The 45,035-nt window shown below is 23.6% G+C and carries 30 protein-coding genes and 7 pseudogenes; 23 read left to right on the top strand and 14 right to left on the bottom strand.

Annotation, left to right across the window (positions count from 1 at the left end; translation table 11 throughout):
- Nucleotides 1-941 precede the first annotated feature (941 nt).
- Nucleotides 942-1,082 carry a hypothetical protein gene (locus Bmayo_RS06930; RefSeq protein ID WP_158512890.1) on the top strand — a complete coding sequence of 47 codons (141 nt, stop codon included), beginning with the start codon at nt 942-944 and terminating at the stop codon, nt 1,080-1,082.
- Nucleotides 1,083-2,052: 970 nt separating this feature from the next.
- Here the strand turns inward: Bmayo_RS06930 and Bmayo_RS05965 are convergent.
- From Bmayo_RS05965 to Bmayo_RS05980, 4 genes and pseudogenes are all read right to left on the bottom strand, one after another.
- Nucleotides 2,053-2,946, bottom strand: coding sequence for a P12 family lipoprotein (locus tag Bmayo_RS05965; protein ID WP_075552728.1), 894 nt, complete (start codon nt 2,944-2,946; stop codon nt 2,053-2,055).
- A 697-nt stretch (nt 2,947-3,643) separates the two neighbouring features.
- Nucleotides 3,644-3,886: an exported protein A EppA gene (gene eppA / locus Bmayo_RS05970; protein ID WP_235633211.1), complete on the bottom strand. Its 243-nt coding sequence runs from the start codon at nt 3,884-3,886 to the stop codon at nt 3,644-3,646.
- 82 nt (nt 3,887-3,968) lie between these two features.
- On the bottom strand, nt 3,969-4,163 hold the full coding sequence (gene eppA / locus Bmayo_RS05975) for an exported protein A EppA (protein WP_235633212.1): 195 nt from the start codon (nt 4,161-4,163) through the stop codon (nt 3,969-3,971).
- 183 nt (nt 4,164-4,346) lie between these two features.
- Nucleotides 4,347-4,889, bottom strand: a pseudogene (locus tag Bmayo_RS05980) (P52 family lipoprotein).
- Between the two features lie 339 nt (nt 4,890-5,228).
- On the opposite strand from Bmayo_RS05980, the gene Bmayo_RS07610 reads away from it, so the two are divergent.
- The 5 genes and pseudogenes from Bmayo_RS07610 (at nt 5,229) to Bmayo_RS07520 (ending at nt 9,623) form a co-directional block, all read left to right on the top strand.
- Nucleotides 5,229-5,360: a hypothetical protein gene (locus Bmayo_RS07610; RefSeq protein WP_420807322.1), complete on the top strand. Its 132-nt coding sequence runs from the start codon at nt 5,229-5,231 to the stop codon at nt 5,358-5,360.
- Nucleotides 5,361-5,570: 210 nt separating this feature from the next.
- A pseudogene (locus Bmayo_RS07615) lies at nt 5,571-6,022 on the top strand (virulence associated lipoprotein).
- Nucleotides 6,023-7,305: 1,283 nt separating this feature from the next.
- Entirely contained in the window at nt 7,306-8,013 is a 708-nt protein-coding gene (locus tag Bmayo_RS05990) for a CRASP family complement regulator-acquiring lipoprotein (RefSeq protein WP_075552729.1), read from the top strand.
- 1,178 nt (nt 8,014-9,191) lie between these two features.
- The gene (locus Bmayo_RS07515; protein WP_338024407.1) at nt 9,192-9,323 is read left to right on the top strand and encodes a hypothetical protein; all 132 of its coding nucleotides are present in this window, start codon (nt 9,192-9,194) and stop codon (nt 9,321-9,323) included.
- A gap of 114 nt (nt 9,324-9,437) precedes the next feature.
- A complete protein-coding gene (locus Bmayo_RS07520) occupies nt 9,438-9,623 on the top strand; it encodes a CRASP family complement regulator-acquiring lipoprotein (protein ID WP_338024408.1) in 186 nt (61 codons plus the stop codon).
- A gap of 1,111 nt (nt 9,624-10,734) precedes the next feature.
- On the opposite strand, the gene Bmayo_RS07350 is transcribed toward Bmayo_RS07520, so the two are convergent.
- On the bottom strand, nt 10,735-11,220 hold the full coding sequence (locus Bmayo_RS07350; protein ID WP_075552730.1) for an MFS transporter: 486 nt from the start codon (nt 11,218-11,220) through the stop codon (nt 10,735-10,737).
- Between the two features lie 559 nt (nt 11,221-11,779).
- A complete protein-coding gene (gene ade / locus Bmayo_RS06010; protein ID WP_075552731.1) occupies nt 11,780-13,426 on the bottom strand; it encodes an adenine deaminase in 1,647 nt (548 codons plus the stop codon).
- 1,539 nt (nt 13,427-14,965) lie between these two features.
- Between ade and Bmayo_RS06020 the strand changes: the two genes are divergently transcribed.
- The 3 genes and pseudogenes from Bmayo_RS06020 (at nt 14,966) to Bmayo_RS06025 (ending at nt 18,277) form a co-directional block, all read left to right on the top strand.
- A complete protein-coding gene (locus tag Bmayo_RS06020; RefSeq protein ID WP_012686378.1) occupies nt 14,966-15,661 on the top strand; it encodes an SIMPL domain-containing protein in 696 nt (231 codons plus the stop codon).
- 1,129 nt (nt 15,662-16,790) lie between these two features.
- Nucleotides 16,791-17,024: pseudogene (locus Bmayo_RS07050) on the top strand (DUF244 domain-containing protein); the annotation flags it as partial.
- Nucleotides 17,025-17,641: 617 nt separating this feature from the next.
- Nucleotides 17,642-18,277 (top strand): hypothetical protein, encoded by a 636-nt coding sequence (locus tag Bmayo_RS06025; RefSeq protein WP_075552732.1) that lies wholly within the window; start codon nt 17,642-17,644, stop codon nt 18,275-18,277.
- A 2,447-nt stretch (nt 18,278-20,724) separates the two neighbouring features.
- Here the strand turns inward: Bmayo_RS06025 and Bmayo_RS06030 are convergent.
- From Bmayo_RS06030 to Bmayo_RS06040, 3 genes are read right to left on the bottom strand one after another with little or no spacing between them, the layout of a single operon-like run.
- Nucleotides 20,725-21,474, bottom strand: coding sequence for a ParA family protein (locus Bmayo_RS06030; protein WP_075552733.1), 750 nt, complete (start codon nt 21,472-21,474; stop codon nt 20,725-20,727).
- Complete coding sequence (locus tag Bmayo_RS06035; protein WP_075552734.1) at nt 21,450-21,992, bottom strand: DUF226 domain-containing protein; 543 nt, start codon at nt 21,990-21,992, stop codon at nt 21,450-21,452. The genes Bmayo_RS06030 and Bmayo_RS06035 overlap by 25 nt, the downstream gene beginning before the upstream one ends.
- Entirely contained in the window at nt 21,982-22,902 is a 921-nt protein-coding gene (locus Bmayo_RS06040) for a plasmid maintenance protein (RefSeq protein WP_075552735.1), read from the bottom strand. The genes Bmayo_RS06035 and Bmayo_RS06040 overlap by 11 nt, the downstream gene beginning before the upstream one ends.
- A 474-nt stretch (nt 22,903-23,376) precedes the next feature.
- On the opposite strand from Bmayo_RS06040, the gene Bmayo_RS06045 reads away from it, so the two are divergent.
- From Bmayo_RS06045 to Bmayo_RS07625, 10 genes and pseudogenes are all read left to right on the top strand, one after another.
- Entirely contained in the window at nt 23,377-23,976 is a 600-nt protein-coding gene (locus tag Bmayo_RS06045; protein ID WP_075552736.1) for a chromosome replication/partitioning protein, read from the top strand.
- Between the two features lie 772 nt (nt 23,977-24,748).
- Nucleotides 24,749-24,961 (top strand): exported protein A EppA, encoded by a 213-nt coding sequence (gene eppA, locus Bmayo_RS06050; RefSeq protein ID WP_075552737.1) that lies wholly within the window; start codon nt 24,749-24,751, stop codon nt 24,959-24,961.
- A gap of 101 nt (nt 24,962-25,062) precedes the next feature.
- Entirely contained in the window at nt 25,063-25,284 is a 222-nt protein-coding gene (locus tag Bmayo_RS07620; RefSeq protein WP_145924646.1) for a hypothetical protein, read from the top strand.
- A gap of 42 nt (nt 25,285-25,326) precedes the next feature.
- Nucleotides 25,327-28,887: pseudogene (locus tag Bmayo_RS06980) on the top strand (Eco57I restriction-modification methylase domain-containing protein).
- A gap of 1,753 nt (nt 28,888-30,640) precedes the next feature.
- Nucleotides 30,641-31,792, top strand: a complete 1,152-nt coding sequence (locus Bmayo_RS06095; protein WP_075552741.1) for a type I restriction endonuclease — start codon at nt 30,641-30,643, stop codon at nt 31,790-31,792.
- 717 nt (nt 31,793-32,509) lie between these two features.
- On the top strand, nt 32,510-32,632 hold the full coding sequence (locus Bmayo_RS07470; RefSeq protein ID WP_256381238.1) for a hypothetical protein: 123 nt from the start codon (nt 32,510-32,512) through the stop codon (nt 32,630-32,632).
- Between the two features lie 800 nt (nt 32,633-33,432).
- Nucleotides 33,433-34,410 carry a plasmid maintenance protein gene (locus tag Bmayo_RS06100; protein WP_075552742.1) on the top strand — a complete coding sequence of 326 codons (978 nt, stop codon included), beginning with the start codon at nt 33,433-33,435 and terminating at the stop codon, nt 34,408-34,410.
- Nucleotides 34,403-34,993 (top strand): DUF226 domain-containing protein, encoded by a 591-nt coding sequence (locus tag Bmayo_RS06105; protein WP_075552743.1) that lies wholly within the window; start codon nt 34,403-34,405, stop codon nt 34,991-34,993. The genes Bmayo_RS06100 and Bmayo_RS06105 overlap by 8 nt, the downstream gene beginning before the upstream one ends.
- A pseudogene (locus Bmayo_RS07355) lies at nt 34,966-35,699 on the top strand (ParA family protein). Before Bmayo_RS06105 ends, Bmayo_RS07355 begins: the two are co-directional and overlap by 28 nt.
- A 44-nt stretch (nt 35,700-35,743) precedes the next feature.
- Nucleotides 35,744-36,330, top strand: a pseudogene (locus Bmayo_RS07625) (chromosome replication/partitioning protein).
- Nucleotides 36,331-37,596: 1,266 nt separating this feature from the next.
- On the opposite strand, the pseudogene Bmayo_RS07365 reads toward Bmayo_RS07625, so the two are convergent.
- Nucleotides 37,597-37,823, bottom strand: a pseudogene (locus tag Bmayo_RS07365) (P52 family lipoprotein); the annotation flags it as partial.
- A gap of 1,112 nt (nt 37,824-38,935) precedes the next feature.
- On the opposite strand from Bmayo_RS07365, the gene Bmayo_RS06120 reads away from it, so the two are divergent.
- The 4 genes from Bmayo_RS06120 to Bmayo_RS07630 all read left to right on the top strand — a co-directional run bounded on the left by Bmayo_RS06120 (nt 38,936) and on the right by Bmayo_RS07630 (nt 42,536).
- Complete coding sequence (locus tag Bmayo_RS06120; RefSeq protein ID WP_075552744.1) at nt 38,936-39,739, top strand: virulence associated lipoprotein; 804 nt, start codon at nt 38,936-38,938, stop codon at nt 39,737-39,739.
- 1,013 nt (nt 39,740-40,752) lie between these two features.
- Nucleotides 40,753-40,938: a complement regulator-acquiring protein gene (locus Bmayo_RS06825; RefSeq protein ID WP_145924650.1), complete on the top strand. Its 186-nt coding sequence runs from the start codon at nt 40,753-40,755 to the stop codon at nt 40,936-40,938.
- Nucleotides 40,939-41,363: 425 nt separating this feature from the next.
- A complete protein-coding gene (locus Bmayo_RS06125) occupies nt 41,364-42,200 on the top strand; it encodes a complement regulator-acquiring protein (RefSeq protein WP_075552745.1) in 837 nt (278 codons plus the stop codon).
- 255 nt (nt 42,201-42,455) lie between these two features.
- On the top strand, nt 42,456-42,536 hold the full coding sequence (locus tag Bmayo_RS07630; RefSeq protein ID WP_420807323.1) for a hypothetical protein: 81 nt from the start codon (nt 42,456-42,458) through the stop codon (nt 42,534-42,536).
- A 199-nt stretch (nt 42,537-42,735) separates the two neighbouring features.
- Here Bmayo_RS07630 and Bmayo_RS06130 read toward each other — a convergent pair whose 3' ends face one another.
- From Bmayo_RS06130 to Bmayo_RS07530, 4 genes are all read right to left on the bottom strand, one after another.
- Entirely contained in the window at nt 42,736-43,089 is a 354-nt protein-coding gene (locus Bmayo_RS06130; protein ID WP_235633501.1) for a hypothetical protein, read from the bottom strand.
- A 22-nt stretch (nt 43,090-43,111) separates the two neighbouring features.
- Complete coding sequence (locus Bmayo_RS07370) at nt 43,112-43,477, bottom strand: hypothetical protein (RefSeq protein ID WP_235633215.1); 366 nt, start codon at nt 43,475-43,477, stop codon at nt 43,112-43,114.
- A 328-nt stretch (nt 43,478-43,805) separates the two neighbouring features.
- Nucleotides 43,806-44,165 (bottom strand): hypothetical protein, encoded by a 360-nt coding sequence (locus tag Bmayo_RS07525; RefSeq protein ID WP_338024410.1) that lies wholly within the window; start codon nt 44,163-44,165, stop codon nt 43,806-43,808.
- 268 nt (nt 44,166-44,433) lie between these two features.
- Entirely contained in the window at nt 44,434-44,610 is a 177-nt protein-coding gene (locus Bmayo_RS07530) for a hypothetical protein (RefSeq protein ID WP_338024411.1), read from the bottom strand.
- Between the last annotated feature and the right edge of the window lie 425 nt (nt 44,611-45,035).

The raw sequence follows: 45,035 nt of genomic DNA on the forward strand, positions 1-45,035 counted from the left end.
AAAATATTTTTAATTAGTATTAAGCCATATAAGATTAAAGAAAAAATAAAATTAATAAATAAGGCCATTTAAACTAGATCTTATAAAGAAAATGTTTTAGTAACATTATTCTCTAATAATTTTAAAACAAAAATTAAACCAGTATCAACGGTGTTTACAGTGGATAATTAGTTGCTATTTTTCCTTAGTTAATAAATTTTGTATTTAAAATTCCACTTATACATATTGGTTATATAAAGGATTTTCCAGACATTGGTTCATTTTGTATTCCGAATATTTCATCTTGCAACCCACTGATATAGAAGAAGTTATAAAAAGCCAGCATCTTTTGAATTAGAAAGTAAAATAATATTAGCAAATAAATACCATCAAGTTCCTTCTTCTTTACTAATAATAGAATTATATTTTCGTCAAAATTGTCTGCTATTTATCCATTTTTTTGGGGGTTTTTCAGTCAAATTTTGCCAAGATACTTCTAAGGTATATCTTTGTGCTTTATTATAAGTTCTATATTTTTATGTAATATATAACACTTTTATGTCCAATTTTATATCTTTTAAATTTTTTTAGTTTAGTTTGGATTAAATTCGGCTACATTAAGCATTTTTATATCACGCTGTATGGATCCGCAATCAACTTTTTTGCTCTCTTTTTTGATAAGTTTGTCAATTATTCTGTAAATATCACATGCTGTGCATACGTAGTAGTATCATATATATTTTTATGTCAATTTGACAAAGTAGTATTTTTTTAATCAAAAAACTTGAGATTTTTTAAAATAAATAATATATGCTTTAGCTATGTTGAGTAAATATCTATAAAACAAAATAATTTATTTTTGATTTGCAATAAATTATTTCTAAAAATTACAAAATTTAAGAAATTTATTACTTGTCAATGTTGGCGTTAATTTTTGGGTTGTTTTTTTTGGTAAATGTATATTGTATATTTCTAACCTAAAAACTGCAGAATTAGAAGATAAAACAAAGCATCCTGATAGAACTAATTTAGAAAATTTACTTAATAAACTAAACCCAGGTCTATATATTACTATTCAACATGAACCTAGGCGAAGTAAATAGGGGCTTAGATCTCCTGACTATGTAGTTTAAATAAATGAAAGTATATTGGGCTATATTGAAGTTAAAAGAATTGAACAAAACCTAGATGAAAATCTAAAAAGTAAGCAGATTAGGAAATATAAAGAACTTTCAGGTAATATAATATACTTACAAACTATATTGAGTTTGTTTTAATACAAAATAAGAGGTTATAGAAAGAGAAGTATTAATATTTAAACATGATCTTGAAAAACTAAGCTTTAAGATTAACGACATTAAAGTAAATAAAATTATAAATATATTAAATAAATTTTTGAGCACTATACCTCAAAGAATTCGAAATATTGAGGAACTTGCTAGTTTTCTTTCGTATAGAACAAGAACATTGAAAGAATTAATAGAAGAGAATTTAGAGTTGAATATGTCTTCTAAAAAGACAAATACCTTGATTGCAACTTATAATATGTGTATAGTTTTTTGTTTTTTTGTTAATTTTTTCTTCTTTTATATTTGATACGTATTATTATGAATTATTATAAATTATAAAAAGAGAAAAAATTCTTTAATGTTAAAAGAGCTATACAGGAATTAAATATGGGAAGTGTTTAAGTATATAAAAATAGAAAAACCATTTATTCAATGCAACAGTAAATATAGTTTTATAAAGATTGAAGTAGAAAATGATAAAACAATGTATCATGCAAAAATAATGATGGAAGTTTACAAATTGGAGTTCATGATAAAAATATGTTTAGCTTATTATTAAGGGCTTTAATTAATCGATTAAAAGTTGAATAGATTTTTTTATATCCCATAAAATAATTAATAACTTTAATAAGTTTTAAAAATGTTCAGCAATCTAAGCTTTTTGTTACTAATGTTATTTTACTTAATATCATTTTCGTATATCTTTCTCATAAAGAAATAAAAACTTCACTTTACTTTACAAGTTTACCTTCACCTAAATTCCATAGAAATTATAAATGGAGAATTATTTTTTATTGAGACTTGCTAAAACAGTTTTTGCATGTTTAATAATTTTTTTTATTTCTTCTTTTTTCCCTATTGCCTCAATTCTTCTAAAAGAAAAAGATTCTAAATTGCTCAAAGCATTTTCTGCGTCAATTAGAGCTTGTCTAGATAATGCTAATGCATAATATTTATTATTTTTACTCTCTAATCTTTTAATAATACTTTCTTTTAGCCTTTTCTGAGCGCTATCAAAAAATAAAGCAGCAGATCTTATTATATTTTCTGCAATATCAATATTATTTAGAAGCTTCTCAAGTTTAATATCTATCTTTAAATTATTTTGCAATTGTGTTAGTTGATTTATCTTATCTCTATTTTCCCTATGATTTCCCATTAGTGACATTTTTTTATTTTTAATCTTTTCTTTCACATCAGACAAATCAGTTTCTATTAAAGTGTATTCATCTTTGAGTTCACACGCTTTTCCAATTAATTCAGAAAATTTAGAGTTTTCAAGAACATTCTTTAAACGTTTAATTGCTTCATCTGCTTTCTTTTCTTCGTTAGTATAAGGAATTAAATCCTCTTCTTTTATCTCTTTTTTTTGATCCTGCTTAATCGGTATGTTTGATATACCAACTTCATTATCAAATGATCCTGAATTCATCATCGCAGGTTTTACGGGAATAGCTAAATTTTTATATTCTTGCTCTCCAAGATTTTTAGTAAAATCTTTTTGCTCTTTTTGATTGCTATATAAATTATTAAAAGCATCTTTTTGAACACTGTCCAAAACCCTTTTTGCACCACCATTATTATTTTTTTGTTCTTTATTGTCTAATAATTTAGAATCCAGATTACAAGACATCAATCCTACAATTAATGGTATATATAAAAACAAATTTTTTATCATAAAATATCCACCTTTCCACTAATCAATAATTATCATTATAATGATAATATATCATTATATTTAAATTACAATTTTTCTATAAAAATGTTTTTTACGTATTAATCATTCATAAAATATCCAATAAATCGTGAATTACTATTCAATAATCAATGATTATTGAATTATTCAATTTTTTAATTTAAATATAATAAACTACATATGCACTATGTTTAAAAGCAGGTGTTATGCAAATTTTTATTAAATCCAAAAGAAAATAAAATTTATTTTTTTATTTATCTTTAATAAGATTTAAAAGGATACTTAAAACAAATGAAACCGTAGATAATTAAGATATAAAAAAGTAAAAACTAAATCAACTGCTTTATTTGAGCTGATTATATTTAAGCCATGGATTTTGTACCTAAATATACCAAATTTATAAATAAAATAGTGCTATAAAAGTAATTCCTACTTATTTATTATGTAACTTAAAACACGGAATTTATTCTTTGAAGTAAAAAAATTTTAAACCTAGAAGATAAAAAAATGTAAAAATATTTTGTTTTGATTTTTTTAAATTTTCAACATTAATACTAAGCTAGGGCTAGCTGTATTTTAAGCCCACAACCCCCATCTTTATTTCATATTGTTATAGTGAAAAATACTCCCCCCCATATATTTTCATATTTTATAAGATAACCTATGACATCAATGGCATCTAAAAACGTGCTTTTTTCTTTAATTCCAATTTTCTTAACCGCCCCCTAATTATTGGGGCATAGGCAAAAGATACACTTTTATCATATTCATTTTTAAAATCATAATTATCTAATATTTTATCAAGCAGGATAAAATCTTCTTTAGAAAAAGTTTTTTTGGCTTTTGCATAATTATGTTCTTTACGCTCTTTTCTAAGCTTATCTATATCTATGCCAGCATTTAAATTAAAGATTAAAAGCAAAAATAAACTTATTTTTTTATATAAAACTCTACAGATTTATTATTTACTACTTAATCTTTAGGTAAGTCAGCTAAAACTTGTTCTAATATTTGTTTAACCGTATCGTATTTACTTTATTTTTAGAATAAGATTCTTCAAACTTATCTCTAACTTTGTCTCCATATTTTTTAGCATAATCAATTTTATCAGAATCTAATTGTATTAAATAATCAAAAATTTGATCTGGATCACCATCTATAAGATTAGTTATTGCCTCAAACTGCTTGAATACAGGCATTTCAGAGTTTATTAATTTATTTTTTTAAGATATCCAATGATATCAACGGCATCTTAAAAAAAATACCTTTTTCTTTAATTCCGACTTCTCATAAACCCTGTTTAATTGCGGCTTTTCGAAGAATTAAGACATTAATATTAAAAATCAAAATTATCTTAAAATTAATAAATGAGGTTAATTATCTTAAAACACCCTTTCTATTTCTTTTTTTAATTTAAAATATTGTTGATCAATAGTAGGTCTGGGCATAAAAACAATATATTCATATGAATCTTCGCCAGAATACTTAATATCTGAAGAATATGATTCTCTTATACATGAATACAAAAAATACACTTTATTTTTAAATTTATTATTATGATCATTTTTTACCCCACCAAACAATCTAATCAATTCTCTAGATCACCCAGAACCTAAATCTAAAAAGAATTTGTCAAAATACTTCTCATTATAGTCAGGCAATGGGGGTATCTCCGGATAACTGCCATATTTTAAGTTATAGAGAGTCTTCTTTATATTATCCAGCAAACGATGTTCAGATGCGTATAATTTTAAATTAGAAAATTTGCCCTCAGTAATATATCATCAGCGCGCATACCACAATCTTCTAAATCATTAAAATCTATCAAAAAAAGTTTTAACAGCTTGTTCTTGTTTATCAGGCAAATAACAACCCAATAAAATTAGGGCTAATATTATTATACAAATTCTAAACGAAGTCTTCATATATACCCTTGCTCATCTGAATACCAAAATAAACTATAGAAATTTATTAAAGAACTATTCTTGCCAAACTTAAAAAGTTTTACTAATAAGATAGATTACACTAGAACTAACAAACATAATGTGCAAGCTTACACCAATTTTATCTTTTCCCAAGATTTATAAATACCAAAGCATTCTATTTTTATATAAGAGTATAATAATTACGCTTAATAAAAAAATTATTAACACATATAAAAATAATATAAACCTTTTCACAATAAAAATATTGGATATAACACAATATTATATTCTATTTAATATTAGATTATAAATCTTAGATTTTAATTAAGGAGAATATTTATGAAATATAACATTATTGCGAGCTTATTTGTTTTTTTATTTTTAGCTTGCAATCCAGATTTTAACACTAATCAAAAAAATATGAAGTGTCAATCTAGTAAAAAAGGGTTAAAATCTAATAAAAAATACTAAAATCCAACAAAAAAGGATTAATCCCTAAAACAGAAATAAACCCAAATCAAGAAGAATTCTCAAATCAAGAAGCAAGCTCCAAAAAAGAAGAAGACATTAATACCCAAACAAAAAACACACTGTTTGATGATTTAAGAAATTTAATAGAAAAAGCTAAAGCAGATAATGATAAATATGTACAAAAATTGAAAGAAGAATCTTCAAACCAATATGGAATACTGGCTTTCAAAAGAGCTGTTCTGGCTAGACGGAACAAGTGAACAGTTATCCTCAAATACCGAAAGATCTAAAACCTACAGAAAACGAGCTTATAGCATCTTAAATGCTATTGATGACGATGCCTTAAAGAATTTTTCAGAAATTGTAATGGCATCAGGCCAAACACAAGGAATATTTAACAATCTTAACTCACTTGGAGGTGCTTTTGAAAAGATAGTTAATTTTCTGCATCCCAAAAAAGACAATCTAGAAAAATCAGAGATTTCGGCCTTAAAAAGGCTTAAAGATTCTTTGGAAAATTTTTTAGAGACAAAAAAATCGCTTCAGAAATGCTGTACAAGTTCTTATTAGACTATAAAAATAATATAAATCGTATACAAACAGATGCAAATGAACTTAAATCTCATGCAAACATACTTTTTAATCAACTGACAAAAAAATAGAAGAAGCAGAAAAGCTAAAAAATGACATATGTTCAATAGAGAACCTTTAATTTATCTATTATAGATTGAAATTGTCATAATGTAAGGGCCTATCTTTTATTAAAGATAGGCCTAAGTTGTAGTAAACTGCTATTTTTATAATCACTGATTATCGAAATAGCTTATTATCTCATCCCATGATGGCTTTTTAAGCTCTACAAAAACAGCAATCCAACAGCGCGAATATAAATCCTATAAGCCTTGCTTCAGACGATTTTTGCCTTAGTTTTTATTTTTTTCATAAGAAGAAGACTTAGAATTTAGAGTTGCATTTTATATTTCTATCATGCAAATCGATTACAACTACCTACAAGTCCACAATAATATTGCTTGATTTTAGAATGATATTTTTAATATCATAATTGCTACATAGTTTGCTTTATGGAAACTGAATCATCAATACTTTCCCCAAAACATCCATTTTTGAATGCCTTTAATTGATAAGCTCTTTATTGCCAATATCCAAGCGCTGCCCTACTACTGAAATGTAATATTCATTATAAGCAACTTTCTCTACTACTACATTTTTATTATGTATTAAACAAAAAATTAAAAACCTAATATATTATTTTAGTTTTTCAGGCATTCTTGATAACAAAGTTATTTGATATTAGTTTGAATTCTTGTAAATTATTTGTGCATACCATTTACTTTATTATAAAATAAAATTTCCCTTTAATATATTTACCGTACTTATCTAATTTAATTTTCTGTGTTTTTAAAGCATTTTTGTTTTTCATGGTTTGACTTTCAATCATAGATAATAATAAGCTTATTTATAATATTGAGAACATTATCTAAAATAGAATATTAAATATATAAAAGTTAGTTACAAAAAATTACCATAGTGGCATAAATAATAAAATTGAACTGATAGGATTTATATAAAATATAAACAAAAACTTTATAAATTTGATTATTATAAAAAATTTGAAGATTTTCTTAAAAAGTTTATCATAGAAAGAAGATAAGCATTATTAATGTTTATTATTATAAAAACCCAAAATAATACAAATTTAATCCTAGCAATAAAGCTGGGTGGGATCTTGTTTTTTAGATAAAGTTTTAAAAAACTTTAAAAATATCTTAAAACTTATAAAATTAAAAGCCTATAATGCCACACTTTTGTTATCAAAAATTACTTATTTAACCTAATAAAAGTATCTTTTTATTCTGTTAAGCTTATTGTATATTCTCTAATATAAGACTACAATTAATCTATACCAATTGAGGAGAATGTTTTTATGAAAAACAAAATAATTTTATTTATCTATGTTTTTTTACTTTTAACCAGCTGTACTGCCAACCATGACATTGAAAAGGAAATAAAAAAACATGTTGATAAAACAAAACATGTTGATAAAACAAAACATGTTTATAAAACAAAAAACGAATATATTAATGAGATAAAAAATTTAATATCAGCAACTAAAGAAAGCATCGACAAACGCAAACTACAACAAACTGAGCCAACGGATCAAAGCCCTGTAGATGGTAAAAATGGGGAGAAAGTTTTTGAAATAGATAAAAGAGCTTACGACTTTATAAATAGTTTTTTAACAGATGATGAATTTGATCAATTTGCAACAATATTTAATAAACCAAAACTATCACCAGGCAAAGTATTAAATAGCATAGCAATTTTAGAACTTAATCTGGAACAGATAATTAATCACCTAGACTCAAAAAAAGATACCTTGGATAAGGCAAATACCATGGATTTAGAAAAGATCAAAAATTCTCTTAAACAATTGTTTTCTATAAGGAATTTTTTTTCAACAATCATAAAAAAGACCTTATTAGATCATCAAAACAATAACGGTTCTATAAAAACGGATGATTCTAAATCAGAATCCTATTTCAATACAATATTTAATCAGTTTAATGAAAAAATTCAAAAGGTTAGAAGTCTGAAAAAAACCATATTAGCAATACCTATTCCAGCATTATAAATAAAAATTTATTAATACAGGGGTTAAAGTAAATTAGGCCTTTAAATATATGGGTCTAATAAAAAAGTTTATTAAACCCTTGTTAATATTACTTTAATCAAACACATTAAAATTTTTACACAAACATAAAAACAAATTATACTTGAAATTAATTAAGAAATGGTAAATAATTAAACCTTAAAAAAAATAAAAATTTCAAAACCAATTATTTTAATAATAAAACAAACCCAATAACAGATTTACTTATAAAATAAAAATCTTTACTGTTAATTTCGAAAAGATTAAATAGACATTAAAAGATAAAATTTAATAAATAATGTTTATTGGCTTCAAAAGTATTCTGGAAACTGCCAAAATTAAAATCTAAGATTTAAATGAACCAGAGGGGTTTTTAGAAAAACTGAAAAATATCTTAAAAGGATAAAGGATTTAAGAACAATTAAAGAATCTGCAAAAAGCTTGAAAGAATAGTACACTTGTTTTATTAAAATAATCAAGTATATCTAAATTTTTGAACCGGTATTACTAAATTAGTATATTAATTTATAAAAATTAAATTTTTAAAAATGTAGCAAACAATTTATAAATAAGTACATTAAATACTCCTAATTTTTTGTAAAATTACAATCAAATAAAAAATAATAAAAAAGTGCAAATGATAGAAGTAATCAAATGCACAACGTTATTTGCTTTACAAAAGTATCCTATAAAGATTATTTATGCTCTCAAAGTTTTTGAATTTTGAAAAAATAAATATTAAGAATCTACTTCACAAATGAAATATGCTATTTTGGAAATGAACAAATTTGGTAAAAATTAATAGTGGATATATAGAATAGATTCTAAAACAGTTCAAGCTGCAATAAATTATTTAATTTCATTAATTAAATAATTTATATTTAATTAGATAAAGGAGAGTATTTATGAAATACAATATAATTGCAAATATATTTATTTTCCTATTTTTAGCTTGCAATCCAAATTTTAACACTGAATAAAAAGATATTAAATATCCACCTACAGAAGAATCAAAGCCTAAAATAGAAGAATCAAGGCAAGAAGAAGCAGAACTTAAGAAAAAACAACAAGAAGAGGAAGAACTAAAAAACACACTACTTAATGATTTTAAAAATTTAATCGAAACAATTAATGCGCATAAAGAAAAGTATATAAAAAGAATGGAAGAAGAACCCGAAAATAAATACGGAGTAGAGGCTTTTTGGAAATTGAATTGGGGAGAAGGGACTGAAAGACTATCTGACAACACCGAAAGATCTATAAAATTTAGAGACGTACCTATACTATTTTAAGCACACTGGATATTGATGAATTAAAGGGATTCTCTGATATTATTATGAAGCAGCGCCCAATATACGGAACATTTAGTAGCTTTAGCATTCTTGGAGAAGTTCTTGACATAGTAAGTGACCGACCTATACCCCAAAAAAGACAATCTAGACAAGCTAGATATTTCAGATTTAAAGACGCTTAAAAATTCGGTTGACAAAATATTATCTATCATAAAAAGTGTCTCAGGAATGTCAAAACAACTTATATTGGATTATAAAAACAATAAAGATCTTATACAAACAGACATCAATGGGGCTTAAACCCCATGTAAGTAAATTTGCCAATGAATTTAAACAACAAGCTGCAGAAGCAAGAAATCTACAAGACTTATAGTGTCAACATATATCCCTTAAATTTAACTTTTAAAGTTTATTAAAAAAATTTAAAAACAGTATATTTAAGTTTATGTGAAAAAATATTTTATCTATTTGAGTAATTATTAGTATTAATATTGTTTTTGGCTTAGAAATTCTTGCATTCCTTTCTACTGAAAGAGTTTTCACAGATATAATAAAAAATATATTTAAACCCGATAAATTAATTTAATTACATCTATTTACAGTTCATATAAATTATAGGTTAAAAATTATTTTACTTTCATTAAACAAAGAATCTTTTATCATTTATAGAGATGAATGATAAAAGATATACGGTTTAATCTTACGCAAACTATAATCTATCTATTTTTCAGCTTTTTCTATTATTTCTAAATTTATACACCACAATAATAGATAATGTACAAAAAAATAAGTATTAATAAAACAAATGTTATTTATAGCACTTAGAAAATTAGTTAAAACCGAACATGTGGCTAATGCTAAAAATGAAAATATACAGGATATTATACTATTAATAGAAGTTATAATTCCTAAAACCTTTGAATCTATATTTTTTCTTAAAAAGTATTCTAAATTATTAGAATAAATAGCAATTAAAATTACTAAAAATGTGATTGTTGCAACAAATATGTAAATATGCGAAACTATTTTTATTAAAACTGATAATAAAGATATTATGGTTAAAATAAAATAAATATCATATTTTGAATTTTTAATTTTTCTAAATACCCATGCTCTCAAAATATCTGATAAACGAAATAGCACATAGATAATTCCAATTATACTAATAGATATGGGTTTGTCAATAAAAATTGCTTGCTAGTATAAATAAAAGGGTTGATAAAAAAATTGAATAGAGCCAATCAAAATAAATAATTCTAAAAGTTCTTTGGATTTTAATAATGTTATTATAATTTTTTTAAACTTTATAAAGATACAAAATTAAATCTTCTTTACTATGATTATGATCTGTATTTTTATCATTTGGTATAAAAAAAATTGTAATTAAAGACGCTAGAAAATATATTAATAATTAAATTAGGTAAATCTTTATATCAATGCACGAATATAGTACACTTCCGATGTATCCTCCTAAAATAGCATCAATACTTAGGATTATTTTTGTAAATGATATAAAAGCTTTTAGCTTTTTTGAGTTATTTTGATATATTTTGGTAAAGCTAATGGCAATCGTACCGTTAATAGCAGCCGACATCCCATATATAAACCATGAAACACAAATAAATACAAATGAAGAAGTTTCAAAAACAATAAAATAAGAAGCCATTGATAGAAAAATTGATACCAAGTAAACAATTTTTCTATCAAAAATATCTGATATTATGCCTGATGGAAATTCAAAAATAATAATTGCTGCCATATAACAAATTTGTACCATAGTAATATCTTTTAGTGATAAACCCTTGTTTATTAAAATAATAGTTAATACAGCATGCGGCAAAGTTCTTGCAAGTTCTAACAAAAATAAGGAATAAAAATAATGTTTGCTTTCTATCATAAATCTTTATTATAATCTAAAAAATTAATTTTTTAGATTTATTGTTAAGGCAAAAATAATATCAACAATAATAATAATCAATGTAATTATATAGTTTTAAAACCAAAATCCATTAATACTATCAGCAATTCTATTAAAAGAAAAAATGCAAATATTAGTGTTTGTAAAACACAATATCACATGATGCAACTTAGTATATTTTTAATAAAACTGTATTATTAAATATGAATAAGTTACCTTATTGCTTTTTAAAAAAGATTACTTTTTTGATTTTAATAAAAATTATTATTTTTAATATTTAAATTCCTATCTTATTGCTATTATTGCTTTTAAATATACATCAAAATATAGGACGGCTCTTAATGAATAATCAAATTAAATTATTAGATTAATAATTTAATTTTTAACACCTTTGTCATTTTCTTTTTTTAACAGAGCCTTGCCAAAAGAAAATGCTTATAACACCGCAATGTTATCGCCAATTTAGAAAAAAGTATTGGGAAATTTTATCAATTAATTTTTTAATCCTTTACCGCCTTTTTATAATAATTTGAAATTATTAATAATCTAAAAAACAAAAAGAATCAACATCAAGCAATCCTTTGTCATTTATCTTTAAATGGGGAACCACCGTTAAAGACATAAAAGATAAAGTCATTAAAGGGTCATCAAGCTGCGAGCCTAAAACATTTTTACAAAAATCATTTAATATTATATATTGTGAAGCTATTTCTTTGGCTGGAAGAGTACTCATTAATCCAGAAATGGGAAGTTTCATTATTATCGTTTTTTCATTGTTTAAAGCACATAAACCTCCTTTATTTTCGATAATTATATTTGCCGCTTTACACAAGTATTCATCGCTAGTTCCAACAACTATAATATTATGAGCATCATGAGCAACTGTACTCCCTATGGCACCTTTTCTTATTCCAAAATTTTTTATAAATCCTATAGAAATTTTACTATTGTCTTTATATCGATTTATTACAGCTATTTTTAAGATATCTTCGGCAATATTAGATTGAAAATCTGGAGCCAATAAATTGCTATCAATCATGGTTTTATGAGTAATAATTTGATTGCTGATGCAATTGATTACTGGAATCATTTTATTTTTAGTGGAAAATTTAAAATCCAAAATAGATTTTTGACTACAATTAAAATTGTTTATAGGAATCTCATTTATTAATGGAATTAATGATATGCCATCATTAAACACTAATTTGCCATTAATATAGGTTTTATCTATTTTGAATGTCTTAATGTCTTTAGTAATTATAAAATCAGCAGGATCCCCTATTCTCAATAATCCCACTGGGATTTTATAGTGTAAAACGGGATTAATGCATGCTATTTTTAAAACATCAAAAAAGTCGTGCCCATACTCTATTGCGCGAGCTACTATTAAATTAATATGTCCATGCAGTATATCATTTGGATGTACATCATCAGAACAAAACATTAAAGAATCACAATATTTTTTAGAACATTCACTAATCAAGGGATGCAAAGATTCAAAATTTTTAGCAGCACTTCCTTCTCTAATTATTATTTTCATGCCCAAAGATAATTTATATCTTGCATCTTCTATTGTTAAGCATTCATGATCAGTGCTAATCCCCGAAGACACATACTTTAAAATTGAATTGGAGGACAAATCAGGAGCATGCCCATCAACAACCTTATTGCGCTTTAATGCAGAATTTATTTTATTTATAATTCCAACATCTTTGTTAATCACGCCTTTAAAATCCATTACTTCAGCCAAATAGTAAATATCATCTAATTCCATCAACTCATCTATATCTTTATCATTTAATACATATCCCGAGGTTTCAAATTCCGACGACAAAGCGGGCACACAAGAAGGAGCTCCAAAAAAAATTTTAAACTCGGTTTTTTTAGAATTATTTATCATAAAATTAATGCCATCAATACCATTAACATTCGCTATTTCATGAGGATCGCTTATTGTCGCTACAGTGCCATGTTGAACTACTAAATGAGCAAAGTTTGACGGAATAAGAAAAGAACTCTCTATATGTATATGTGAATCAATAAATCCTGGCAGCACATATTCATCCAATTTTGTATTAATTTTTTCTATACTCACAATATGACCATTTGCAATTGCTATACTAGCTGGATAAATTTCTTTATTAAAGATATCAATATAATTGGCTTCAATTTTAAATAAATCCATTATTTATTCCCTCCTAAAAACTTTTTGTTCATAATATACTCTAACTTAAAATTTTCAACTTCAATTATAGTGCAAAGTGTCGTTATATTTAATTGCAATTATACTTAGAATAAAAAAACACCGATATTTGTTGTATACAATAAAAATCAAAGATAATTTTTGGAGAAAAATTAATAAACAAGGAGTTATTACCAGCGGTTAAAAGAAAATTGTTTTTACAATAAAAAAGAAAAAATAATTTTAATTCTCTTTATTTGAAATTAAATAACAATAATATTTCCAATCTCTTGTTCTAAATTTATAGGGTTTTATCCATACTTAAAATAACTTCTGAAAAAACTTTGTTTAAATAATCTCCCAATTTTACTATTTTAAGGCTTTATGAAATCTTTATTACTAATATAATCATTTAATAATCACTTAACAAGTCCTTTAAAAGTTGTTCTTAAAGCTAAAAATTTTCAAGACAAATTTAAACCCTTTTAAGATCAGGAATATCTAATAACATTAAGTTATTTTTTTTAGCAAGCAACAATCTAATTATTGCCTCAAATATAAATTAAAATTCTATACCCGCATTTTGCATTATTTTATTAGCAATCTTCTTAATACTATATACATCTAAATTTAAAATTAATCCTAGTTCTTTCAACTCACTTTAATTGTAATCTAAAACTGCATACAAACATCTTCTAGCTATTTTAAATTCTTCTACATTATCAGCAAGTGTTTTCTTTAATATAGACCAGCTAGCATTTTTAAATGGAAAATTATATTGATTAGATGGCTCACTCTTGAATTTTTCATAAGAATATTATATTAATATTATTATTTTCATAAATACAGCCCTTAAAATGATTCCATAATAAATCCTTAAAGCCATAATATAAACTTATTATAAGTAATAAATAATAATAACAAAATAAAATATAATTTAAAAATGATTTTTTCAATATTTCAAAATTTTAAATAATTGTATGCTATCCCTAAACACAAGATTATAGAAATAACTTCTTGCTTTACTCCATGATGAATTTTAATTGCTTTAACTAGCTTAACTTATGTAACTGTCTTGGCTTTTATTTTTTTATAATAACAATAATTTTTAAGATTAACAGCTGTATTATATTTATATCATACGAAATATAACAATTAACACAAGTTTATTTAATCTCAATATACTTTGTTTTGTAACTTGGCATTTTATTATATAAAAATTTCATACGTCCAAATATCTTATAATATATATGACAAATAAATTAATTTTTAATAATCATTATACATTCTATTAACCCTCCCTACTTTCAATGCCCACATATAGACATAAATGTATAAATTAAGAAATTTTGTTATGTCTTTATTAAAAACATTTAATTTATATTTTTTATAAAACATCATACTTGATGGATTCATAAAATTTTGACCTACTAAAATGTATTCGTATTTATTAATATTAAGCAATATGTTAAAATAAATTTAAATATAACAATTCTAATATATCTAATATATTATTTATTATTGATTTTAGGAGACTAATTTATGTTTAGGGGAAAAGAAATATCTTTCTTATTATTTTCGTTACTTTTGTTTATATCATCAATTATAATTTCTCACGGAATAAAAAACATCGGCACTAAAAATGGAAATTATATTACGGTTAAGGGACTTAGCGAAAGAGAAATTTTATCAACATCTTCTAGTTGGGAGCTTAGATATAGATTAACTGGCGATACTATTAATGATATTAATAAAGAAAATAATTTAAGCTTGTCTAAGATTAAAAGCTTTTTTTTAAAGCATGGATTTAGCGAAGACCATATAAAAATGGGATTTATGGAATTTCATGAAGAGAATTACAAAGAATCTCTTTATAAGTATAGAGCACATATCTCTTTAACTGTTAATACAAAAAATATTGAGAAAATGGAAGCAGCAGAAAAAAATATTGCTGAGCTTTATAATCAAGGCATATTAATTAGCAATAGCGGGGGCCCAAGATATTACTTTGATAATATTAATGATATAAAACCCGAAATGTTAGCAGATTCAATTAAAAATGCAAAATTGGCAGCTTTAGAATTTACAAAACATTCAAGTTCAAAATTGGGAAAAATTAAAAATGCAAATCAAGGATATTTTGAATTTCTTCCAATCGATAGAAGCTTAGGTGATCAAGAGCGTTATCCAAAAAAAATATTAAGGATCGTTACAACTGTTTCTTATTATTTGGATTAATATTTGGCAAAGCTATTATTTCTAAATAAAATCATTGAAATAACTTATAGTTTCATTCCGTGATGACGCGATCTATAAGTTAGATATTTACTTTCTTTGTATACACATAATAGAAAAAACAATTCCACCTAAATTTATATGTTTTTATAATTAAATCACGGGTGGATAATCCTTTTGCTTTTAGTTAATTAGTTAAAACCATTTTTAGAAAATTTAATTTCCATGCCCAAAAGACCATTTAAATTCCCTACAAAAATTATTTGTAATACAAATAACTTTATGGTGCTGGTTTTTCTGTGGAAGCTTTTGTATGTTTAATTTCAGCTTTAGTATCTTGATTCTTAATATTTCTTTCAGTCTGCTTACAAGCAATTATTAAAAATAAGGAAAGGAAAATATAATTAAATTATATTTTCCTTTCCTTAAGATAATTTTACTACATTCTTTATAACTTTTATATGTTTGATTGAAGACAAAATAGCATTTTAAAAACATTTTGATTTGTATTTAAACTTTTACACCTTGCAGCATTATATTAAACTAAAGATTGCAAAGAATCTTCTACCTATAATTTATATTAAATTTGAAAGGATATGAATTTGCAAGCAAATTATTGGCTTTAAATACGTTTTTTAATGATACTAATAGAAATTTTTCAACAAAAATAACACAATAACTTATAGATAAAAATAAAATTTCTAATAATACTTGCTTAAATAAGCTAGAATGCTTTTTATTATAAGTTTAAGAATACTATTTTTAAATTATTTTTAAATCTAAATATTGAGATTAAATTTTGCAATAAATTAACATCATTCTTATTGTAATTAAACTTATCAAAGATGATTTTTTGTAAATAATATAAATTAAATATTTTAAATAAAAAAACTAAATTTCTTCATTTATGGATATAAAGAAAGAAATATTTGCTTTTAATATAAAAATTGCTTCTTGCATGAGAAAATTTTAAATCAAATAAAAATTTTTTACATAAATCAATTTTTTACCTTGTAAATAACTATAAAAATATGTAAATAGAAGATCTTTCATAATAGAGAATAAATGCAGATATTCATCTTAAAATTATTATAAAGAAATCAAATATTTTCTGCGCATAAAATATTAAAATTTAGTCACGGGTAAAGAGTTGGAAAATTTAGGATTTAGAAAGTTTATTAAAGCACAGGGTGACAATATTGCTGTTTTATATAAAAAATAAGCTAATGGCGTTGACAAATATAAAGGTGATTTAGAGCTTTTAGAAATTAAAAGCAATGATTCTAATTATATGAGCAACACTATTGCTAAGTACAATAAAAATGGCAATTTTTTAATTAGTAAATATTTGGTTTTTCTTTTTATAGTTCTTCTTTTTTTAATCTATTACATTTATTTCTAAATTTTTCTGGAATTTATCGTCTAGTGCAGGATCATTGATGGCTTTGGGTTTTGATCAATAATTAAATTAGCATTCTTTTTTGAGCATTAATATTTGATATTTTTTGTTTATTAAATTTACAACTAAAAAAGAACAATACGAATAAAAATTTTAATACTATTGAGGAAATTCATCAATAATCCTGGGTTTTTGTTTTTTTAAGTTATCTTATTTAAATTAAGAATATAAAGACGAAAACACATTTGATATTCAAACCGAAGTTGTAATTGCTATTTTTAATAAATATAAAGAAAACAAACACACTAGCCAGTATTTACTAAGGTAGTATTAAAGGTAAAAGAGATTATTATATTCTTTGTGACTTTCTTTAAAAACAAAATCATCATTTTTTTGCTTTGCTATTTCATTTTGTTCAGTTTTAATAGCCTATATTTTTACACCTACATCTTTATTACCGCTATAAAAATTTTATTTTAAAAAAAGATATTTATTAATTATAATAACAATATTATTAGAAAATAGTTAATAAAAATTTAATGTATACTTTTAAACAAAGAATATATTAAATTAAGGAGTATAAATTGAAAAAATATATTATTAATTTAAGTTTATGTTTATTATTATTTTCATGTGATCTTTTTTCAAAGGATTCCAGATCAAGCCAAAAATATAATTTTAAAGTAAAAGCTAAATCGATTTTAAATCCCACTAATAAAGAAAATATAGATAATGAAAAAGGTGCCAATACTACACTATATATAAAAGAAGAAGATAGCAGGATTATAGTTAAAGATTGTACTAATAATCAAGAACTTTTTAAAGTAAAATCTAAAAGAAGACATGATTTTAAAAAAGCTATGCTTCTTGGTGTTAAAACAGATCTAAAAGTTATAAATATTGGCAATAATAATAAAAAATTAAATTCTATAAAAAAACAAAAAGATAATATTTTATTAGAATTTAAAGATAATAAGATATATGTAATTCGAATATCTGAACTTAAAAAACATTTACTAAAAAGTAAGAAAAAACCATTATTAGGAAGCCCTGTGCCGGGAGGAGGAGATGCAGAATTTGTAGATGACCCTGATGGCAGAATAGAAGCAGAATTAGAAGGAGAAAAAGAACAAGAAATAATAGACAGAGAAGATTTCGGGGACGAAGAAGACGAAGAATTAGAAGAAGAAATAATTGGAAAAGAAAAATCTAATGATTAAAAATAAGATTTTGCATTTTAATAAAAAAGAAGCTCCTATTAATAGGAGCTTCTTTTTTATTAAAATGCAAAGTACTACAACTGCCACAAGTCCACCTAACATAACTTAATTTTAGAGGTATATTTTGATATCACAATTAAATAGTTTGCTTTCTGGGAAAATATCTATCTATCTTGTATAAAGAAAATCTACAACACGAGCATTTATAAGACAATCGCATTACAAGATCATACCATCTTAAATTATTGATACTTTTCCTAAACATTCCTTTTTACATGATTTTAATTGGCAAGCTCTCTATTGCTATGTTTTTATAATTAGCTGCAAAGTAATAATATAATAAAAGATCTCTTTTTGTTATTTTGATAGGGTTTTAGCATTTCATAAGTTCATTTTCATTTTTAAATAAATATTTAAGATGGTTAATTTTATCGCTTTTGCTACTTATTAAAAAATGATTAATGATCATATCAATAACAACTATCCCCTTTTTTATTATCTTTAGTTTTATTGTCATTTTTAGTGTCTAAATATTCAACTGCTACTGAAATAACTATTGTTTCTTTTAATTTGCCTGGCTTGAGCTTTTAATTCATATATTTGGATGCCTTATACTTCTAATAAAGAGACAAATTGTCAAGCTCAGAAAGTGATTTACTATGGGAAATGCCCTTGTTTTTATTCATCAAGCTACTACAAATATTCAATATTAAAATTAAGTGATATAAACTCTTTACAATAGAACTACTTGATATTGAAAGTATAAAAAATTCAGCAATTTAATTTTGCTTAAAACATAAATTATTTACCATGTTAAAAACAAAAGCGGTTTTATCAACATTGGAAAATACTCTAATTATTAAAAAATTCAACTTATTAAGCCTAACAACACTAATAGCTTATCGCCCTATGCTATATTCCCTTATAATAAATACGAACACCAATTTTTATTATAGATCCACCCGCAGCATATTTTAACGCACTTTCAATATATTTATTTTTATATTTACCTTCAACTTTGTAAAATATGCCACTTACAAAATAACCTTTTGTTCTCTAAAAAGAACATTTGATTTATCTATTTCAAAATTGTTTTTTTCTGAAGTAAAGTTTTCTTCACTCACTTATAAGTATTTTTATGCCTATCTTTAAACCAATCCACTAAATCTATAAAATCATTGACCTTAAAATTAGGACTCATAAACCATATTTTATTTTTTTATTTTAATTTGAATTTAGCTAGGTAATTCCAATATGCCTTTTTTATATAATATTAATTTATGATATACATATAGCATTCAAGATTAATCGGCATATTTTTATAAGCAATTAAGTTATTTAAATACTTCTTTAGTTTTAATTAAGTAGCAATGGAATTTTTATTTGATAGTTGGCATGTTTTTCTTATACTCTTCAAAACTTTTTTTGTAGCTAAATTTAACTTTTCTTTTTCTTTTTTTGTTTATTGAATCTAATTTAATAATTTTTAATTTCTTTTTTTGATCATTTTTTTGCATTATTTGAAGTATTTTTTTGTTTCGTTTTTTTTAGAAAAGCTTTCTACAGGATTCTTATTTATCTTATCATTACCTTCTATATATTTATTGGACATGAAATTTGATAGGAGTGAATTTAATAAACAAGAGCTTTAAAAAACAAAGTTATCAATATCTTATTTAAAGATAGAAACTATTATTTTATCTTATACATATTCTTTAATTTTATTTTCAATAAAGTTTATTATAATTGCTATTATATTTTTCCAAATGTTGAAATTCATCTTATAAAATGGAAACTCCAATTAGCTTTGTCTAAGCCTTTATAAAACGAAATCACTAAATTTATTTTTACAAGTTTTTTAATGTCTTTTCACATTATTATTTTAGCAACCTATTATACGCTAGCATTAAATTAGCGCTATCTACCATATCTCTAATAATTGATTTTTAGTTTTTTAATTATATATACCCGTCTTATCTTGCCTTAATAAAACCAAGATACTTTTAGAAATTTATAGCATTCTATTTATTTTTGGTAATATTGGAACTACGCCTAGCATTAGATTTTTTTAGATTCAAATTATATTTTTCTGATTATCGACAATTTGAGTGTTGTTTACTATAATAACAGCATTATATCTGTTATATAAAAATCAAAATAAGGCTCTTTTGTTTTCATGGAGTATAGATACCTTTTTGCAAATATCAACTCTTTGGTTTAAATATTTTTAAAGGGGGCTTGTAGTCTTGATTTTTAAATTGATTTTAAATATTTAAGATTTTTTTATGAGTTTAAATCAATTGTGTTTTTTAGCTTTTAACATTTAAATCCATACAGTAAAAATAATTAATTTATAGATGCCTTGAGCTTTAAAAAAAGAAAAACTAACTAGTTAAAATTCTTTATAATTTTTATTTGAAAAACCCAGCAATTAGCGAAACAATAGATCACAATATACCTTTTAAGGCATTTTCGGCCTCTCTATAATAAATTTCTTTCAAAGAAGGCTCTAAAAGGTCATTTATAAAAACTTTTATACTATTTGAAAAGTGAATTTTACCTTTTATATATTTACCATATTTTTTGTACAGCACATCCTCCACCTCCTTTAGGGTATTCCTATTTTTAATAAATTGGTTTTCTATAATAGAAATATTATATTTTTTATTTTTAATGTTTTGAATATTATTAATGGTTTCCGTTAAAATAGAAAAGCTTTCTATTGACCATCTTTCTACTTGAACTGGGATTATAATATGGTCTGTAACATTTAAAGCATTCTTTAAAAGGAAATTTCTACTAGGAGAAGTATCTATTATAATATAATCAAAATCAAAACTTTTAGTGCTTTTATTTAATCTAAATTCTAAAATAATTTCTTTATAATCTATATCATCTGTGTTAAATTTTTCTAAAACAGGATGAGAAGGAATTATAGAAATGTATTCATTAACTTTGTTTTCACATTTATCAAAATAGGCATTTCCCTTCAAAAATTCATAAATATTATGTTTTTTAATATTAGAAATATATTTATTAAAATAAGAGGTTAAAGAATTTTGTGGATCTAAATCAATTAATAAAACTTTTTTACCTAATTCTTTTAAGACATAAGAAAAAAGTATAGAAAGTGAGCTTTTCCCGACCCCTCCTTTTAAGCTTGCAAGTGTAATTATAATTGGTTTTTTTTGATCCATTTATTTATAATCCCTCCATCTTTTACTTTTTTATCATAAAATTCATATACTTTTTTTTCCATTTTTTTTAAGTGTGATAAATTAAATTGATAATAATTAGTGTTTTCTTTATTTTTTCTTAGAAGTGTTCTCAAGGACTGAACATATGCTTTAATAGAGCCATTTTTAAAAGCAAATTCTATATAATAGAGTTTTTTTATTGCATAAGTTTTATTATTTTCTTTTTTAAGAAAAAAGGGTTTATCGAGTCTATCATGCCTATATTTTATTTCTAAGAACTTGTCGTCTTCTCTTAAAGGAAAAAGATTAAAAAAAAGAAAATATCCATTATTGTTAAATTCTTGGAAAGTAAGTCTCAGTCTTTCCCCTTTGTTTGTAATTTTAAAACCAACCAGGTGTTTAAATATTTTTGTACAGTATATTTTTCTACTATTTATTTCTTCTATTTTATTAAATATAATTCTTTTTTCTATATTATTTTTTTCGTTTCTGAGTTTTTCAAGTAAACTACTGCTCAAATTTTAATCCCTTTGTCAAAATGTTAGACAAAATATTATTAGCTATTATTCCAGCATGCCCCAAAAAGCTTGTTATTTTATTTGATTTCCATTTAGTAATATAATTATCTTTAAATTTTCTTGCAAGAATGTAAAAATCGGTTTTATATGGCACGACTTTTCTCATAAAGTGTATTTTATGTTTATAAAGGTTTAGTTTGGATAAGAAAAATTCTTTAATATCTTTTACCTCATAATCATGTTTTAGATAATTTTTAAAATCTTTATAGTTTGATAGTTCATTTTTTAGCATTCTAATTGGTTTTTTAGTATTAAAAATTATTGATTTAATTCGTTTAAAGAAAGAGCTTTCTATAGAATTCTTGCCATTTATATTTATATATTTTTTATTATATACAGTGACATTTTTAATGATATTTTGAGGCTTAGAAGATTCTTTATTTTTTCTTAAAGTATCTTTTTCTTCCTTTATTTTTTTAATTAAGTCTGTTTTAGTGATGCTAAAATATGCTTCAATCAATTTATGTGCAATAGGTGACACTTTATATATACAAAGCTTTCCTTTGAATTCTCCAAAGTTACTTGAAAATGTTAGTATTTTTTTTTCTAATGCTTTTAGCTTGACTAAAAATCTTAAATCTGGTCTTAGGGTATTAATTGTAGTTTCTTTTTTATTTTCTTTATGTATATTTGAGTTTAGTGCTCGAAGTATATATCCTTGATGATGATGATATAGAATTCCTTTTAGTTCATCAGAACTAAAAGGAATTCTATATATTGATACATTATATTTTTCCCCAAATTTTTTATTTAAGTAAGCAATAACTGAATTTTTTTTAAGTTTGCAGTTTTTTGAAGGTGGTTTATTGGCATTAATTTGGTGATTATGATTAGATATGGCAGTTTTCATTTTTTGTCTCCTAGTTTAATGTGTATTTAATTATTAATTAACATAAATTATAATATATAAAATATTTAATTTCAACCTCTGTTAAAATTAAATCTAAAAAATCATTTTTAAGAATATTTAAGCCAAGGGACTACAGTTTTTCTGTCAAAAAACTGTAGTTTTATATAAATAATTAGTATGAAACTTTTTAATAAATTTGATTAGAAATAGAATGACAAATAATATTCAAATTGTCATGAATCTAAAAAATATATTTTCTTGACCTGCTATTTTTAAATCAAAGAGCATAGAAATAGCGTCTTACATCGTTCAGAACTGAACGATGTAATTTATTGTTAATATTTATTTTTTACCAAAAAAATAAATATTAACACAAATTTTAATTTGTGTTAATATTTATTCACAGATTGGCGGCATAAGATTTATAAATAGAAATGCGTGCTTTAAATCAAAAAATAAATATAGAAGGACAAAATGGGGAAAAAAGAAAATAAAAAAGAAATGATTTTAAATGACAGATTTGAAGATTTCATTGACAAAAGTCAAGATTTAAATAATAATCAAGATGAAAATTTAATAATTTATAAAGATTTAAAAGACCAGTTAAAGCTTAATTTAAAAGATGATATTGACAATAAAATTCAAAGAATGAAAATATTATATGAAATTAAACAAAAAGAACTTTATAAATACGATGGGTTTAAAAGCTTTGAACAATTTATAAAATCTTTTATAATTGCAAAAACTCAAGCTTATACATATTTAAAAGTTTATGAAAAGGTTTTAGAAGGTATTATTTCTATTGATAAAATTAAGGAAGTGGGTTTTAATGGCGTATATCATGCCATACAAAAACAAGAGCTATCAACAATAAATCAAGAAAATATGAATAAAAACAACAAAAAAAATGCCCCAATTAGAATTTTAATAAAAGATAATGAATTATATGATTTTTGTAAAAAAGATATTAAAAGGGTCTATTTTATTTTAGAGGAGATTTTTAAAAATAAAAAAGATATTTTATCGGAGATCATAATTAAATATGCTAATTCTAAAAAGAAAAGGAATAAATAAATTTTCAAGGTTTATTGACTTTAATGTTTGATTAATGGTAATCTATTATTTCTAATAGGCTTAAGTTTATTTTGCCTAGTTTAATGTCGAAGAGATGCCCATAAAAGGGCTTTTTTCATTTTAAAATCTAAATTTTGTGAGGCTCAGCATTAAATACTGAGTTTTCTTAGCTTTAAATCCCTTTTATATATCTTGTACTGATAAGTTTTCTATTACTATGTTTTTATATTTAGATATAAAGCAATAGGATAATTTATGTAAAAGTCTTTTATTTGATATGAAATTTTCTCATGTAGCTTGCTTTTAATCTAGAGTAATTCTATTAATAGAATATTTTTGTTTTTTTAATGGTTTTCTTTGGAATTTATTAAAGTTTATTTTTTAGTAAAATATTTAGGATTATTGGTTTTCTCATATTTACTAATTACTAAAAAATTGCAAATAAAGAACTTTAATTTATTTTTTAATTTTGGAAGGGGATAATTATAAACAAAAAATGTTTATTTACGATGTTTTTGTGCCGATAAGTTTTTTTAATGATTTTTGAATCTTTATTGCTTTCATAATTCTGAACAAGATATTTCTAAAGAAGGAATTAATAAAAGACTTAATAATTATTATTTTGAAAATTAAAAGGATAAATACACTTTTTTGCCCATGCTCCACAAATTAGAGGACGCTTAAGAAAATTTAGGATTAAAGAAAAAGTGTTTTTTAGATGCTCTTGAATTATGGATTACTTCATAAAAAATAAATTAATGCCTCTGATTATATTTTAAAGCTTAAGGCAATCACTTGCTTTATAGATGGTTGTCCAGATCGGATTTTTAATTATTTAATACAATTGAACCGGTATAAAATTGATTGTACTGAGGAATATAGGGGAAAAGCTAAAAATAAGTTTGAACAATCTTATTTTAGAGATAGAGTAAATACAATCCAACAAATATTAAAACAAGTTTTAGTTGACCTGTCTAAAGACTAGTTTTTAAATTTAAAACCTAGCTAGTCTTTGAATATATTTGAGCATCAAGAAGGGCTAAAAAGATTTTCAAACAACATAAATGATTTTTGTAGGCATAAATAATGAAAACTAATGACATTGTAAAAACAAATGATCCAAATATATCTCTTTATAAAAAACCATCAAAAGACTTTATAAAAAAGGAAAATATTAATAGTCTAAAATACTTTTTCATTTTTGTAAAAAATAAACTTTCTTCAATAGATGATAATTCAACAGAAGCAAATACAGAGTCTTTGCTAAAGTATATATTTGAAGAACTAAATTATTCAGGAGAACAATAAAAAGCCGGGCAAATAGAAGGAGCTAAGTCTAGAGCAGATATACTGCTTTTTGAAAAAGATAAAGTAGCTTTTAATAATAAATTAAAAGAAGCTAAAAAAATAATAAACCTATTCCTGTCGAAGATATCTTGCTTATAACAGAAGTTAAGCGTTCAATATTTAGTTTTGACGCTAAAGATAAAGTAAAAGAAGCAGAAGATAAGCTATATAGATATCTAAATCAATATCAAAAACATTATGGGATACTTTCTAATGGAAAGGTATGAAGATTATATGACAAATCGAAAGTGCTTTATGGAGAAAAAAGACATATTGAATTTAATTTTTCTAAAATTGAAGAAAAAGAAGAGTACAAAGAACAAGAATGGTTTGTTTTATTCATTTACCTTATAAGAAAAGAAAGATATCTAAAGACAAGCAATGTAATAGAGGTTAAAAAAAGAACAAATAGCCAAAGAAAAAGAGATAATTAAAAAAACCTTAAGAGAGATACTTTATGAGAGACCCGACGACTCTATAGTATTTAAATTGCAAAAAATATATATAACAAAGAATTAAAACTATCAGGCAAAGAAATTGCTCAGCACATTTTAGCTAGCATACTTGAAGAATCAATTATTTTTATTTTAAGAATATTTTTTATTGCATATATTGAAGATAACGATATATTTAAGAAAATATTAGAAGAAAATAAGCTGTACAGATCTTCCATATCTTTTGGGTATTTTTTTTATGATGAAAATACAAAAAAGAAATTAGGATATAAAAAAATAATAACAATTTTTAATTTACTTGATAAAGGAAGTGATGCAATAAAGTTTCCCGTATTTAATGGAGGGTTATTTTCAAAAGATAAGGTTAAATATTTATAATGAAAGTTTGCTAAGTATTAGTGAACTTGAAGAAATACCGATTAAAATACTTTTCTTTTGAAGAAAAAAATATTAAAGATGAAAAATTTGTAGAGTATTCAAAGTTAGATCCAAAAAGTTTTGGAAATCATACGAAACTCTACTTGAATATGACCTAAGAATTGCAGATACTACTGTTCATCGTATTATTGAAGATGGAGTTTATCTCATTCGTGCTGAAGAAGAGCTTGCAAACAAGCAGGTAAACAAAGTTGCTACATACTATAAAGGAAATATTTATCTTACATCTAGATAGCTGCTTGATAGAAAGAAAAGTGGAGCATATTACACACCAGATGACCTAACTGATTTTATCGTCACATCGTCAATTGAAGAATAGCTCAAAACCAAGTCTCCCTTAGATATAAAAATCATTGATAATTCTTGTAGATCATGGCATTTCTTGATTTCTTGTCTAGATTACTTAACAGAAAAAGTATGGTATCAGCTAGATAAATTTGAAGATGTAAAAAAAAGAGCTTGATAAAGAATATAGAGTTATTATCAAAGAAAGTGAAGAATATGATGTTCAAGATAGTATAAGTAAGGAATTAGTACTTAAAAGGATGTTGCTAAAGAAGTTATTTATGGCGTTGATATTAATCCTATTTCAGTTGAAATTACCATGCTAAGTTTATGGATTAATCCCTTTATTTTTGAAACACCACCAAGCTTTATTGAGCACCATATAAAAGTAGGAAATGCCTTACTGGGATATGCCAAGGACGAATTTTTTATATTGCAAAAAAGAAATTTTAAAGTGGATTTTCTTTGTTTAAAAAAAGAATTAAAGAAATTACAACTATTTTAGAATATATCTATCAAAAAATTAAAGGTATTAATGATACTACTAAAGAAGATATAGAAAAATCTAAAAAGATATACAAAGAATATGAGGAAAGTGAAGATATAGGTAATTTAAGAACAATATTTTCTTTAATTAAACTTTATTCATTGTCTTTTTGATAAATCTTTAAATATAGAATTTAGTGATATTACAGCTGTAATTAGTTTAATTGAAGATATTTTGGGCAATAAAAAAACTTCTAGTGAAGATAAAGAAAAAATAGAAAAAATTAGAAAATTAAGTAGCTACTATAAATTTTTTCACTATGGAATTGAATTTCCATATATTCAGGAAGGATTTGATATTGTAATTGGAAATCCCCCATGGGAGAAAACTAAGTTTAATGAATCTGAATTTTTCTCAAAACATGTTCCTGGCTACAGAAAACTAAGCATAAAAGAACAAAATAAAATAAAGTAAGAAATACTCAGCAAAGACAATCATTTTTTAAATAATGAATACAATAAAGGAAAAAACATTATAAGTTCTATTAACAAGATTTATAAAAGTAATTTTGCATATTTTACTAATGGTAGTGATCCAAATCTTTTTAGATACTTTGTTACATTTAATTTAAAATTAATGAAAGAAAAGGGTAATTTAACTTATTTAGTTACTTTAGCTATTTGGAATGAATATAGTTCTAGAATACTAAGAAAACATATGTTTGCTAACTATAAACTTAATTATATTTATCAATTTGAAAATAAAAAAAGATTTGAAGATGTACATTCAAGTTTTAAATTTGCAATATTTCAACTTAGCAATGCTAAACCTCCTACATCAAGCTTTAAAGCAAAATTTATGATTCAAAGTAGTGACAATATTATTAAAAAAATAACTAATGACTTAAAAGACAATAAAGAGAATCCTTATAAAGGGATTGAATTAAATATAAATCAAATTAAAAAACTATCTCCTATTCAAGAATCAATAATAGAATTCAAAGACAATGAAGAATTTACTCTTATTAAGAAAATGTTTGGCCAATTTAGTACTCTTAGTATAAAATATATTGATTTTAAAAAAGGCTTAGATCCAAGCATTAAGAATCGTAAATCTTTATTAAAAGAATATAATAATGAAAACTTTGTATTTCTTTATTCTGGAACCAATATTCATCAGTTTAATTCAAGATTTTTTAAAGATAAAGATACAAAAGAAAGTGCTAAATTACTATGGATAGATAAAGAGAATTTAGAAAAGGTATTGGCTAAAGATAATTAATATCAAACCAAAAGAGTATTCTATAGAACAATTGCAAGAAATATAGATGAAAGAACCATGATTAGTACTTTATCTCCTGGAAATTGTTATTGTGTGAATTTAATGTATATAAATTATAGGAAAACACCAATATCACTTTATAAAAAATTATTTATTATATTTATTTTTAATTCATTTGCATTTGACTTTTTGTTAAGAAGATTTGTTGACTCAAATGTGCTAAAATCATGCCTTTATCAATGCCCAATGCTCCAACCCCAAGAAAAAGATATTTTAGCTAATCCACCATACTTAACTCTAGTAAAAATGCTTCCTTGCTAATAGCCAAAAATGATCCCGAGAACTTTAAATATTTACTTTACTTAGAATATTTTGAGTTTAGCAAAGAAAAAGTTAATAAAATACTAAATCTAAATGCGGAAGATGAATTTTTTAAAGAAAAAGAAAATTAAAATGACTTTATTGTAGCGAATATTTATTCACTAGCCAAAGAAGATTTTAAGATTTTGCTTAACGACTTTGAGGTACTAAAAAATAAAAAAGGAGAAGACCATATTTTTGTCTTTAATAAAAAGATATGAGAATTATTCAAGAACAAATAAACTTACTAAATCTTAACAATTCAAACCTAGTTTATTATTATAAAGAGATTTATATCTATTTGATGAAATATATATTTTTACTAAAAACATCACACTATAAAATTATGGGAAAGTTATTCTTGGTGAAGTGCTTTTTAAAGAAAGCAAGAGATAAGCTAAAAAACTTTTCAAAATTGAAGAAAATAATGTTTATAGATTTAAAAATGTAGAATTGTATTATGGTGAGTGTTTTTTAAAAAAGCTAAATACATTAGAAATAAAAAGTTTTTAGCCTACATAGAAAGCATATATTAATGATATTTTGAAATTCTTTTTATACTACACATTAAACACTTTCCCTTATATATTTTATTAAAATATTATTTTCTATACTTTGAAGCTTGTTTTTAAAAATTTTATCAGGTGCAAAAAAATCAAACTTAAAATTACCAAAACAATATTCAGTATGAATACTTTCTATTTTATATATGTATAGCCTTACATCTTTTTTAAAAGAAAATAAACTAATATTTGCTAAAAAATGAATAATAACCTTAACATACAAAAATTAACTAATAAATCTTAAACAAGTTATATCCCACCTATTTAACTAATTCTTATAGGAAAAAATCTATAAACAAATTTCCGCCCTTGTCTTGCTCTAGAACAATCTTGTAAAAAGTTCCATTTTGGAAAATATTTCACCAAAGATTAAGCATGTATTAAGGCTTTCTTTTTTGTTTTTAAGAAGGAAATAGATCTGACCTTATCCTATGCGAAACTACATATATTTTATCATGTTAAATTCCTAATTGAGTAAATGATAAAGTTTTATTTGGATCTCCTCCTGCAATCCTTGTAGAATACAAATACCAACTTGCGATAGAAGTACTATCAAATCAGTTTTTACTATTAATTTTTAAAGCCTTTTCAAAACATTTTCTAGTCTCATTTGCAAGCTTAATTAAGGCTGCAACACCTGTAGCCTTAATAGCATTAAATTGACATCTCCTAAGACTTTATAAATATCACTTTGAACAGCTTTTCTAAGCCTTAAGTTTAATGAGGCAATGAGCTCTAAAAAAGATTTTTAAGCAGATTTTAAAATAGAATAGCTTTTAGAAGGGCTATTTATTCCTTTTTTATTTTAAAGAAGTCTGGTGATTTGATAATCAATAAGATCAATAAAATGCCTTGATACCGGGACTCATTTCACATAATATTTCTTTAAACTTACTAAATCTATATATGTAAGCATCTTAGGCATTTTTGTTGACAGTTCTTCAATTTTGCCCGAATAATAGCCTTATAATTTTCTATTTGAAACATCAAATTAATATACATAAGCAACGCTAACGGTTAATAATAAAAACAATGACCAATCCCCTTTATAATTACTTCATTAAAGTTTTCGCTCAATAAATTATACTTTTAAGGAAATTAGAAAAAAATAAATTTATGATGTACACTTTTTTCTAAAATTTGTTTTTCAGTATTCATCAAAACATCTTCATAAACAGTAATTTTATGAGACATTCATTTCTTTGATTATTGGAGAAATACATTTTACAAAATCAATATATCTAATATAAAAAAGCTATAAATAAAATATGCTAAGCCTATACTATCTAAGCAATTGAACATTTAAACTTTAAGGGGAATATTCATGAGCAAATGTTTTTGAATTTAAAAAATTTAAGAAAAGTTGTTAATTAATGTATATTAACTTTTTTTGATAAAAATATTGATTTTTATCAAAATTTTTCAAATTTATTGCTAATATAATTTATATGTCAAATAAAGATAAAACTATAAATGTAAATTTTATAGAAAAAATAAAAGCTGTAAGTGTGAAAATACAAACTTATAAGGATAGCATTAAAAGTGAAGCTGAAACAAAACAATTTTTTATTAATCCATTTTTAGATGCAATGGGCTATTGTCACACTGATCCTTCATTTGTTCAAGTTGAGGTTGCAATTAGTTTTGCTAAAAATGAAATAAAAGCTGACTATGTTCTTTGTTCTAAAGACAAAAAGCCCACTATTTTACTAGAAGCCAAGCATTATAAAGAAAACCTTGAAAATCATTTTAGTCAATTATCAGGTTATTTTTATAATCTTCGTTCTAAATATGCAATTGAATTTGGTATATTAACAAATGGTATAGAATATAGATTCTATATTGATTTAGATAAAGACAATTTACTAGACAAAGAGCCTTTTTTAATTATTAATTTAGAAAAATTAACATCTAAAGATTTTGAATATCTTAAAAAGTTTTATAGAAATTCTTTAAATACTGAAGAAGTTAGATTATTTGCATTAGAAAAAAAATATACAGACAAACTTTTAGCTTATTTAAAAAAAGAAAGAAAAAATATAAGTAATGATTTTCTTGATTTTTTTAAAACTAAAATTGGCTTTAAAGAAACATATTCAAATGAAATATGTAAAAATATTATTAAAAATACTTTTAACATGTTTGATGAAAAAAGCGATACATTGGTAAACAATACAAAAAATAATAAAAAATTTACTAAAGATAGTATCAATAGTAACAATATTGAAACTGAAAATTTAAAAATCTTTGAAAAGCTAAATTTTAATATGAAATCAATATATCAAAACTTAGAAAGCTTTATTTTTGATTTAAATCCTAATGAAATTAAAAAAGCTGAAACAAAGTGGTATACAGCATTTAAGGTGAATAATAGATGTTTTGTAGATTTTAGTTTTAAAGCAAATAAAATAAATATTACTGTTACTCTAAATCAAATAACTTTAAAAGAAGGCTTTATTAGAGATGTTAGCAGTATTGGCAAGCTTGGTAATGGAAATATTCAGATTTTTTGCACAGGAAGTTCTAATATTAAAGAAATTAAAGACCTTATTAAGCAAAGTTATAATAATATTTTTTCAAAATATAGAAAAATAGATTAAACAATTATTAATTTAATTAAATATATATTTAAATCTATACCTTAAGTAGTTAAATTCTCATACCTAACAAGCATCTATCGATATCTATTTTTCTTATATTTCTTTTCTAATTCATTGTTTATTTTAAATTACTAAAAACTGTTTTAAAAAACTTATTTGAATTTTTAGTAAACTAAAAATTCAAATAAGTTTGATTGCTCTAATTTACAAAGTCTTTTTTATATACTCTTGGGTTCATAACACAAGAAAACGGATATTTACTTAGTTGTTTTTTAGGATTATATTCTTTATTTTTATGGTCCACAATATTATGTTCTTATATAGAATCTTAGTATGAAGATTTTTTTTATAGTGCTTTTTTAGTATTTTTATATATTTTAGCCTTCATATTAAATATATTAATAAAAACCATATACTATATCTATTTTTTATAAAAAAATATTAACCAAATAATCAACCAAGCATATCGGATAAATAAAAAACAGAAAAATATTAAAAAAGTGAATCTCAAATAGATATTCAAGTTTTAAATGAAATTTAAGACTTGGAAGATTCAAACTAAAGTAGTTGCAAATATAATAAAACAATTTTTATTATGGCCAACTTTTGTTCAAACTATCCTTAAAATAGTAAAAAGATAATGAAAAAGTTATTCTTAACTAAGCGTTAAAGAAAGCAGTAAATAAGCTAAAAACCTTTTTAAAATTGAAAAAGAGAATGTTTATAGATTTAAATATAAATCAATACGGAATAGTTTTTAGAGGCAAAGATGTTAAAAACCAAGAAACAAGAGGATTTAATATTAAGACAAGTGGCTTTGAAGAATATAGGCATTTATAAATGCCTATCATTATACCCTAATAATGCTACTACTGGTAGTGGTAGTGGCAATTATTTTTTATAATTGCATACATAATAAAAGTAGATGATTTGGTGAAAAATATTATCAATTTATAAAGGTTTTTATAAATTGATAATAGCTATAAATATACAAAAATCATAAAAACCAATTAAAAATCTTGTTTTAAACAAAAACATACTTAAAAGATATATAGTTTTAGAACTATATATCTTTTAAGTATGTAAAAATAAATAATAAAGAGCCCATATTTAGGGAACATATAGATAATCTTAAAAAACTTTAAAAGATGTAAAAACCGAACATTTTGATAAAACTAATTTAGAAAATCTACTTAATAACCTTAATAAAATTAATCAAACTTCAAGTATTAGTATTCAACATGAAGCAAAGCAAAGTAAAAAAGGGTTTGGATAACCCAATTACGTAGTTAAAATAAATGAAAGTGTGGCAGATTATATAAAATTAAGAAAATTGAACAAAGCCTATTTAAATTTGATCTTAAAAAACCAAAACTTGCTGTTAATGATGCTAAAATAAATAATGTTATGAGTGTTTTTAGGATTTTTTTTAGCATTATACCTCAATAAATTTAAAAAACATAGAAAAACTTGCCAATCTTCCTTCATATAGAACAAGAACGCCAAAAGAATTAATAGAAGAAAACTTGGTATTAATTACATTATCTATAAATAATAAAAAATATTAAAAATAGGGGTTGAAATTTTTACATATTTTATACATAATAATTATTATTAATACGAACAAATAGGAGATTGAGATGGTATTAAATTTACTTAACTGCAAAACCAATACTAATAAGCCCAATAAACTACTTTCAAAAGACTCTAGACTTAAAAAAGTTATTTCAGTAATTAATTACTTAAATAAAAGTTTTGAAGAAAAATATAACATTTCAATACAGAGGATTCATTTTAATTCTGAAAAACTAAAAGACCTTTATCCTCATCATCAAGGAGATATCCTTAGAGTTCTAAACTCAAATATAAATAAAGAAGGTTATAAACCAACCGTAATAAGAACTTTAAGAGAAGACTTAAGATTTTTAATTAACATAAAAGCAATTGAAAAAAGAATACTAACATTCTCAAATAACCTAGGAAAATTTAAAGGAAAACTATGTATATATAAAGTATCACCTATTGCATATAAGTTAATAACTACTTATTTTAGTGGCCATAAGGTAGCCCTTTATAAAAAAGTAAAAGAAGGAAAAGACACTCTTAGTACTCAAAATGTCACTGAAAATGTTACTGTATATATAACCCCTTATAATAATATATATAATAAGAATTCTATTAAAACTATTTTTAAAAAAAAATCTAATGCAGGAGAAATTAAAAATAAAAAATCCGCTATGGAAAAAAAAATGAAATTATCTAAAGAAATAACTAAAGAGATAAAAAATATAGTAAAAAATACTAAAAATCCAGAAAAAACATATAAAAATACACTTTTTAATTATAAAGACTTCTTTAACTATTTATCATATGATTATAAAAAAGAAGATATTTTATCTTTCTTTTTAAGTAAACTTAAAGAATATAAAAATAAAATTCACTTTATGAGACAATATGCTCCTTATAAAACAGACTTCTACTTGCTTGTAGGAAAATTTAAAGATCTATACAATTCTAAATGGAAAACTAATAAAAAAACCAATTTCAGTGGACATGCAAAACATATAGCTAGCAATATTTTAAATAAAATTTTAAAAAAGGATTTAAAGTTTGAGTGAATTACTAGAAAAACTAAAAGCAAGAAAAAAAGAAATAATAAATAAAAAAGAACTAGAATATAATGAAAACACAAACAAAGTAGCAAAAGAAAAAACTGCTTTTTCTAAAATTGAAGAAATAGATAATAAAAAAATATATTATACAAAAATCTTTAAACATTTGATAAAATTTAGAATTACCAGTAAAGACAATAAGTTAAGTTTAACTTTTCAAAAGCTTAATAATAAAAAAAATTATTATTTATTTAATCTCTTTCCCCTAAAAGGGGATAATAAATTCCTAGGAATAAAATATGGATGGGACAAATTAGAAAAGCCCTTTTTTTTAAAAAAAGATAATAAATCTTATGTTATAAAAAAACTTTATTATTTAGAATTTAAATTTAGTAAAGGCTCTATTAAGTGTTATATTCAGTCTCTTAGAACGTTATTAAGAAAAAAAGACAAAGAAAGCACTAAATATTATAGGTTTAATTTAGAACATATAAAAAGAATGGAAAATACGGTATATAAATTTTATAGTAAAAAGCTAAAAAATACAGGAGTAATATATAAATGGATAGAAAAAAATCAAATATCATAACAATAGCAAATCTTAAAAGAGGTGTGGTGTAAATAAAAGCATATTATCAATCTTATTTTCTTATGTATTAAAAGATTTGGTTAAAAAAGTTTTGCTCATTGATATGGATTCGCAAAACGCTTTAGCTCCATATTTTAGAAAATATATTTTAATTTCTATAAAAACAACATTTATAATTTGTTAATAGGCAATTTTTATTTTGATCAATATGTAAACAAAGTTAATGCCTATATTTTTATAATTCCGCATCACCTTTTTCCTGATGAATTTAATTATAAAAATATGGATAATGAGGAAAATTTATTGCGGTTTTGCTTAGATAAAAATGTTTTAAGTTATAATTTTAATTATATTTTGCTTGACAAATATCCTAGTTTTAGTTTAAAAGATGCATTAAATGCTACAAATCACATTTTTATTCCAGTTTAGCTTGAAACATGGTCAATAAAAAGTTTATAAATATTGATACAAAAAATTATAGACAAAAGCTATAATTTTTCAATTATTGTAAATCAATTTATTAAAAATAGGAATATACTTAAGGAGGTTGAAGATGCCCTATATAGGCGATATAGTAATTATCTAAAAGCAAAATTCATTATTATAATATCATAAAAGTTTTTATAATAAATCGTTTGGAGCCAGATTTAAAGAGCAAGTATTATAAAGAAGTAAGAATGCATTAAAAAATGTCTTAAGTTTATAACATTTTTTAATATTCCCTGGGGGAAATTAAGTAGGGAGTTTGGAATGAAAATAAAAGCTAAAAAAGATAAAGAAGAATTATTTAGCAATCGTTTTGGAAATTATAACAAAGAGACAAGTTTAAATGATGATCAAGATAAAGAATTAGTAAATTATAATAATCTAAAATAGCAACTTAAATATAACCTAAAAGATGATATTAATAATAAAATTCAAAGAATGAAAATATTATATGAAATTAAACAAAAAAATTATATAAATACGATGGTTTTTTCCGCTTTAATGATTTTATAAAATCTTTTGAAGTTGTAAAAAGTCAAGCTTATAGATATTTAAAAATTTATCAAAAAGCTCTAGAGGGTAAAGTAGTATCTATTGATAAAACAAAGGAGGTGGGCTTTAAAGTTGTGTTAAGAGATATAGAGAGTAAAAATTTTTTAAACGAAGACAACTATAGTGAATCTAAAGAGACCAATGAAAGTATTCTTATTAGAATTTTAGTAAAAAAAGAATTATGTGGTTTTTGTAAATAAGATACTAAAAGATTGTATTTTATTATTGAAAAAATTTATAAAGACAAGAAAAATATATTGTCTGAGCATATAATTAAATATGAAAAAAATAAAAAATAAACTTATTGATTTATAATATATATTATGATACTATTCAATTAAGTTAGGATTTAATTTCCTATGCTATTTGTTCGTCATAGACGGAACTGCCCATATAGGGCTTTTTTGCTATATACAATCTCAATTCAAAATATTTATTAACTATACTTTATAATAAACTATTGTTTATTATAAGCTTAAGGTTTTTATCTAATTTAATTTCTAAGCGATGGTCTCAAAAGTAATTTTTTGTTAAAAATGTTGCTAGGGTATTTATTATTTATTAATGGAGATACTTTAGATTTAATGCAATTTCATAGGTTTTATCTTTATTGGTTTATCTTGCTTTTATAGAAAGATAAACCAATAGCTATATTCACTTTTCTTTTAAAGAAGTTGGAAAGAATTTATTGCGTCATAATAAAAGCCTTAAAATTATATGAATTAATGTATCTGGCTTTTAAGCTAATTGGTAGTAAAACTAATTCTATATTGCTCAAAATTAATATTCTAGGACACCCTTAAAATAGTTTTCTACATTTCTAATAATAATTTTTATACACTTTTCAATTTTAATTTTTTAGAGATTGCTTAAATTTTCCAATAATACTTTTATTGACGAGCCTTCACTATTAAATTTGCCTGTCTACTACTAATTTAAGATTTTATAATTGGCTTAATTATTATCAGACCATCGGCCGCTGCTGCGCCTGCCCGCAGATATTTTTCAACAAATCATAAAATAAATTTATTGTTTTCAGTCCATTTTCTAGATTAATCTTAACTGCATATAAAAAATTTGGCTTGCTTATTTTTATTTGCTTCGATGACAACTTTCATCCCCATAAATTAAATAATGATTATTAGTATAATAATCATTATTTAATTTATTCGACTATGTCCAATCCCCTTTTTTAAAAGATATAGAAACTATAATCTAGTATTAATTTTATTTTAATCTTATCCCCTTATTAACAGATAAGCCCATTGTTTCTATTAAAGTAATGAAAAATTGAAAACATTTTCCTTTAAATCGTCGTTAAAACAGCCCTCTCACATATTTTTACCCCAAATAATTTCCATTATTGGTTATACTTTTCATTTTTTACCCACATATTTATCAATACTTAAATATAAAGCACAATATAATCAAAACATACCCATAATGTCGTTGATTTTAGAAACCATACCTTATTTATCAATTAGTTATTCCGTAGAATAAAAAACACTAATATAAAACCGCTCATTTTTTACCCTGTCAAACAACTTGATCAATTCTTTAGATTACTCAGACCCCAAATTTAAAAAGAATTTGTTAAAATACTTATCATTATAGTCTAGTCAATGGGGAGAAACTCGCAACTTTTTAACCTTGTAGAGCATATTATAGGGGCTTTTCCATATCAACCAACAAATAATGTTCAGCCATATACATATTAATTTTAAATTAGAAAATATCCCTTCAGCAACAATCTCTTCAAGCCCATATCATTACTTTCCGAGTTCTCATCAAAAAAGTTTTAACAGCTTATTTCTACTCATTAGACAAATAATCCACCCAATAAAGCTAATATTATTGCAAAACCAACCAAAATCCTGATATATCATTCTTACATACTGTACTACCAAAAATACAAAAGTTCATACAAATACTATCTTTACTAAACTTTTAAAAACTCTGCTAAAATAAATTACTCTAGAACAAATAAAAATATGGTCAAATATATACCAATTTTATCTTTTCTTAAGAATTGTTAAATACTTAAGAATTAATATTGATTTATGAAAATTAAATATTTAAATAATATCCTTATAAAATTAAATAATAATTTAAATAAAATCAGATCTTATTATATTGCAATACACATAAAAGAATTATAAGGTTAAATACTTGCTTCTGTAGAAGAAGATAATTTAAATTGGAATGTTTTGACTTTAAATTAACGCCTTTATTAGATTTTTAGCCCAATTATTATATCTTTAATTATTAATTCTTAACATATTTGTGTTTTTTAAACATAACATTTGATTTAAAATCCTTATTATCATCTATTAAGGCTTTAAAAACCAATAAAAGGCAACTTGGATTATGTTTATTTTAATGTTGCCATACCTTTTAAGGCTAAAATTCGCTTATTTTTTAATAGATCTATATCTAAACAACACCATAGATACTAAATAAAAATTTTTCTATAAAGAAATTAATATTACATCAACACGGTAGCTACCTTTTAGCTTATCTTTAAAATACTTTGATTAACCTAAGAATATTTCTTCACAGAACCATTCTATAATACCTTAAATACTCTACAAATTGTTTACAACTTCAAAGTTTTTAAATCTTTAAGACAAGAATTATTAAAAATCTATTCATAAATAATACATGCTATTATTAAAATAAATAAATTTGATTAAAAATATATCAAAATAGATTTAAAAAAAACTCAAATACTATAAAACTTCTCACAATGAAAACATTATTATGATTATTGCAATAATCTATATTTAATGCAATATATAATTATATTAAAGATAATATAATTATATTATTAATATATAATAAATATTGTATTATATTTATTATTGCATTATATTAAATATTAGATTTTAAGTAAGGAGAATATTTATGCAATATAACATTATTGCGAGCTTATTTGTTTTTTTATTTTTAAATGCTTGTACCCCAGATTTTAACACCAATCAAAAAGATATAAAGTATCAATCTAGTAAAAAAGGACTAAAATCTAACAACAAGGGATTAAAAACAGAAATAAACTCAGATCAAGAAACAAGCTCAAATCAAGAAGAAGGCCCTAACAAAAGAACAAAAAACACACTGCTTGACTATCTAAGAAATTTAATAGAAACGGCTAACGGAGACAGAGAAAAATATGTAAAAAAACTGGAAGAAGAGCCTTCAGACCAATATGGAATATTGGCTTTCAAAGAATTGGGTTGGGGGAATTTACAAGGGGAAAAGATAGCCGATAATACCGAGAGATCTAAAAGATATAGACAATGTATTTATGGCATCTTAAATGCTATTGACACTAACAAATTAAAAGAACTTTCAAAAGTTATAATGTTATCAGAACAAACACAGGGCTTATTTAACATCTTTAACGGACTTGGAAGTACTATTGACGAAGTGATTGTTTATCTATATTTCAAAAAAGATACTCTAGATAAACTAGAAACTTTAGAATTAGAGAATCTTAAAAATTCATTTGAAAAATTATTATCTACAAAAACAATCATCTCAGAAATGTTAAACCAACTTTTATTAGATTATCAAAATGACAAAAATCTTATAAAAACAAATGTCACTAAGCTTAAATTTCATGTAATTGAACTTTACAAACAAATTGTAAAAAAAAGTGAAGAAGCAGAAAAGCTAAAAAGTGATATATTTTCAATACATAACCTTTAAGGTATGTATTGAAATTGGCATGAGGATTTTCTTTTGCTGCTTCTTCCCTTTCTTTTCTTCTTTTTTCTAGTTGTTTTTTTCTTTCTTCTATTTTTATCTCATCTTCTATATATTTCTATCTTCTTTTTCTTTTTAAGTACTCTTCTCTAATTTCTCTAGCTTTTTCTTCTTCTGATTTTTCTGCTGGCAAATTAATAACTGACTTTTGACACTTCCATTGCTTTTACCACTATTATCTTTGGTTTAGAATCTGGTTTTACTAAAACTTTGGGCATTGATTCTGATTTATTTTCTTTTGAAGATTCTTTTTTTCTTCTACTTTCTTCTCTTTGTCTTCTTTTAAATCGAGTCTTTTTGGATTATCTATAGCTTATATTACTTCATATACTATTGGATCATCTAGTATCATTTTATCTGGATCTGATTTATTTTCAAATAACGACTTTTCTAACTTTTTTTATTATCTTTATCTTCTTGTTTAAGTGGATATACACCCTCAATTAACTGGAGAATCTAGGGTCTCTAATAAGATTCTCTATATTTTTTAATTGCTTTATTCACTTTTTTTCTTTCTTGGTAGAAGGATCCCTTTTTTTATCTCTTTTTTTGATTATGCTCAGTTGAAATGGTTAGTATCTTTATTATTTTTAAATAACACGTTTGATAAAAAAATAATAACAAATTCAAAATTTTTAGATTATATATATATATTAGCAAGATCAATCCCAACAAAACAAACAGTAACGCTTCCCAAAAAAATACAGCATAACATCGAATAGAACATCACCAAAATCTTGAAAATTAATATCAAAATTCCAAGTCTTCAAATCATCAAAATTATCAATAAGTTGGCTACAATCTAGAAATTAGAAAAAATTGATAAAGATCTGCTCTGAAAGCCTAACATGTTCAAGAAGATGTGCAAATAGCTGAAATAATTGTTGTTCAATCCGATTTTCTAGAGATTTTTAACATCAATTCTAAATATCAGATTAGTAGGGGGAAAAACACTAATGAATAGAATAATTTACTTGTCTCTAAATTATGAAATACAAAAAATAGAGATATTAAAAGAAATGCTTGAAAAACTTAATAAAAATCCTCTGAAAAAATTTTCAACTCAAAGTTTTCTTCATCAAATGGTGCTGGATATTCAATTTCAACTAGACAAGCATTTAAAAAAATATAAGATGAATTAGGCATGCTAAACCAAGAAAGATTCCTAAGAATTATTACAATACATAGAAAAGAATTTAAAGATAAAACAAAACTTTGCGAAAACCTTAACAGCAACTATTGAAGCTTGCAATCGAAATTTTTGAGATATTAAAACAAATATAAAAAATCTCGAAGACCATTTTATGAAAGAATGCTTAGATTTTATTCCCTAGATTAAATCTATTAAATCCATACAAATTGTTGCACTTTTTATATTTTAAAAAGAAAAGAATTAACTTTTATTCTTAAAATTCATGTAATCTAAATTCACGCTAAAAACATCAATGGAAATTAAATTTTTAATATCAAATAAGTTTAATACTATTTGACAACAATATTAAATTGTAATATTATTATTTTGAAATTAAATTAATATTTAATAATTTAAATTTATAAGGAGATCATTTTGAAAAATTCTAAATTTAATATTATTAAGCTTAACTTTATTACAGTAATATTAACTTCAATTTGCATATCATGTTCATCTTTTGGCAAGGTTAATCCAAACAAACTAAAAAATCCTACTACTTCTAAAACCCCAAAAAAAGCAAAGCGAAGCAACAATTCTAGAAATCTAAAAAACCTAAACAGCCATACCAATTCAGAAAATTCATCAGAAAATAACAAAAATTTTGAAAATGAATCTCAAAATTCAAAATCTTCAAATCAAAATTCCCAAGAAGAAACCACAATCTCAAAATTAGAAAACATTGGTAAAGGCTTAGAAGCTCAAAAAAAGGAAGAAGATATACAAATAGCTAAAATAGAATCTGATAGTGTTCAATATGATTTCCTAGAGGCTTTTAAACTTCAAAGAGATGATTATTTTATGTTTCATGCAAAAATGAAATTAAAAAGAATAATTTATCCATCCCTAAATTACGATACAAAAAAAATATTGGCATTAAAAGAAATTCTTGAAAAACTTGATACAGATAAGAACCGAAGAGTAGTTGGTAAATTTCTCGAAACATTAAGGGATATTCAACTGAAATTAGAAGATGTGCATTTAAAAAAAATACAAGATACATTACGCACTCTAAGCAAAAAAGAAGCCGAAACGTTACTACAAGATGTAAAACGTGATTTAAAGATAAAACAAAACTTTGCTAAAACTTTAAACGCAACTATTGACGCTTACAATAAAAATGTTGGTGGCATTAGAACAAATGATGAAGCGCTAGCAAACCACATAAAGGATAAATACTTTCATCCTCTTTATCTACTAAATCAAGCTGATTAATCTAAACAAAAAAAATAATATGCTGCACTTGATATTTTAAAAAGAGAAGTTAATTCTTCTCTTTTTTTATTCATACAATCTAAATTAGCGCTAAAAACATGCAATAGAAATTAAATTTTCAATATCAAATAAATTTAATATTATTATTTTGAATTAAAACTAATGTTTAGTAATTTAAATTTATAAGGAGAGTATTTTGAAAAACCTAAATTAAATATTATTAAGCTTAACTTTATTACAGCAATATTAAATTCAATTTTCATATCATGTTTCCCTATTGGAAAAGTCAATCCAAAACCTCATATCAATGCTAATCCAGAAAATAACCAAAATTAAAGTTTAGAGAAGCTTTTCGTATAAGTTTTTATAATTTTCAGGATTATAGCTCTACTTCTAAGATTTTTTAGTTTGCAAAACTTTATATGCTTTCTCTAATTTAAGAAGCTCTACATTTGCCTTATTCATCTTATCGTTAAGTTATTCTTGTTTGTTCTTAGCATTCTTGATTGCTTTTTGAGCATCAGCTATCCAAATATTAAAGATAATTATACCCTAAAGAAGGTATATCTTTTATAGCTTCTTCTAAAGCCCCTTCTGCTTTTCTTTTTGTATTCTTAAAATCATCCTTAGATCTTGCTAAAGCACCAATTGCATCATTGCAATGAGATTTAGCAGAAGCATGGCTGCTATTAACCTTATTAATTTCTTGGTTCAAGTTATGTAATAGTAATGTATTGTTGTTAGTATTATATTTAGATTTTCTAGCAGTATTTAAATAAGAACGAGCACCCTCAATAACACTTTTTATCTTATCAAGTTTTGATTTTGTTGTTTCTAAGTCTGCAGTTATTTTCTCAGTTTTTTCTAAAAAAGTTTCAGCTTCGTACATAATTTCCCTAGCAGTAATAGCCTTATTTAACTTGTTGAGATTTTTTATCAACATTATTGTTATTTACTTTACTAGTATTAGAGTGCTTTGTGTTTAAATTATTATTTATTTGTGTTCCTAAATTATTACTTTCTTTACTTTTCTTTATGATATTTTCTTTTTCCTTACTTTTATTCTTATTATTTTGTTCTTGATTATTTGCTTCTCCATTACTAATGCTCCTAGCCTTACGATCACTTCTGTTGTTGTCTTCTAAAGAATTTAGAGAATTATTATCTAGCTTATTAGTAGAATTTATACTTTTATTATTATTTATATCTTTATTATTATTGACAAAATACTTATTGTTGGCTAAAGCCTGTTTAAGTTTTGCCTGTAAGCTTTTCATATAGCTTACAAGAGATAGTGCTACAAAATAAACTGGATATCATTAATACTTCTTTAATCATTAAATTCATTATATTACCTCTATCTAAAATAGAATATTATTAGAAACTAAAATTACTATAAAAGTATTTACTTTTATAGTAATTTTAGTTTATTTTAAATATAACTTGACTATAGTTTAATTTTGGTTATACTATAAATTAGTTCGACGTTAGCTCGAATTATAAAAATTAGCGATGAAATAGGGCTTAAAACAAGTTTTTTTAAAATAATTTGTCTTAAGCCCTATTCATTTTATGTAACATTAATTTTCCTAATTTACGGTTTATTTATATATTTTTTAGTTTTAATTGTTCTTTATTAGGTTCATGAGGCGACATAATACATTTACAATATCTGATTTTTAATTGTGTTTTATAATTCAAAAACAGGGTAATTATAGCCCATAGTCTATTTATAGTAGTCCATAATTTTTGTGTAACTTTTACTAAAGGATAATTGACTGTGTAGTAAAGCTTGAATATATCTCTTTTAAAGCTAAATTTATTGGTTATGATTTTTATTTTGTTTTCTAAATCATCGAGATATTGTTCTAATAAATCTATATCAATATTTCGAATACTATTGAGATATTTATGCAAGTTAGAATTGAATATGCGGTGTATAAAGCTCCTACTATAGTACCTCATATTGAAATTTAGGCTGTCTAGTGTGTAAATAAGAATTAATAAGTTACAATATGTACGATTATGGCGATTAATGTTTAATATTTTTATCAAAAACTTTTCCAATTGTTCTCCATTAATTTTTTATTATTTATTATATAAAAATATATGTCTTTAAGATTTATATTTCTAAATTTTCTTAATTTGCAAAGAAATATTTTTTTACGATTAAATGGTAGTAGGATCGTTTTGTTCCAACTGTTGTTTTAGGTTTATCTGATATTAGGAGATATTAGTCTTGTAGTGTTGAACTAAACCCTTTAAAGGGGTAATTAATTTTATAATAAATCATATATGTGGGCTTGTTTTTAAAAGATAATTTCACTATGGTTTTTGTTTTTTCTAATATATCAAGATATTTTTTCATTGTTTTTAGATCGAAAGAATTTTGATTATTCTTTTCAAGAATTTCGTTGTAAAATTTTAAGAGTTTTTTTGAGAATAATTATTCAATTTTAGATTTAAATAATGTATTGCCTCATAAAGCAGGCATACTCTTAGTAAACTCAATTTCTAATTAATTGATGGAGTTGTTTTTCTATGATTTTTTTAATTTTAATTGGTTTTTTTCGAATGCCATTTCTAATTCTAATTGTTTTTTTTCGAATTTTTTTTATATACTTATATTATGAAATATTATGAAAAAAATTTTTTTAAAAAAAAAGAATAAATTGATAAATTCTTTTCAAGATTATGTAGTTTTGTGATTTTTAAGTTAAATGTTTAGGTTTTCTTGAAAATTCAAGTTAAAAATTAGAATTTTCAAGTTTAAATGATTGATTTAAAAAGTTAAAGTTATGAGTTATAATACTCTATACTAATAAATAATTATAT

It is taken from the genome of Borreliella mayonii, assembly GCF_001945665.1.
GTDB classification, from domain to species: Bacteria; Spirochaetota; Spirochaetia; order Borreliales; family Borreliaceae; genus Borreliella; species Borreliella mayonii.

Bases quoted from the DNA above. Each gene is read 5' to 3' on its own strand.
- Bmayo_RS07525 (WP_338024410.1), bottom strand. From the start codon at position 44,165: ATGAGGTACTATAGTAGGAGCTTTATACACCGCATATTCAATTCTAAC.
- Bmayo_RS06020 (WP_012686378.1), top strand. From the start codon at position 14,966: ATGTTTAGGGGAAAAGAAATATCTTTCTTATTATTTTCGTTACTTTTG.
- Bmayo_RS06130 (WP_235633501.1), bottom strand. From the start codon at position 43,089: ATGTACGAAGCTGAAACTTTTTTAGAAAAAACTGAGAAAATAACTGCA.
- Bmayo_RS06825 (WP_145924650.1), top strand. From the start codon at position 40,753: ATGAATAGAATAATTTACTTGTCTCTAAATTATGAAATACAAAAAATA.
- Bmayo_RS07610 (WP_420807322.1), top strand. From the start codon at position 5,229: ATGAAATATAACATTATTGCGAGCTTATTTGTTTTTTTATTTTTAGCT.
- Bmayo_RS07470 (WP_256381238.1), top strand. From the start codon at position 32,510: ATGTTTATAGATTTAAATATAAATCAATACGGAATAGTTTTTAGAGGC.
- Bmayo_RS07515 (WP_338024407.1), top strand. From the start codon at position 9,192: ATGGAAGAAGAACCCGAAAATAAATACGGAGTAGAGGCTTTTTGGAAA.
- Bmayo_RS06030 (WP_075552733.1), bottom strand. From the start codon at position 21,474: ATGGATCAAAAAAAACCAATTATAATTACACTTGCAAGCTTAAAAGGA.
- Bmayo_RS07350 (WP_075552730.1), bottom strand. From the start codon at position 11,220: ATGATAGAAAGCAAACATTATTTTTATTCCTTATTTTTGTTAGAACTT.
- Bmayo_RS06120 (WP_075552744.1), top strand. From the start codon at position 38,936: ATGCAATATAACATTATTGCGAGCTTATTTGTTTTTTTATTTTTAAAT.
- Bmayo_RS06095 (WP_075552741.1), top strand. From the start codon at position 30,641: ATGTCAAATAAAGATAAAACTATAAATGTAAATTTTATAGAAAAAATA.
- Bmayo_RS05990 (WP_075552729.1), top strand. From the start codon at position 7,306: ATGAAAAACAAAATAATTTTATTTATCTATGTTTTTTTACTTTTAACC.
- Bmayo_RS05965 (WP_075552728.1), bottom strand. From the start codon at position 2,946: ATGATAAAAAATTTGTTTTTATATATACCATTAATTGTAGGATTGATG.
- Bmayo_RS06045 (WP_075552736.1), top strand. From the start codon at position 23,377: ATGGGGAAAAAAGAAAATAAAAAAGAAATGATTTTAAATGACAGATTT.
- Bmayo_RS07370 (WP_235633215.1), bottom strand. From the start codon at position 43,477: ATGAAAAGCTTACAGGCAAAACTTAAACAGGCTTTAGCCAACAATAAG.
- Bmayo_RS06100 (WP_075552742.1), top strand. From the start codon at position 33,433: ATGGTATTAAATTTACTTAACTGCAAAACCAATACTAATAAGCCCAAT.
- eppA (WP_235633212.1), bottom strand. From the start codon at position 4,163: ATGCCTGTATTCAAGCAGTTTGAGGCAATAACTAATCTTATAGATGGT.
- ade (WP_075552731.1), bottom strand. From the start codon at position 13,426: ATGGATTTATTTAAAATTGAAGCCAATTATATTGATATCTTTAATAAA.
- Bmayo_RS07620 (WP_145924646.1), top strand. From the start codon at position 25,063: ATGAAAACTAATGACATTGTAAAAACAAATGATCCAAATATATCTCTT.
- Bmayo_RS06040 (WP_075552735.1), bottom strand. From the start codon at position 22,902: ATGAAAACTGCCATATCTAATCATAATCACCAAATTAATGCCAATAAA.